The following is a 57,671-nucleotide window of genomic DNA, read 5'->3' as shown; positions in this document are numbered from 1 at the left end:
CCGCCAGGCGGATAAGCGGGTCCTCACTGCCAACGCCCAGCCAGCTATCGTCACTGTTGGCATCCGCAACCAGTGGCATGCTCGCGAGCAGCGCGCACAGGGCGCTATAGGAAAGGCTGGAAAATACGGTCGTTCTGTAAAACATGGTCTTCGCTCCCTGGGATTTCAGGCTGACTAACCCGCAGCTAACTCTGCGTCTGCGGAATAACCATCTGTCGGCCAATTCCTTGCAACCTGCGGGCCAGAATACCGCCACCGACCCGAAATTTGTACCGGTTAAGGGCATCGGTTGCCGATTCAGGCCCAGTGGGGAACGCGCGGAGTTTTATTGGCCGAACCATAGGATCCCGGCAAACCCCGCCCTACCATATTGGAAGACTCAGCAATAAACAGAGGTAAACGACCATGTCAAAAGCCTGGGTGCTGGTAGCCAATCATACTCATGCCCGCGTATTTGAAGCGGAAAAACGTGCGGGTACTCTCAACGAAATAGAATCTCTTGTTTATCCGGAAGGGCGCATGAAAGCGCAAGAACTACTCAGTGACGCCCCCGGACGCGCGTTCGACAGCCAAGGGCAGGGCCGCCACGCCATGGCCGAGCCCACCAGTCTGCGCAAGCAGGGCGCTCAGAAATTCGCGCGCGATATTGCACACACCCTGGAGAAGGGCCGCCAGGAAGGGCGCTTTGACCGTCTCTATATTGTTGCCGAACCGTCGATGGCGGGCAGCCTGCGTCTTTCCATGAGCTCTCCCTGCCTCGCCACTATTGCCGGGGAGTCGCGCAAGAACCTGACCACCTGCGACACCGAGCAGATCCGCGCACAACTGCCGATGTGGCTATAGTCAGTTTCAGCCGGTCGCTTTGACCACAACGCCCCCACTGATCGCCGCCAGACCCATGGCGGCGATTGATTTGTGGACGACAGCCTGACACCATTCCGCGCAGATCATCTACAGGCACCAGGCCTGGGGATAAACCAGACAACCAAGGAAGCGGGCATGCTGAGACTGTTCCAGATCCAACGGGGCAAGATTAAAGAAACCTACGCCGGCAGTGACTACCAGAGCCAACCCCTGTCCGACGCGGCCTGGATCGACCTGCAGGATCCGGAGGAAAACGAACGCGACCTGCTGGAACAGCTGCTGCGCACCGAACTGCCGGAATCCGAAGATGTAGAAGAGCTGGAGTCATCCGCCCGCTACTTTGTGGATGCCGCCGGTATCCACGTGCATTCCCTGTACCTGACGCAAAGCGAAGGCCGCCACGACACCGCGACCGCCGCCTTCATCCTCCAGCCGCAACGCCTGATCACCGTGCGCGACACCGAGCTGGCCGACTTCCGCCTGCTGCGCATGCGCGCCCGCCGCAATCAGGTGGAAGCACACAATGCCCAAGAGCTGCTGATTCTGCTGTTCGAGCAGAAGGTGGAAAACCTGGCCGATGCACTGGAAGACAACTATCTGACCCTCGGTGAAGTCAGCCACCTGGTGCTGGAAGACGAAGACGCCGACCTGGAAGAAGCCATCGACCACCTGGCCAAGCTGGAGGACTCCAACGGCAAGATCCGCCTGTGCCTGATGGACACCCAGCGCTCCATCGCCTTCCTGCAACGCCACCTGAAAGACGACCCGGAGCTGCGCGAGAGCTGCTGGGGCATTCTGCGCGACATCGACACCCTGATGTCCCACACCACCTTCCTGTTCGAAAAAATCAACTTCCTGATGGACTCCACCCAGGGCTTTATCAGCATCGAACAGAACAAGATCATCAAGATCTTCTCCATTGCCGCCGTGGTCTTCCTGCCCCCAACCATGGTGGCCAGCATCTACGGCATGAACTTTGAACACATGCCGGAGCTGGAGTGGCTACTGGGCTACCCCTGGGCACTGGGGCTGATGTTGATGGCAGGGATGGCGCCCTACTTCTACTTCAAGCGCAAAGGCTGGCTGTAACCGACGCCCCCACAATCTCCCGCCACCTGCTAATCTTTAAGGGTTAAAACGCACTTCAGGGAAGCAGGGTAACCATGGCAGCGGCGGGCGGTAACGGGTCGGAAAAATCCACGGGTAAACCCTTTCACATGCGGCGCTGGCTCAGTGTCCAGCAGGCGGTGGATCACCTGAGTGCCCTCTCCGAAGACCCGCTCACCAGCGACGACCTCGCCCGCCTTGCTGAAGACCACACCCTGGACCTCTACTGGTATCGCCCCGGCCAGCAACTCGCCTACATCGATCGCCCCGGCAAACCCAAAACCGAGCTCAGCGAGCCCCTGCGCCTGTGCCCCGAGCAGAGCAGCGATTGGCGCGCCATTGTGGGTATATTGCGTCAGCGCCCCGCCCTGCCGGCGGAAGAAAACGACACGCCAACCCTGCAGGATGGCAACGGCAACCGCCTGCGCATCACTTTCGACTTCAGCCGCCGTCCCGAACCCTTCAGTGGCCTCTGGTATCCCAACTACGCGGAGCTGGTGGTGAAGCGCCAGGACCTGGAGCGCCTGGAAAACCACCTGTTTTCCTCGGATGACGAACCGGCCCTGGCACCTCATCTGCTGCTGGATGTCATCTGGCAACTGGAGCAGATCGCCATGGAAAACGGTGACAGCAACGAAGCCGGTGCGGAATCCCCTCACGACCTCGACTGGCTCACCCACCAGCTCAGCGACCGCACCAAGCTGGACCCGAATCTCCTTGGCAAGGTACTGAACGCCGCGGAGCGGCAGCACGCCCTGCAGCACTGATCTCGCAACCGCCCGCAACGCCGGCCGGTCCCGCTGCCGGCCTCACAACAGCCCTGAGCGGTCTTTCAAAGACAGCCCCGTGCGATTTTTTCGAAAAATAACGCCAGCTTTTTGCGCTATTCGCCCGCCGTAAAATTTTTATAATGCAGAGAATCTGAATTTACGGACGGAGTCGGTCGTGCAGGCCCGCAATAGCAACATCCAATACGGCTGGGTAGCCGTACTGTTCCACTGGCTGATGGCCCCCGCCATTATTGGCATGTTCGCGCTGGGCTGGTGGATGGTGGGGCTCTCGTATTACGACCCCTGGTATCGGCAGGGCCCGGACATCCACAAGTCGGTGGGCATACTGCTCGCCCTGTTGCTGGTTGCGCGCCTGTTATGGCGCTGGCTCAACACGACCCCGGCACCCGAGCCCGCACCGCGCTGGCAGCAACGCGCCGCCAGTGCCGCCCACGCTGTGCTCTATGGCCTGCTACTGGCAATTGCCATCTCCGGCTACCTGATCAGCACCGCCGATGGCCGCGCTATCGAGGTATTCAACTGGTTCAGCGTGCCCGCAACCCTGCAGGGGCTGGAAAACCAGGAAGATATTGCCGGCACCATCCACGAGTGGCTGGCGTGGACGCTGATGGGGCTGGTGCTGGTGCACAGCCTGGCGGCGTTCAAGCACCACTTCGTGAACAAGGACAATACGCTGCGCAAAATGCTCGGCCTGGCGCCGCGCCGCTAGCGATTTGCGGCGCACAATGATTCAAACAACAGCTATTTGAACAACAACCACTTGAACAACAACCAACAGGAAGCTCACCCATGAAGAAACTCGCAGTTCTGCTGTTTACCACGCTGATTGGCGCCACCGCACAGGCGGCTGAATACAAGATCGACACCAAGGGCGCCCATGCATTTGTCCAGTTCCGCATCAAGCACCTGGGTTACAGCTGGCTGTATGGCCGTTTCGACAAGTTCGACGGCAGCTTTGTATACGATGAAGCCAAGCCGGAAGCCTCTTCCATTCAGGTGACCGTGGACACCACCAGCCTGAACAGCAACCACGCGGAGCGCGACAAGCACCTGCGCGGCGAAGATTTCCTGAACGTAGCCAAATTCCCCACCGCCACCTTCAAGAGCACCAGCTTTGAACCCAACGGCGACGGCAAGGCGCTGCTGAAAGGCGACCTGACCCTGCACGGTGTAACCAAGCCGATCACCATCGACGTTGAAGAGATCGGCGGCGGCAAGGACCCCTGGGGCGGCTACCGTCAGGGCTTCACCGGCAAGACCGAATTCAAACTGAAAGACTTCGGCATCGACTACGACCTGGGCCCAGCGTCCCAGACCGTGGAAATGATCCTGGACGTGGAAGGCATCCGCCAGTAAGCATTTGATTGCCGTCTCGCAGGATGGACTCACAGGATGAAAAAAAACCGGCCTTAGCGCCGGTTTTTTTGTTTCTGGAGCTAACCGAGTAAAGAATTTCGGGCGAAAGAGGAACGGAAGCCCGAAAAATGAACCACTAGAATTCGGCCTGCTCTTTTTTCAACTGTATTCTGTGTTTGTATTCATCCAGAGTATCGAGGCCGGTTAGCATGCCGACGCTCTCCAACAACTGTTGTGCCGGCAGACGGCCGGCGATACCACAGCCGATACTTAACGTCTCGCCCCGCATATTCTGTAACAGCAGGTCGAAGTACTCCGTTGTTTTACCCCGGCTACTGCCGGAACCACTCCTGCGTAAACACAGCCCGCGTAATTCCTTGCGTGGCCAGATGGTTTGCGTCTTTTGCCTGTCGCGCCGATAGACCCTGTGCACGACGCGATCCCGGCCTATAAGGGTCTCGTATCCGGTAACCAGGAGATTCACACCGATTACCGCGAACAATATCCCGAATGCCGTGAAGACGATTGGAAACAGTATCGGCGCCTGAGTAAAGCCGATACCAATGCCAATGCAGCCAAACAGTAATCCGAATAGTGTGAGCGGCCAGGCGAATGGCTGTTTGCCCCGGGCCTGCCTGATGGAGATACCATTAGCGTTTTGCTCAACATCGAGCAGCGCTTCCAGTTGTTCGGTAAAATTGGTTTCGGGCATTGCGACAGGCACACCGGCGTGGGCGGCAGCCGGTGCCGGCGCTCCCGTTTTGAAAACTGGGATTTCGTAGTTTCTACTAAAGTCCACCCTAGGAACCGCCCCTTTTACCTCCAGATTCCACCAATAGCCGTCACCATCGCGGACTCGGGAAGGCGGCAGCGCTTCAGGCACTTCGAAAGCAAAATATATTCGGGATCCACGCGGGCTGCGCCTCAGGGTCCCGGTGCTGCCCAGCTCCCACAGACTGGTGTTGGAAACGCGAGTCTTGTTGCCGGACCTTCTGGTTTCCGTTTTCATCTGCTGCAAGGTTACGCGGAAAGTCGACCTTGTATCGAGTGTGCGGGAAAACTGTAGATACCCGCTCACCAAGCCCCCGATCTCTCCCGGAAAAGGGCTGAGCACTACAGGCACCCTGCCAAATCGGTGATGCTCAACGGTCTTTTTGATCGCGCGGTACAGGACATAGAAACCGAAACCACCGAATAGGAGCAACAGCAGGCCTACATATTTGCCCCTGGCCAGATGATCCACGCCAACATACGAAATCGGTAAACTGATCGTGTTTACTGCCAGGGCAATAAACCAGGCACCGCCCACCATCAGGCGATTATTGGAATAGATGCCTTCCTGCGACCATTCCTGCCGAGAAAGCCAGGGCGTCTTGTTCTCAACCTCGGGATCCGGTGCCACCTCCTTACGCCAGGTCAAATAGATAATACCGGCACCGATAATCATGAATACCGAACACAGCATGGTGGGAAAAAGCACCATCATCCAGCGCAGTTCCCGATCCAGAACCGACTCGGCTGGCCGGTGCGGGTTTACCCAGCCGGTGACCGGTCGCTCCTGCCGTTTTGCCCCGGCGAGACGCTGGTACATGTTCTGCTGGTAGCTACCGATATTGTCCGACCCCCTATGAACACTGACACGGTTACCTCGGTAAATGCGGCCGTTATAGTGGTATTGGTAGTCGGCTCTGGCCTTATAGGTGGTGTCGCCATCGCTATCGCGGTGCGTCTTCAACTCGGCCGAAAGGATGTCCGCCTTCATTGGTAGCCAATCGCGCATATCAAGGCGGTCGATCAGCGTTATACCGACAAGACCGAAAAAGAAACCAAATCCCATCAAAAAAAAGAAACCACCGAAAAGGCTGCCCCCAACCCGGGATACTTGCGCGTTGGCCATCCCACACCTCCTTGTTATCTTGGTAAGCCCGCCAGAAAAATGGCGCGAATTCCAGCTTACCACAGATATCGGGATCCATTCCTGACGGGCCAAAGCCCACCGCACGCACGACGGCGCAGGCTCAATGGGTGTTAAGCCGGTAATGCTAACGGCGGCGGCAAGGACCCCTGGGGCGGCTACCGTCAGGGCTTCACCGGCAAGACCGAATTCAAACTGAAAGACTTCGGTATCGACTACGACCTGGGCCCGGCGTCCCAGACCGTGGAAATGATCCTGGACGTGGAAGGCATCCGCCAGTAAGCATTTGATTGCCGTCTCACAGGATAAAAAAACCCGGCCTCAGAGCCGGGTTCTTTTTTTCAGGCAAGAAAGTGGTGGATGCGCTGCGCTTATCCACCCTACAGGTATGGAGAGTTCTCTATGTAGGGTGGATAAGCGCAGCGCATCCACCGATTTGCCACTATGCGTTTGCAGTACGCCTTACCGGCTCCCGCGCCAGAAAGTGGCCAACGGCAAAAACCACAAGCCCCATCAGAATACCCGGCATGCCCTCGTAGATATGCGCATGCCAGCCCAGCCAGCGCCAGATCAACGCAGTGGCAAGGCCCAGCACACTCATCGCAACCGCGAGCCTCTGGGACGGTTTACCGCCTGCGGCAAGCACCATCAACAGCGGCGCGAAGGCGGAAGCCAGGGCGGACCAGCTCATCACTACCAGGCTGAAGACACTCTGCTTGTTGAGCAGCGCCCAGGCCACCGCTGCCGCGGTAATACCCAGTGTGGCAACTTTCAACAGGCGGGTGTTCTCGGTGCGCTGGGGCAGGATGTCGTGGGTGAGTGCGGCCGAGCAGCTCAGTATTAACGAATCGGCGGTGGACATGGTGGCCGCGAAAATGCCCGCGAGAATCAGCCCCACAAAGACCGGCGAAAGTAGTTCCATCGCCATCATCGGCAACGCCAGCTCCGCATCAAACGTGCCCGGGTCGCTGAGCAGGATGCGCGACAGCATGCCCACGGCGGTGGCCATGAAATAGAAAATGGTGAACCACAGGTAGTACCAGCAGCGCGCCTGTACCATGCGCCCCACATCATCCAGCGCCATAAAGCGCACCATCACATGAGGCTGGCCGACAACGGAAATACCCGCGAACAGCCAGCTGAGCGCAAACAGCACACCACCGGCCAGCCCCGGCAACAGCAAATCCTGCGGATACCAGTTGAGGAAGCCTTCCACCTGCCCCATCTGCTGCCACGCGGCGCTCAGGCCGCCTACAGACTGGGTCGCCACGAACAGCAGCAGCCCCATGGCGACCACCATCACCAGCGACTGGGCGGCGTCTGTCCAGATGGACGCGCGAATACCGCCCGCCAGGCAATAGGCCGCGACGATCACACCACCGATGACCGCGCCACTCCAGATCGGCAGGTCCAGCACCACGTACAGGGCCTTGCTGCCGGCCACCAGCTGGGCGCTGGCATAGGCGAGTAGAAAGAGCAGGGAGAGAATACCAGCCAGCTTCTGCCAGCCACCGAAACGGGTGCCCTGCCAGCAGGCGAGCACCCCGGCGTAACTGGATTCACCACTGCGTTTGGCGGCCTCGCGCAGGTTTTTGTGCATCCACAGGGAGCCGAGAAAGTCCCCGAGAATCCAGCCCAGCATCAGCCAGATGGAGGCCAGGCCGGTGGCGTAGGTGTAGCCGATCACACCGATAAACATGTAGCCACTATTGTTGGTGGCCACCGCTGAAAGCCCCACCAGCATGGGAGAAACATCCTGGCTCGCCAGATAGTAATCCTGCTTGGTACCGCGGCTCTTGCGGTAGGAGCTGATACCTACGGCAGCAAACAGGCAAAGAAACAGCAAAAAGCTAATCAGCACGGTCGGGCCCCTCGGATTGGTTGGTCACGGGTTATTGTTTGTTTTTTGTTCTTTTGGAATGGATACAGCCGTTCATTTTTTTATTCTGATGGCCGGCGACCAGCGCCGGCACAATCACTGCGTATCGTCGGCCCGAGGGGCATTCTCCGGCTGAATGCCCATCAGGGTGGCGAACTCCTCGGATTCGTAGAGTCCATTGAACGCGGAGTCTTCCAGTGCCTCGTCGCGATACGCCATGGAAATATCCAGTGCTTTTCGCAAATAGCCGATGGCCTCTTCCCACTGCTCCAAATACGCATAGGCACAGGCCAACTGGTAGTAGGCGTTACCGTTCTGGCTGTCGATCTGCAGCGCCTGCAGACACAGGTTGATGGCCCACTGGGGTTCGTCCAGTTCCAGTACCGCATCCGCCTTGTAGGTCAGCGCTTCGCCGTCGTCCTTGCGCAAATTCAGAATCTGGTCGTAGACGGCGATCTTGCCGGTGGGAGTCTGTTCCCTGCCGGCGCGCAACCACAGGGAGTGAATTTCCTGGGTCAGCTCGATCTCATCCCGGTTGTGTTCGATATGCTGGGTCTTTTCCGACAGCTGCTCCTCAATGCTGCGCAGGCGCTCCTCGTACTGTTCCACCAGGCTGGAAATTTCCTGGTTGGCGAGGGTGTGCACCTTTTCTTTCACATCACGAATGGATGTCCAGCCCATAATCACCAGCAAGGAACTGAAGCCGGCAATCAGGTAGAAGAAGTAGGTAATGGTATCGGTGGCGTAGGTAATCGCCTTGTCGGCGGCACTTAACTGCCGGTCCACGATGTTCTCGGTGAGCGATACCTTCTGCGCCGCCATGTCCACGCGCAGCTGTTTCAATTCATCCAGCACATAGCGTTCGATGAACGGCGAATACAGCGGCTTGTCGATTTTGTCGGCGGCCTCGGCGACCTTGTCCAGCTCGGCGATTTTCTGCTGGTTTTCAGCCTTTTCCTCCTCGCTGATGACCGGCGGCGGCACATCCGCGCTTTCCTGCGCCAGCACCACGTTGCCTGGGAAAAACCCACTGGCCACAACCAACACTGCCGCCAGCAAAGCTGGCGGCAGTCGCGAAGAAAGGCGCAACATCAGGCCGCGCATATGGCGTCGCCATGTTCGTGCACTTCTACCAATGCTGCGTGCAGGCTTTTTACCGCGCTTTCGTAATCGCTTTCGTCGATCACAAACTGCATGTCTACCTGACGCATAGACTGGTGCACCGCGAGAATACTGATGCCGGAGTTGGCCAGCGCGCTCACCGCGCGGGACAGCATGCCCGAGATTTTCATATCGCTACCAATAGCGGAAACAACCGCCACCTTGCGCACCTGAATGTCGCAGTCCGGGAACAACTCGCCAATCGCCTTTTTAATACGCTTGACGGTTTTCAGGTTATTGCTCAAGTAGTGCGTAATGGTATTGGCGTTTGTATCTTTGGTTACCACGCTGCCCTTGAAGCGCGCGATAATCTCATTGATCGCCCGGTCGTAGCTGGTCATGCTGCCCATCATATCCTGATCGAAACATTCAACAGCATAGATGTTTTTACGCCCCGCGATGATTTCCACCTGTGGCGTGTCGCTTACATAGTCGCCTGTAACCAGAGTACCGCGATGCTCGGGCTCAAAGGTATTCATCACGCGCAGGGGTATTTCCTGCTGGCGCAATCCTTTGGCAGCGCGCGGGTGAATCGCTTCCATCCCCAGATTGGCAAGCTGGTCCGCCACGTCGTAGTTGGTGCGACCGATGGGCACCGCGTGCTCCTCGCCCACCAGACGGGGGTCGGCGCTGCTCAGGTGGTATTCCTTGTGGATGATGGCTTCGCTGGCACCGGTCATCACGGCGATACGGCTAAAGGTCATTTCGCTGTAGCCGCGCGCAAAGGTTTTCATCAGGCCTTCGGCGGTGTGCGCATAGCCGGTGGCGATGGGCAGTTCGTTGTCGAAATCCACATCCGCAAAAGCGCGTTCGATGCGCTCATCCAGGGTGCGGTGTTCGCCATCGCGCCAGCCGGTCAGGTCCACAAAACGGGCGTTGATCCCCTCCTGCTTCAGCAGCTGCGCCATATTCCAGGCACTGTGCGCTTCACCCAGGCTGGCGAGCATTTCACTCACCACGTCCAGGTGTCCTTCCAGGGCAAAGTGGCCGTGCTGACACACCCGCTCCAGGTCCGCCAGGCAGTTGGCCGCATCGTCCAGGCGCTCGCCAATAAAGCCGTTGGCCTTGGCCAGGGTGATTTCGTCGCTGAACAGCTTTCCGTTGATTTCTTCCATGCTGGCGCGCAGGCCCGCTACAGCGTCGGACCATTCACGCTCATCGTCCGCGCCGGCGAACAGGGCAAACACCCCGGGGCGGCCGGATTTTTTATGCTCCAGCAGCATGTCGGTAATGCCGCCGTAGGCAGAAACCACGAAAACACGCCGATACAGCCCTTCTGTTTTCGCCTTGCCGTTTTTCAGAATGATGTTGTCGCGTACTGCACGGTAGTCGCTCATGGACGTACCGCCGATTTTTTCAACCGTATGTGCTTTCATGGGATCCTTGCGTTGACCGTTTTTGAGTTCAAGATTAGGAGTGCGGCTACTTTTCTTGCCCGGTTCACTGCTGTCCGAGGTCAAATAGTCCCGCGTGGTGCTCCAAAACTCCGCTGCTTTGTTGTGCATAGGGATGATGTGATCGGCCGAATTATTTTTCGTCCTTCACCTCTTCCGCTTCCAGCTCATACGCACCTTCCGCATTGTGCACTTCCTTGCCATGCAGGGGCGGGTTGAACACACAAGCCATCTTCATTTCGGTCTTTGCTTTCAGCACATGCTTATCGTGCTTATCCAGGATATAAATGGTGCCCGGCGTGATCTCATGCACTACGCCATCGGCTTCCGCCATGACCGAACCTTCACCGGAAATGCAGTACACCGATTCCAGGTGGTTCTGGTAATGCAGGTTCAGGTTCGCCCCCTCATAAATGGTCGTGATATGGAACGAGAAGCCCATATTGTCATTTTTCAGCAGCAGGCGGGTGCTTTCCCAGCCTTCTGACACGATACGACGGTTGGATTGTTCTGCTTCTTGCAGCTTTCTTACGATCATTACTTACTCTACTTGCAATCTTGAATTCAGGTCTTGAAATGGGCGGCCCGCTGCCTCACGCAGGAACAGCGGCCGCCGGTCGGTGTGGCGCGTATCAGGCAGCGCCGGCCAGCGGTGCCGGCTGCTCGGCATCTTCTGCGAAGAAGTCGTGCTCTTCCGGCACATCTTCACCTTTCAGCACTTTGGCAACCGCGGCTTCCACAATATCCAGTGCCTTGGTCAGGTTTTCATCGCTGATGGTCAGCGGGCACAGGGTTTTCACCACATGGTCGTCGGCGCCACTGGTTTCAATCACCAGGCCATTGCGGAAGGCTTCGGTGGTGATCTTGTCGGCCAGCTCGCCGCTCACGCAGTTGAGGCCGCGGAACATGCCGCGACCGCGGGTGGTCATGTTGCCGTCGCCATACTGGTCAACGATCTTCTGCAGGCGCTGCTCGATGTAGTCGCCCTTGCGCTTCACTTCCTTGGCAAACTTGTCATCGCTCCAGAAGTGATCGATGGCCGCCTTGGCGGTAACAAACGCGAGGTTGTTGCCGCGGAAGGTGCCGTTGTGCTCGCCCGGCTTCCACTGGTCCAGCTCCGGCTTCATCAGTACTACCGCAAACGGCAGGCCGTAACCACTCAGGGACTTGGACAGGGTAACGATGTCCGGATCGATGCCGGCTTCTTCAAAACTGAAGTAGCTGCCGGTACGGCCACAGCCCGCCTGGATGTCGTCGACAATCAGCAGTACGTCGTGCTTTTTGCACACGTCCTGCAGGTTGCGCAGCCACTCAACGCTGGCCGCATTGATACCGCCCTCGCCCTGTACGGTTTCCACCAGTACGGCCGCCGGGTGGTCCACACCGCTGGAGGAATCGCTCAGCACCTTGTCGAGGTACGCGGTGGTGTCCATGTCGTCACCCAGGTAACCGTCGTACGGCATGCGTGCCACACCGCTCATGCTCACGCCAGAGGCACCGCGATGGTGGGAGTTACCAGTGGCAGACAGCGCGCCCAGGCTGCAGCCGTGGAAGCCGTTGGTGAAGGAAATAATGTTTTCGCGGCCTTTGTACTTGCGCGCGATCTTCAGTGCAGCTTCCACCGCATTGGTGCCGGTGGGGCCGGTGAACTGCATGATGTAGGTCATGTCACGGGGCTTCAGGATGTGCTCGTAGAACGACTCCAGAAACTCACGCTTGGCCTTGGTGTGCAGGTCCAGGCCGTGGGTAATACCGTCCTGCTCGATGTATTCCAGCAGCGCTTTTTTGAAGATCGGGTTGTTGTGCCCGTAGTTCAGGGTGCCGGCACCGGCGAGGAAGTCCAGGTACTGGTTGCCTTCCTCGTCGTACAGGTACTCGCCCTGCGCCTTATTAAAAACCCGCGGGAAAGCGCGGGCGTAGCTCATTACTTCAGATTCGATTTCGTCAAATACTTTCATTTTGGCAACCCTTTTCTAATGGTTGAGTAAAAACATAAATGGAAACAGGTAAACGGAATGTGGAGGCATAGCGGCAACCGCTCAGAGGGCCGTCTCCTCACGCGCGACCGGCGCAAACGGCCCGATGCGCAACAGCATCTCGCTGTCGTGCTGGCCATTGAAGTGCCGCTCGCGGTCGAACATCACCGAGTCGGAACACGCCGCACCGAGCTTGCGCGCCAGGCTGCGGAACAGTGCCCAGGAGGCATCGTTGTCCGGCGTAATCGTGGTTTCGAGGTGGCTGACCGCCCGGCAGGCGGGGCGGGAGAGAATCTCTCGCAGCATGCGGCCGGCAAGGCCCATACCGCGCCCGTTTTCCGCCACCGCGACCTGCCAGATAAACAGGGTGTCGGGGCGATCGGGAATGAGGTAACCGGAAATAAATCCCAGTAGCTCGCCATCGCGCTCCGCGGCCACACTGGTGGCGGCGAAATGGCTGGCCTGCAACAGGTTGCAGTAAAGAGAGTTGGTATCCAGAGGGGGGCAGTTGCCAATCAGCTGGTGCACCCGCGCACCGTCTTCACTGACCGGACGGCGCAGCTGGACTTGCTCACCCTGCTCGGTGGCCTCCTTGTGCTGCGCCCCCTGCACCTTGTCGTCTATAGCGTCGTCTTCTTTTTGCTCGCTCGTAGCGCTCAAACCAATACCTTTAGTCATCAAATTGTTAGAACACGATCAAACTTCTGCCACAAAGCCGAGTTTGCCTGTGGCGCCCTCTTTTTCGTATAAAGTTTGACCTTTGCAGCAAAAAAATATTTACTGCTCTAAATATTTAAATCCATAGTACTCTAAACATTCTTGAGGGCGCAAGACCAAGCCTTATGCAATTTGATCAGAACGCGGCCAATTTCGACGCCAGCGAAGAAACCCAGAATGGTGCGCAGGCCGCGCCAGTAAAGGGCTCACGCACCATCAGGGGGCGCCAAAAACCCCCTGCAGGAACGCCGGAAAAGGTTGCGCGAAACTCAACGCAAAAACCGACTAAAGATTCAAAAACCGGTTTTCGCGGGGCGCCTGAAGACAGGACAGAAGACGAAACAGAACACACAGCAATTGACAAAAACGGAACAGAACCCAAAATCGGCCGCGGGCAAATAAGCCGTCGCGCCTGTCACCCCGATTTCGAGAGCCTGCTGCTGATGGACAAAATTGAAGAAGTATTGATTACCCTGCGCCGCCTGATCCGCGCCACCGACCTGCATTCCAAGCAGCTGGTCAAAACCGCCGGCCTCACCGCGCCGCAACTATTGCTGCTGCAGGCCATCCGCGAGCAGGGCCAGGTCACCATCGGCGCCCTGGCCAAGGAAATCAGCCTCAGCCAGGCCACGGTCACCACCATCCTCGACCGGCTGGAGAAGCGTGGCCTGGTGTACCGGGAGCGCTCCCTGGAAGACAAGCGCAAGGTGCACGCCTACCTCACCGATAAAGGGGCCGACATCATCCGCGATGCCCCCACGCCTCTGCAGGAGCACTTCGTCAAACAATTCCGCGATCTGCGGGAGTGGGAGCAATCCATGATCATCTCCTCCCTGCAGCGAGTGGCCCTGATGATGGACGCCGAGCACATCGACGCCTCCCCGGTGCTGGATGTGGGCGAGCTGGACCGCAAAGACAGCCGCAACCTCCCCACAAACGACGACAATAAAGACCCGGACCGGTAGACCAGAGGGCCGACACCCGCCCGCCGACGGCACTCTCTACCTGGTACGCTGGTGCAAGATTTTGCGCATTTAGCAACAAGTCGCATCCAATCGTTGCATTCGTTCCACAGTCCGGTATAACTACGGCAACAACACTAAAGTGGACGCTCGCCCATGACGGCAACGGCCACAGACTCAAGACAGCGGCGAACGCTCTGCTGCGGCAAACCAAAAAGAGAGGTGGACCACCCTGCTACGGCAGGCGCGCGGTGTACCACCCAAGGCCGCAGAAACGCTCCGGCAATAACAATCGGCCCGCGCCAATCTGCTGCTAACAGCGGATATCAGCGCGTCAGCTGTGCACATGGCTGTGCCCGGCGAGAACCACTCCGGCCGCCCTGTTCTTGATCATTTCTGTACACCAGTCCGCTGGCAGTTCTAACGCGAGATCGTTGGCGACGAGGTACAGCTTGTTTTAGGGAAGGGACCAGTCATGGCCAGCTTGCAACATCCGGATCAGGATCAACCCGTCTACCTGATGGCCCACCACACCATTGGCCGCCGCCAGGGGGTTGCCGATACGCGCATCACTCTGCCTGAAATCTCCGGCATTCACGCAGCCGTCCAGTGGACCGGCAGCCACTGGATCATTCGCGACCTCAGCCGCAACGGTACCTGGGTCAACGGGCAGCAGCTCATCCCCGCCAAGAACCAGCCGCTCAATATCGGCGACGTGCTTACCTTCGGTCGCGCCACCAACCCGGCCTGGAAGGTGGAAAACCTCGACCCGCCGGAAAACCTGCTGATCGACATCCACACCGGTGAAGGTATGCCGTTGGAGTCCTACCACCTGCTGCCCGACGAGCACGACCCCATTGCCAGCCTGCATTTCAACCCGGTGAACGGGGTGTGGGTCTACGAACTGATTGAGGGGCCAGAGCACGGCGAAAGCGCCAGGGTCGTCCATCACAACAGCCGCATCGACTGTGCCCACAGCAGCTGGACACTGTTCCTCGCCGCTAGCCAGAGCACCACCACCGAGCTCTCGTTCAAGAACCTGTGTGTCTCCGACTTCCGCCTGCGCTTTACCGTGAGCCATCACGAAGAGCATGTGCAACTACAGCTGGCCAAAGACGACATGCGCCTCGACCTGGCAGCGCGCACCCATAACTACCTGCTGCTGTACTTGGCGCGTGCGCGCATCCGCGACATTCAGCGCAATGTAGACGCGCCCGATCAGGGCTGGGTGGCCATTGATCTCGCCACCCGCGAGCTGGGTATCACGGTCAACCACCTGAACACCCAGATATTCCGCGCGCGCAAACAGATTGCCGACAGCCTGCCCGATGCCATCGATACCTCGCGGCTGGTAGAGCGGCGCGCGTATGAAATGCGCCTGGGTGGCTACATGCTGGATATTTTCAAGGGATCACAGAAAGAAGAGCTCGAAGCCAGCACCGGTGAGTACGCCTTAGCACCCGAGCCCGCCTGAGCCCAAATGTTCAGGCCATAGCCGAACACACTAGAGCCGAACACACTCGCGCACGGACTTCGCGATACACGACCGGGCCCGCACCAGCAGGCCTCCTAATCCACGGACGGCGGTTTACCCGTAGATTTATTACCGCAGTCAGTAACATGCAACCAGAGCAGCTTCCTTTCTACATCGGCCACTACCACGCCACCGCCCGGCTCGGCTCCGGCGGCATGGGTGTGGTTTACCTGGCCACCGACGAGCGCCTGAACCGCAAGGTGGCCATCAAGAAGCTGCTGCGCAATCCCAACAGTAGCAACGCCAGCGAGCGTATCCGCCGCGAAGCACTGCTGCTCGCCCAGCTCAATCACAGCAATATCGTGCAACTCTACGATGTGGTGGAAGACCCGAGCGGTATCGCCCTGGTGATGGAGTATGTGGACGGCTGCAGCCTCGACCGCTGGCAGCGGGAACGCGACCTGGACCTGTCGCAAAAACTGCAACTGCTCAAGCAGGTATGTGCCGGCCTCGCCCGCGCCCACAGCGCCGGCATCATCCACCGGGACCTGAAAGCAGAAAATATCCTGGTGGACAGCGACGGCACCATCAAAATCACCGATTTTGGCATTGCCAAAAACTGGCACGAAGACAGTGGCCTCACCCGCGAGCAGCATGTGGCCGGCAGCTGGGGCGCCATGTCGCCGGAGCAAGCCCAGGGCAAACCCCTGGACAACCGCAGCGACCTGTTTGCCCTCGGCGTTGTGGCCTATCGCCTGCTGTGCGGGCAGAGCCCCTTCGGCGACAACAGCAGCCCCTATGTGACGGTTGATCGCATTGTTAAAAGCCCGCACCCACCGGCCAGCAAGCTGGCCCCGGAACTGCCCCAGGCCGCCAGCGATCTGCTCGACCGCCTGCTGGCGAAGCAGCCGCAACAGCGCCCACTGAACGCCACCGAAGTGGCTGCCGAGCTGGAATCCCTGTTGCAACAGCTGCGCGGTAGCGACACCCGATTTAGTCGCTCCCACAGTCGCACCCAGAGTCGCACCCACAGCCTCACCGCCACAGTAACCGCCGAGGACTACTTCCGCCGGTCCCACCGCCGCCCCCTGGCCCGCAGGGCCCTGGGCGCACTCGCGGTCTGCGCTGTCGGTATTGCGGCGATCGCCGGCGTCTCCCTATATTCAGCGCCCGCCGAGTCCCAGAAAGGCCGCTACATTGCGGTTCTGGAACCGGATGTACGCGGGCAGGCCATGTCCCATGACCAGCGCCTGCTGGCGGGCAATGTGCAAAATGCGCTCAAACAGGGGCTGTCTGCCCGTCGCGGGCTGCACCTCATTTCCTATTCCGAGTCGCGCAAACTGGCCGGGCAACCCCTCGCCAACCAGGCCAAATCCCTCAACGCGGATTTGCTGCTGCTCCCGGATATGGACTGCCAGGGGCGCAGCTGCGAACTGTCACTGGAACTACTCGACAGCACCACCCTGTCGGTCATCGGCAGCCAGAGCACCCGCCTGGTAATGGACGAAGGGCTGGAAAGCCGCGCGCGCACCCTGCACCAGCTGGATGCCCTGCTGACGGACTACCCGGCACAGGCCCTCAGCAGCTCCGCGCAGATCGACGACGAGGATTACCTCACCTACCTGGAAATCTACCAGCGCCGCGACGATTACCTGCACCTGGGGTCGCTGCTGGACCGGCTCGACGCACTGCAGCAGCGGGCGCCGGGGTTCGCTCCGCTGTACGAACTGTACGCAGAAATGGTCATAGACCACGACTTCAACACCCGCGCTGCAGAGGCCGATGAACGCCTAGCAGCGCTGCTGCAACGAGCCCCCGAGCGGCTGAACGAAGCCCCGGAAATCCTGATCAGCGAATTGAGCCTCGCGATCATGCTCGGCGACATCGGCCGGGCAGAAAGCCTACTGGAAAAGCTCAAGCTGACCCTGCCGGACAAAGCCACCTACCACCAGTTCAGCGCCGTCTATCACCAGGCACAGGGCGACTACCGCCGCGCCCTGCACAGCATCGACCAGGCTCTCGCCCTGCGTACCAGCTACGCCTACCTGGGCCAGAAGGCCCTGAACCTCACCCTCGACGGCGACATGCCCGCCGCCAACGAGGTACTCCGGCAGGCCATTGCCCTCAACCCGGAATCCATCGAGGCCATCTCGCTGCTGGCCGCCAACATGCTCGACGGAGGCCAGCCCACCGAAACCATCCGCCTGCTGATGGAGGTTGGTCTCGACCGCATCGGGCCTATGGACACCTACAACCTGTGCCTCGCCTACTACATCGAGAAGCAGTACGCGCAGTCGCAAACCTGCTTCCAGCGGGTCTCCGAGCTGGCCCCCAAAGACGCCTCCCCGCTGCTGTACCGCGCCGAAATCGCCCGCGAACAACAGCAGCCCGAGCGCGCCCAGGCACTGGCCCGGCAGGCGCTGGCGCTCACCCAGCAACGCAACGACTGGGAAGGCCTGCTGATGCAGGCCCGCGCCTACGCCGAGCTCGGCAACGGCGAGCAGGCGGTAGAAAACCTGCTCAAGATTCGCCGCGATGCCCCGGACGACCTCTACACCAATTACGCCCGCGCCCAGGTGTACATCACCACCGGCGACCTGCTCTCCGCCAAGGCGCACATTCGCAAAACCCTGCAGCAGGGCATCTCGCCCATCTGGTATTGCACCGCACGGTTTGTCAAAATCTGCAACATTCCCGCGTTCAACGACCTCCGGCAGCAATATCCCGGGTTGTGCCGCAGCGGGGAGCACAACAACACAGCGGGTGATTCCCAGATCGCCCGCGGCGACGAGACCAGCGCGAATCTGTAACGGCACCCGGCCCGCACCGATGCCCCGCGGCTCGTCAACGCCCAGGCCAGGGGTATCGGCCGGGCGCACAATCAGGCTCTAACAAGAAGAAAACGCGCAGATGGACATTGCAGACCCCGAGGTTACGCAGCACAAGGCCGCCCCCAACACCCGTATCGGCAGCGACCGCTACCGCATCCGGAGCACCCTGGGCGCCGGCGGCATGGGTGTGGTCTACCTGGCCGACGACCTCAAACTGCACCGCCAGGTGGCGATCAAAAAGCTGAAAGACGACGCCGCCAGCCAGAACGCCCGCGACCGTATCCAGCAGGAAGCCCGTTTATTAGCCCAGCTCAACCACCCCAATATTGTCGCCCTGCACGATGTGCTGGAAGACAACGGCAGTGTTGCGCTGGTGATGGAATATATCGAGGGCACCACCCTGCGCGCCTGGATGCGCGAGCGCAGCCCCAGCCTGCAACAGAAACTCAGCCTGCTGATGCAGATCTGCCTGGGCCTGAGCGAAGCCCACAGCCTCGGCATCATTCACCGCGACCTAAAGTCCGACAATATTCTGATTGCGGAAAACGCCAAGGGCGAGCCGGTGGCCAAGATCACCGACTTCGGTATCGCCAAATCCCAGCAGCTGGATGAGAAAACCTTAACGGCAGAAAACCAGCTCGCCGGCACCATCACCGCCATGTCGCCGGAGCAGATCCTCGGCAAAACTCTGGATGCCCGCAGCGACCTGTTCAGCCTCGGCACTATTGCGTTTGAGCTGCTCACCGGCAGCCGCCCCTTCGGCAAAAACGACATCGGCGCTCTGGCCATGGCCAACCGCGTCACCAACGACCCGCACACCCCGCCGGCACAAGCGTGGGCGGATATCCCCGAGCCGCTGGCGATTTTGCTGGATAAACTGCTCGCCAAAGACCCGGCCCAACGCCCCGAGAGCGCGCAGATCGTGTATCAGGGTTTTGCCCTGCTGCACAAACAGGGACTGGAGACCGGCAGCGAAGACTACACCGCCACCCTCACCGACCTGTTTACCCAGCAGAAAGTCAAAAGCCGCCGCCGCTGGCAGCGGGCACTGGCCGGCGTGGCCGCTGCCTTTGTGCTGGGAGTGGGAAGCTACTGGGGCTGGAAGGAAATCACCCGGCTGGAGCCGCAGTATATTGCGGTGATGCCGGTGGAGATTAATGGCGAAATCCGTGGCGAGGAGAATGCCAAGGCGCTGACCCGGACTATGGTGCGGCAGGCGTTGATGAATTCGGTTTCGCAGTTGAAGGCGAGTGCGCTGGTGAGTTTTACCCCAGAAGAGGGGCAGGATTTCGACGACCAGCTGCAGGCCCTGCGGAACAAGGGGGTAACCGATGCGCTTGTTGCGCAACTGGAGTGCGCGCAAACGCGCTGTGAAATAGCACTACAGAGAATTGGGCCGGCGGATAGTCAAATCAAGCAGCAGAGTAGTTTTGCGTTTTTGGCGGATAAGCGGCAGGAAGCGGGATATCGGATTGCCAATAGCATGGCAGCTTTGTTTCCCCAGGATTACTCAAACAAAACTGGCAAGCAGGTCGTAATGTCGGATAAAGACTATAACGACTACCTGAATATCGCCGCACGCCTTGAGAGTAAGGACAACTCGGTCGATGACCTAAATCGTCTGGAGAAACTATTAAACTCCTACCCTCAAAATCCGACTCTCTATAAGGCCTATACACAGGTCGCAACGGACTTGTTCGTACTGACAGGCGAGGAGACTCACATCCAGTCTGGGCTAGATATGCTAAGAGTAGCTGAGGGCAGAGGAATAGATCCGTCCTTAACGCTTGAACTGGAGCTATGGTTGCGCAGCTACAGCACAGAAAAAACTCAGTTCGACGAACTACTCGCAAAAATAGACGAGCAGCAAACCCCCTCTTCAGAGCTAATGGCCAAATATGCACGATTTCTCTATATGCAGGGGGATTATGAGGCAGGGCTACATTACGCCCAGGAAGCAGCAGAACTTAATCCATCCGCTGACAACCTTTACTTGATTGCCCTGAACCAGATAGCTAGCGGAAGCTACGATGATGGACGCATCACCCTTAACGAAACAATTACAGCCTTTCCGGAGCACTGGTCCTCATATTCAGCATTGGGCGTGATTGAACTGGAAAGCGGCAACCTGGATGCCGCAGAATTTGCCATTACTTCCATTCCTGAGAACCTTCGTGGCTGGCGCACCATGATGAATTTAGGCACAGCTCAGTTTTTAATGGGGAATTTTAGTGCTGCTTTAAACGAATTTGAGGAGGTACTAAAAATTGTCCCAGACTCTGTACAAGCTATAGAACAAACAGCTGAAATACATTTGGCACTCAACGACCAGACCAGGGCAACAAAGAAATTTTCGAAAGTTATTTCATTGACAGAAAACAAAGATGACGCTGAACTCAAATACTATCGATCACTTGCTCTAGCTAACTCGGATCGACTAGATGAGGCGCTATCGCTTATTACGCAGCTATTGATCGAGTCACCAGAAGACACTTTTGTGCAGTATGCGGCAGCACAAATTTACGCAATGTCTGGCGAATGGAGGTCATCAAACTTGTATATATCCAAGCTACTGCAGCAAGGGATGAGTGCAGAATGGTTTAAACTACCAGTTCTTCAGCGACTCTGCACTCAACCCCAAGCTTCCCTAAAGGTAAAATCAGCTATCTGCGACTGATTATTGTGGCTCGAGCACAGTACGCGGATCGGCGGACAACACCTCGTTTCCACTTGTATCTTCAGCCACCCATTTGAAAGAGAAGGCATTTTCAGTCTGCTTGTTCGCCTTCAGCACCATCTTCAGCTGCTGCGCATTCTGGCTGTCGACCTTGCAGCTGGAGATCCCTTCGTCACCATCATTGACCACATCGTAGATATTGATACCGTCGACATTGCCAGCCAGCTTCTTGAACACCAGGTCGCTATTGACCATCTGAATGGTCAGCTCGGCCTTGCCGGACTTACCGACGCCACCGCTCTTCACCCCGTCAAACTTCACACAGATGGTGTCCCACTCATCACCATTGTCGTCCTTAAGAATCCACTTCTGGTCGGCGCCGGTGGGCTCCAGGGTGAAGTTCATTTCCACTTTGCCCTGCGCGGGCACTTCAATGCAGGCTTCTACCGCTTCGGTTGCTTCGGTCATCTTTCTATCCTGTAAATTATGACTATTTTCCCTGCAAACCGCCCAGGGTGATCGTTGGTCTTGAAACATTGATACAAACGCAGACTCAGAACGAGAACTGCGTCACACAGCTTACTGCAATCGCTTGGCATTTTTCTACACAAAGTTGCACAGATTTTTTGCCAAAAAAAACCGGCAGCAAGCAAGCTTACTGCCGGTGATAAACAGATGGTCCCAGCCATCTACGGTTACAACAACACTATCAAGAGCGAAATGAGGCATCCTTGCCTCTGTCAGACCCTTCCACTATCCCGGCTTCCTAGGCTCTGTGGTTGCCGGGCCGGCCTGACGGTTCAGCTTGCGCCGAAGTCTTCCTGATTTATCACCCATCTCCTAGGCTCTGCGGCGATGGGCAACTACCAATCCTTTGGTAAATTGGTCGAGGGGCGCTGTACCGGAGCCGGTGCGGAAAGCAATTCCGTCGCTTTCCTCGTGCCACCTTCCATGATGGTCACCGTTACCGGGGTGTCTGCAATCCACCTTGCCGCGGCTCCCGTGAGGGCCGGGCATCGCGTCCCCCTCAACCTTGTAGCGCACTGTACGGATTTCGCCATTACAGGTCGATCACACGCCATTACACGCTATTACACGCCAGCCGCCGCCACCGCCGTCGCCGCTATTCACTACACTTAGCCACCGGGCTTTCTATTATTGTCGGGATGCCCGCGGCTTGTTGTGCCTGTTGTTGCGCCATTGGCTATCCCGTAACATCAAGCGCCGTTTCGCCCACAAATCAATCAGTGCCGACTATACGATGTTGAAACCTTTGACGGGCCTGATCGCCCTGCTGTTGCTCACCTTTGCCAGCGTTTCCCAATCCCAGAGTTACGAGCAGCTGTACAGCGACTACCGCGGCAGCCTGTATCAGATCCGCCTGATCGAGCTGTCGTCCAATTCCAAGGCGGGGCTGGGTTCCGGGTTCCAGATCTCCACCGATGGCCTGATTGCCACCAATTACCATGTGGTGTCCGAGGCGGTGCACGACCCGGACAAGTACACGCTCAAGTACCTGTCGGTGGATGGCAAGGAAGGCGAGCTGGAGCTGCTGGATGTGGATGTGGTCAACGACCTGGCCATCCTGCGGCAAAAAGGTGCCTCGGGCAGTGACTTCCTGCGCCTGGCGTCGCAATCACCCAGCAAGGGCGAGACCATTGTCTCCATGGGCAACCCGCTGGACCTGGGCATGACCATTGTGCCCGGCACCTATAACGGTATTGCCGGCGGCAGCTTTTACGACCGCATTCATTTTTCCGGCTCGATCAATCCCGGCATGAGTGGTGGCCCGGTAATCAACCGCAAGGGCGAAGTGGTGGGCATTAATGTGGCCACCGCCGGCAACCAGATCAGTTTCCTGGTGCCGGTGGACAAGCTGGTGGCACTGCTGCTGGATTACAAAAAAGAGGCCTCCGACGACAACGGCGCGCTGGAGCTGCAACCGGTGATTACCCGCCAGCTGCACAAAAACCAGCAGCGCATTATCGACCAGATACTCGAAGCCGACTGGCAGCTGCGTCCGCTGGGGGATGCGCTGGTGGTCGGGGAAATTGTGCCGTCCATCCAGTGCTGGGGAAATTCCACCGACGATGAGGACGACCCCATCAAACAGGTGGCCAAGGGCTGCACCGGCCAGGATGTGGTGTACCTGTCGGAAGACTTTGATACCGGCCGGGTGGAATACGAATTCTTCTGGCTGGAGGCCGACGACGACCTGCGCTCATCGCGCTTTTACAGTGCCTACGAAGAGAACATGGGCGGGTTTTTCCCCGGCAACAGCGCCGGCGAAGACGATGTGACCAACTTCAACTGCAAGCAGCAGTTCACCCAGCACCCCCGAAATGGCCATGGCGCTGCCAAGCCAACGGGCGACCAGCAAGCCCAGCAGAACAACGAACCGGCAACGCCCCCCAAAGCCACCGGCAAGCGCGACCCGGTGATTGCGCGCACCTCGTACTGTGTGCGCCGCTACAAGGATTACCCGGATCTGTACGATGTGTTCTACGTGAGCCTCACGGTGGACCAGGATAACCGCGCGCTGGTAAGCCACTTTACCCTGTCGGGGTTTACCCAGGAGTCGGCCACGGCCTTTACCCAGAAGTTTGCGAGCGAAATCCAATGGCACTGATTATCGAAGAAATCAATCGTGTCCACCGGGTGGGTGCGCGCTATCGACTGGATGGCGAGCGCGCCACCATCGGCCGCTGTTACGACAACGCGGTGATGGTGGAAGACCCACATGTGGATGCGGTGCACGCGGAAGTGGTGCGCGATGAAGACGGCTGCTATGTGCTGCGCGACCTGGGCAGCCTGAACGGCATCCGCCTGTTGCGCAATTTCCGCGACAAGTCGGTCAAGCCCACCAATATCCGCGAGCACCTGATCGAAAGTGGGGACGAGATTCAGGTGGGCAAAAGCCGCCTGCGTTTTATCGATACCGACATGAGTGTGCCCCCGGCCATTCCGCTGCATTCGGCGGAAACCATATTCGACCGGCTGGCAACGCCGCCGGTGGCCGTGGCTCTGTGCGTGCTGGTGGCGGCGCTGAGCCTGTGGATGGCCTACATCTCCAGCACCAGCGAATTCAAGTGGACCGGCGCGGTGCAGGTGATTACCGACGCGGTGATCGGCCTGCTCATTTACGCCGCGGCCTGGGCGTTTATCGGCAAGGTGGTGAAGCACGAATCGCACTTTCTGGCGCACCTGTCTATCGCCGCCGCTGCGGCGCTGATCTACGCCGCCTGGCAATGGTTTGCCACCCTGCTCAATTTCAACTTTACCCTGCACCAGGTAATGCCGCTGTTGAACATTCTCGCCCTGGCCATTCTGATCCCGGTAATGCTGTGGTGTGCCGCCTACCTGGCGCTGAATATCGCGCCGCACTGGCGGCTGGTGGCGTCGATCCTGCTGCCGTGGTGTTTCCTCGGTTTTGTGGCGGCGGTGGAGATCGGCAAGGTGGGTGAATTCACCGGCGCGCCGGAGGTATCCAAGGAGCTGAAGTCCAAGGATTTCCTGTGGCGCAAACCGGAACCACTGGACGATTTCCTCGCCAGTACGCCGGCGCTGTTCGATATTTCCATTGAGGAGTCGGACAACAAACGCGGAAAGTCGTCGAAAAAATCATCTGCCGAGGGCGATCTGGATATTCAGGGCGAATAGCCGTCGAAGTCTGCGCCCACTCCGCTTAAAATCTCCCACCGCCGGGCTCGCCGCCTCCCCGTTTCCCGACCAGGTGCCCGGCCAAGGAGTGACAGCATGAGCGATCAAACGAAGGATCAGGCCCACGGCAATCCGTTCTGGAGCCCCGCCGTAGCGCAACTTCAGCCCTACGTGCCCGGCGAGCAGCCGAAAACCACTGCCCGCCTGATTAAACTCAACACCAACGAGAGCCCCTACCCGCCATCGCCCAGGGCGCAGGCGGTGTTGAAGGAAGAGGGCCTGGCGAGCCACCTGCGCCTGTATCCGGACCCGGAATCCACCGAGCTGCGCGAGACCATCGCCACCCAGTTTGACCTGTCGCCAGAGCAGGTGTTTGTGGGCAATGGCTCCGACGAGGTGCTGGCGCACGCGTTTTACAGTTTCTTCAAGCGCCCGCAGCCGCTGCTGTTTCCGGATATCACCTACAGCTTTTATCCGGTGTACTGCCAGTTCTACGACATTACGCCGCAGACCCTGCCGCTGCGCGAAGACTTTTCCATCGCGGTGGAAGACTACGGTGTCGATAACGCCGGCGGTGTGATTCTGCCCAACCCCAACGCGCCAACCGGCCGCTACCTGCCGCTGGCGGAAATCGAGAAGCTGCTGCAGCTGCACCCCGAACGAGTGGTGGTGATCGATGAGGCGTATATTGATTTTGGCGGGGAGAGTGCCGTGGCGCTGATCGACCGCTACCCGAACCTGCTGGTGGTGCACACGCTGTCGAAGTCCCACGCGCTGGCGGGTTTACGCCTGGGTTATGCGATGGGCCAGGCGCACCTGATCGAGGCCCTGAACCGGGCGAAGAACTCGTTTAATTCCTACCCCATCGATGGCATCGCGCAAAAAGTGGCGACCGCGGCCATTGCGGATCAGGCGTGGCTGACCGACAACTGCGCCAAAGTGATAGCCACCCGAGAGTGGACCTGCATGCAGCTGGACGACCTCGGTTTCGACATCGTCCCGTCCACCGCCAACTTTATTTTGGCCAAGCCGCCGAAGCTCGCCGCCGAGGATTTATTCAAGGCCCTGCGCGAGCGCAACATCATCGTGCGCTACTTCAACAAGCCGCGGATTAGTGAGTACTTGCGTATCAGCATTGGTACGGATGAAGAGATGCAGGCGCTAGTGGCGGCTTGTCGGGAAGTGTTATAGCTCTCTCCAGTATTTCATCCTCAATCCAGTTGGTAACGAATTGGTTAGTTCTGAAGGCTTGGATGGCCGGGGCTCTCTCGCTAGACCTTCACCGCCATGGATGGCGGTGCAGAGCCCCCAGGGATGGGTGCACGGCGTGTCTAGCGAGAGAGCACCGGCCAGCCAAGCCGCCCCTCAATAGCCAACAACCACCAAAAACCACGAAAGCGGATGCTTCCACAGAACCGTTGAGTGGAACCTCTATAATTTCCCGACCACTAATACCAAAATCGACGCAATTGCTGTAACCATGTCGCCAAACGCCCAACTCGTTTCTCGAATTCTCGCCACAGCCCTCTGCCTGGCTGCGAGCTTTCCCGCCTTCGCCCAGAATCCCTGGGAGGCGGTGAAAAGGCCCTCCAATCAACTGCCCGCCAGTATCGGTGGCTACAGCAATGGCTGCCTGAGTGGGGCGGAGAAGATGCCGCTGCGCGGGGACGGATTCCAGCTGGTGCGCACCGGCCGCGACCGGCATTACGGCAATCCGTACCTGGTGGAGTTCCTCAAGGACTTCGCCAATGCGGTGGACGAGCAGGATCTGGGGCGGCTGCAAATCGGCGATATGTCGATGGCCCGCGGCGGGCCGTTCAGCAGTGGGCACCAGAGCCACCAGCAGGGGCTGGATGCGGATATCTGGTTTTCCCAGGACCGGCGCGCCGCGGAGCGACCACTCACGCCCTGGGAGCGCGACAATATTCCTGCGGTACCCATGGCGGACGCGCGCAAGCACGTGTTGCTGGAAAAAAACTGGGACCCGCGCATCCCCGGCATTCTGCGTATCGCGTCGGAAGATCCGCGTGTCGCACGCATCTTCGTGCACCCCACCATCAAGCGGAAAATGTGCGATATTGCTGGCAGCGATAACGCGTGGCTGCGCAAGGTGCGGCCCTGGTGGGGACACAACTACCACTTCCATGTGCGACTAAACTGCCCGCCAGAAGACAAAAATTGTAAACCCCAGCCCAAAGTGCGCGGCAAACCCTGCGGTGGGGGTCTGGACTGGTGGTTTAGCGATGAGTTTTACGCCATCCTGAACGATACAAGGCCCAAGAAACCGGAGAAGCCCAAGAAGCCGGTGATGCCCGCGCAGTGTACCCAGGTATTGACCGCGCCAGCCGCGGTAACCCCCGGCCAGTAGCGTTAACCGTTCCAACCAGATTGATGAGAGCCCGATGAGCAACCAGGCCCCGACCGATATCCATGTACTGCTTATTTGTGGCGGAGGTGGCAGTGAGCACGATGTGTCCCTGCGCACCGCCGACTTTATCCAGCGGGAACTGGCCAGTGCGCCGGACATCCGCCTTACCCGCGTGACTATGGACGCCGACGGCCGCTTGCTGGACGACCAGGGCCAGCTGCAGGAGCTGCGCTCCGACCGGTTGCTGTACAGTGCCACCGGCAGCGCGCAACCGGTGCATTATGTGATTCCCTCCATTCACGGTTATCCCGGTGAGACTGGCGACCTGCAGTCGCAGCTGGACATTCTCGGCCTGCCCTATTTCGGCTGCGGCTCCGAGGCGAGCAAGATCTGCTTCAACAAGATCACCACTAAGTTGTGGCTGACGGCGTTGGGCATCGACAACACCCCCTACCAGTTCCTGTGCGCGAATACCCCCGGAGAAGTCGCCAAGGCGCGGGATGCATTGCAAAAGTGGGGCAGCGTGTTCGTGAAGGCCTCCAATCAGGGCTCTTCGGTGGGTTGCTACAAGGTCAGCAGTGAAGATGCACTGGCGGAGGCGCTGCAGGAGGCGTTTGCCCTGTCGCCTTATGTGTTGGTGGAAAAGTGCCTGAAGGTGCGCGAGCTGGAGGTGGCCGCGTACACCTACGAGGGCGAGCTGGTAATCACGCCCCCCGGCGAGGTGTGTGCGCCCACGGATACGTTTTACAGTTACGAGGAAAAGTACGCTGAAGGCAGCCGCGCGCAGACCCATGTGGTGGCGGAGGGTTTGTCTGAGGCGCAGCTGGGATGGATTCACGAGGCGTCCAAACGGGCGTTCGTGGGTTTACAGTTGAAGGACCTGTCGCGGATTGATTTCTTCCTGACCGATGATGGGGAGATTTATCTGAATGAGGTGAATACCTTCCCTGGAATGACCCCTATCTCCATGTTCCCGAAGATGTTGCAGAACCAGGGGCATGATTTTTCGGAGTATCTTGCCGCGCTGATACGTGGAGCGCTGGGCTGAGTCAGTAAACGCTCTGCCGTCCTCGGGGCCGGCTCACGCTATGTCGCTTAATGCACTGTCGCGTCAGCAGACAGAGAGTGCAATACGTGATGGGCTGCCTCGGGATTGCTCGAAAAAGGGGCATACTGTAGTCGTGCACTTGGCTCGCCGGGTCTGGCCTCAAAAATCACTATGCCCTCTTTTATCGTCTGGACCACCTTTAGCTCGGCAAGTTCTTCGGGCGCGATAGCCGTGGGGTCCTCCGACAGCACAACGAAATCGGCTAATTTGCCCACTTCGATTGACCCCTTTTCATTCTCTTCAAGGTGCTGCCACGCGGGCCAGATTGTCATGGCCTTCAATGCCGTTTCCACATCCACGCGCTGATCCGGCCCGAGAATATACCCACTGCGCGTGCGGCGGTTCACTGTAGCATCGAGCACGCGCATGCTGTTGGGTAAGGCAACCGGCGCATCATGGTGCGTACCAAACATCAGCCCGCGCTGACGAATCCACCCGGTAGGGGAGATATTTTCGGCCACTTCCGGGCCAACGGTATGCTCCCGATGCCAATCTCCCCAGTAATAGGTATGCATGGGAAACACCGACTGGAAAACACCCAGCTCTTTGAAGCTATCTACCTGATCCTCACGCTGAAACTGGCCGTGCACCAGCACGGGTCGGTTACCCGGATCACCATACTTTTCTCGCGCGTTCCTGAACGCAGCGATCAACATATCAGAGGCGCCTTCACCATTGGAATGCACGAGAATCTGGAGGCCGTGCTCAAAACACCAATTCACGGCCTCTTGCAGCTGCTCCTGATTGATTGCGGCGTAGCCCTTGTAACCTTCTGGGTAATTTCCTACCGGGTCATAGTAGGGGCGATCCCGCAGTGCGGTAAAACCCTGCGGTGATCCATCGATCGTCAATTTGCAGCCCCCTACCCGTACATTATCGACATACTCCCTTGAAACACTCTGCTTGATAAAATCACGCCCTTCCAGCACGTCTGGAAACGCCACCACATCAATGGGAATATCGCCATCGGCAGCAGCTTTTTGGAGCGCCTTGAACGCCGCTTTCGATGAGCGGCCGTCTTGCCCTGTCGTATAACCAAACTGGGCCCACAGCTTGCTGCCCGCACGAGCAAAAGCCACCAACCCCTCGTCTCCCAACTGCCCCAGTAGCGGCGCCAAGACCGAGAAGAACGCATATTCCTCAAGGACGCCATTAGGCTCACCATTTTCACCGCGTTGGATCACACCGCCTGCTGGTGGTTTGGAATCCTTGTTAATGCCTGCCAATTCCAGCGCCTTTGAATTCGCCACCCCGAGGTGCCCTGACTGATGCACGATGAGTACTGGCACGTCGAGAGCGACTTCATCAAGGTCCGCTCGTGTAGGGTGGCGCAGCTCTTTTAACTGCGCATTGTCATATCCGAAGCCAATAATCATATTGGTGGCGGCAACAGCTTCTGCATTTTCTTCAGCCCACTGCTTGAGCGCACGCTTTAACGAGGCGATATCAGTAACTTCACCGTCCGGTGACGGAAGCAGGTTCGCCGAGAGCGCCTGTAAACCACCGAACACAACATGCCCGTGACTGTCTACAAACCCCGGCACCATTGCCCTCCCCATCAAATCAAACACTTCGGTTCCACTGCCCTTGTGTTCCGCTATATCCGCCGCGCTGCCCACCGCGATAATGCGCCCATCTTTTACTGCCACCGCATCTGCCCGGGGTTGCTTCTCGTCCATTGTCAGAATCGGCCCGCCCGAATAAATTGTGTCGGCAACCGTGGACGGTTTATCAGGGGTTTCTGCCGCGCACGCGATTAACACACACGCAGCAAGAGACATACCGAGGTAGCTTTTCATGACAGGCTCAATCGTTCAGAGGAAGCTTATTAATAGCACAGCAGAGATTTTCAGAAGCGGGGCTTCGCCAGCTCGTAAACGCTAGCTCGCACGCTGTAGCGCTTCAGACAGCCAGCCAGTCTGCCGCTTACGTGAAAACTGCCCGCGCAGAAACTCCATCTGGTCCCCGCGAATCCGCGCGCTGTTGGTCAGTGCGAGATACTCCGCCGCATTCGGCACAAACGGCAGCGCCAGCAGTTCCATATCGATATTCTCCAGCAGCCGATTGCCCTTGTGCTGGTTGCAGCGGCGGCAGGCGGTGACGACGTTTTCCCAACTATCTTTTCCACCTTTGGAAACCGGGTGGATGTGGTCGCGGGTGAGTTCGCGGAGGGGGAACCCGTTACCGCAGTAGAGGCAGGTGTGTTGGTCGCGGGCAAAGAGCGCGCGGTTGTTGAGCGGTGGGCGGGTGCGGGGGCGCGCCATGCGGTCGCCGCCGCAGGCGATGATGGCGGCGAGGTCGAGGGTGGAGCGTTCGCCCAGGCGGTTAATGCCACCGTGTACCGTCTGCACCACGCCCCCCAGTGTCCAGGTCACCAGTTCCCGCACGTACAGACAGGCGGCTTCTTCCCAGCTCAACCACTCCAGGGGTTGGCCAGCGAGATTCAACCTCAGGATTTGCGCTTGCACGAGTCCACCTCCGGGGTTTGCGAACAGCAGAATGCACAAAGCCCCGCGGGCAACCCGGCGGGGCTTTGTGAGAAAAGGGAAAACAGGGCTTTGGAGAAATACTGAAGAAAGCACTGGGGAAGATCGAGGATATGGGTGCCGCCGGTGGAATGCAGCGAAATCTGGAGTTGATGCAGGCTTGACCACCAATGGAGAAAAGGTGGTTGCATCGAAACTGGTGTCAGCACTAGGTTACTGAACGCGTCATCCTCCATGGCCACAGTGTTGGGCCATCCTGTCCTGATTAAAGCGAAGGTTTGTGACGATTTCCAGACACTTTTCCGTATTTCCCGTATTTTTTGCCCTGGCGAAAAAAATAATGAAAAATCTCGGGTAGAAAAGCTCAGGAAATGAGAAGAAGTAAAAAAGATAAGAAGTAACGGGCAGGAATACGCAGAGAAATGACATGGGTTGTCATTCGCAGATCGGCGGGGGAATCATTTTGACGTTTTCAGTGCCCCAGAACGTAAAACACCGCTCAGGCAATCCAGCCCAAGCGGTGCGTCTCACAGGATGGTGCCCAAATCCTTTCGAGCTGGCAGCTGGTCTCCATTCCTTGGTGACCTGTCCTTGCCGCCTTTGCAGTCCGTTCTCCGTCCTTGCAAATACATTATGGTCGAAAGAGAAAATCAGGGTAGTGGGAAATTGCTGAAGTTGATGTAAGAGATGTCTTACAAGCATGTGACCGTCGTCACATTTAACCCGGGCGGGCCTTCTGGATAGAGCTGGCGCGTATCGCAACTGGTACGCCTGTGCGACATTTAGCGCCCAACTATAGTTACTTTTGTTACGAGATCAAGACGATCGTGAACGCTCCGTTGAAAAATGCGCTAACTTTTTCCCGCCTTGTGGCTTTTGCCGCCATTGCCCTGCTTTTGTTGATTATCGCGGTGGTCAAGGGGTTGGTGCCCGGTATCAATGTGCCCTGGGGCCAATTGATCGGCGCCAGCACCAATGAACAGACCGTAGCCCGCCAGTTACAACTGGCGCCGGGCTTCCGCCTCGACCTGTTTAGCGACCAGGTACCCAACGCGCGGTTTATGGCGGTCACCCGCAGTAATGATCTGCTGGTATCCCAGCCCAAGCTCGGGCAGGTGAGCCTGTTGCTCACGGATCGCAATGGCGACGGCAAGACCGACGGGCAGCGCGTGTTGATTGACGGGCTGCAACGCCCCCACGGTCTGGCGCTGTTTGAAGACTGGCTGTATATCGCCGAAAGCGACGGTGTGGGGCGCGTGCCGTTCGATCATTCCGACGGCCGCATTGCCGGGAGCTACCAGAAAATCGTGCATGGCCTGGCGGATACCGGCAATCACTGGACCAAAACCCTGGGTATGGGTCCCGATGGCTGGATGTATCTCTCCAGCGGCTCTACCTGCAATGTCTGCATAGAAAAAGACCCGCAGCGCGCAACCATCATGCGTTTTCGACCGGACGGCAGCCATTTCCAGATTTATGCCACTGGCCTGCGCAATAGCGTGGGCTTTGACTGGTCACCGAAAGACGGCGCGCTCTACGCCACCGACAATGGCCGCGACTGGCTCGGCAACGACTTCCCACCCTGCGAGTTGAACCGGGTGGAACAGGGCGGCTTTTACGGCTGGCCCTTCGCCAACGGCAACCGCGTGCCCGACCCGGATTACGGCCAGGGCAAACGCGACGAAGTGAGCGCCGGCGAGGCGCAGCAAAGGATCGCAGCCTCCATCCCTCCGGTGTTTGAATTCCGCGCCCACAATGCGCCGTTGGGGATGCACTTCCTGCGCAGCCCGGAGCAGCCCGATCGCTACCGCGAGGCCGCGCTGGTAGCCCTGCACGGCTCCTGGAACCGGGACGAAAAAGACGGCTACAAGGTGGTATCGCTGCACTGGCAGGAAGATGGCAGCATCCGCTCACACGACTTTATGTGGGGCTTTCTCGGCGAGGACAAAACCACGGTCTATGGTCGCCCGGTGGATATTGCGGAAGACGTGCGCGGCAATATTTACATTTCCGACGATTACGCAGGTGCCATCTACCGGGTACAGCGCGGTGCCGCAGGTCAGGAGACATCCGATGCTCCAGTCACCAAGCGTCCACCCATCAGCGCGCCCAAGAAGCCCCTCGCCATCGATGGCGGCGCCGCCCGCCAGGGCGCGCAGATATACGCGCGCCGCAACTGCGTGCGCTGCCACCAGCGACTGCCGCTCAAGGACCTGAGCCGCAAGTACACGCTCAAGCAGCTGGCGGACTACTTCGACACCCCTACGCCGCCCATGCCCAACTACGGTTTCAGCGACAGCCAGAAGCGCGCTCTGGCGCACTTCCTGATGGAGCGGGAGGTTGCGGGCGCCGGGCGGCAGCTGGAGCACTTCTTGCCCTGACGCCTACAGCGGATTACTGGCCCTTGGGCCGCTTCTGTAATTTTCGCTGTAGGGTTCTGCGGTGCATACCAAGGGCGCGGGCAGTGGCGGAAATGTTGCCGTCATTTTCCGCGAGGACGCGCTGGATATGCTCCCACGCCAGCCGATTGACCGAAGGCGGGGTGCAGGATATTTCCGGCAGGTCAGGATGATTACCGGGGTGGGCAGGCTCCCCCACCAGCGCAGCCACTAACTGATCGCCACCGGCGGGTTTACACAGATAGTCGTCGGCGCCGAGTTTGATGGCCGCCACGGCGGTAGGAATACTCGAATAGCCCGTGAGCAGGATAATCCGCGCTTGCGGGTTTGCCGCGCGCAGGGGGGCTATCAGCTCCAGGCCACTGTCATGGTCGATTTTCAGATCCAGCAGGGCGCAGTCGAACGGCTCCCGCGCAATCAACGCCAATGCGTCCGCCACAGTCGCTGCAATAAACGTGGTAAAGCCACGGCGGGTCATGGCCCGCTCCAGCATATTGCGGGTGCCGGTCTCATCATCCACGATCAGCAGGCGACGTTCGGATGTGTTCACACTTCCTCCACGGGCCGGGATTCCAGCGGTAACTCGATGGTCGCGATGGTGCCCTGCCCGCTAGTTCTGGGGGCCAGGGTAAGGCTACCGCCCAGCTGTATCAGGGCGGTTTTGCTCAAGATCAGGCCGATACCGAACCCCTCCGAATCGGGATCGGGCTGCGGCTGGTGCACGCCCCCGCCGCTGTCGGTGATCGCCATCACCAGCCCCTGTTCCGACCACAGCACATCTATTTCCACCGGCTGCGTCGCCGCGCCGGCGAGATTGGCGTCCAGCGCGTTGTTCAACACATTGATGAAGGTCTGCTCCAGGGTCAGCGGCAGGCGCGCACGAACATTCTCTGGGCCTTGCTGCGTCAGCGCAAAGCGCGCCTCCGGGCGCAGCAGTTGCCAGCGCTCCAGGCTGCGCGCGATAAATTCCTTCACCGACTGAAATTCCTCGCTGCCCGCCGGGTCCCGCGCACGGCTTTTCAGTTGTTCCAGGGCCTGCTTGCACAGGTTGACCTGCTGCTGCAGCAGCGCCAGGTCTTCCACCACCGGTGCGGCGAATCCCTGCTGTTGCGCCTGCAGCTCTTCCACCAGTAAACCGATGGTTTGCAGGGGGGAGGCCAGCTCGTGGGCGGTGCCGGCAGCGAGGGTGCCCAGGGACAGGACCTGATCCCGCCGCGCCTGCTCCTGGCGCAGGGTGTGCAGGTGCCGGTCGCGGCTGCGCAGGGCTTCCGCCATGCTGTTGACGAACCCGGCGATCAGCAGCGCAGAAAACGCGAAGGTGGCCCACATGCCGATCAGGTGGCGGTAAAACGCGCTGCTGTCGTGATCCGTTCCATGCCCCATGCCATGACCCATGTCGTGCCCCGCATGAGCACTGTGACCACCATCAATACCTGGGAAAAAGAGAATCAGGCCGGTGTAGGTGGCAATGCTGATCGCGGCCATCACCCAGGTGTACAGGCGCGGCTGGGTGGCCGCAGCGATGGTCAGCGGCACGAGCAAGTAGGTGACAAACGGGTTGGCGGCACCACCGCTAAACGCCAGCAGCGGCGGCAACCACAGCCAATCCATCAGCAAGTGGCCGAAAAATTCCAGCCGTCCCAGCGCCACACTGCCACGGGCGCGCCAGCCGCTCACCAGCGTGGTGACTAACCCCAAAGCGACAAATACCAGCGCACCCCCAGACAAGGTATCCCCCAGCCACAGGCTCACCGCGATATACGCCAGCAGGGCAATAGCCCGCAGCGCGGTCAGGCGCCGCAGGTTGGTGATGATGGCTTGGTCGCCGCTCGGCGGGGGCAGGTTCAATGGCACGGGGCAATCGACTCGGTAGTGCGTGAGCCGCCTATTGTGTCGCCGCAGAACCGATAGAGCCAGCGACCCCGCCGTCTGCCGCCAGCGAACTGCGGCGTTTTTTGCGTTTCGCGAGCATGACACCGCCGAGAACCGCGCCGGCGAGCAACAGCAGCAGCGTGAATACGATCAACCCATCGCGGCCCTGGCGCCCGGTAAATGGCGTCAGGTGGTTCCACTTGTGCAGCAGGGAAAAGGACAGGCTTTCGGCACGGTCGATACCGCGGGACTGATCCACCAGCACGCCGGTGACCGGGTCCACAAACAGCATGGTCTTATCGTCGTTCGCCACATCCACCTGCCACACCGGCAGGCGCTTGTTGCGGAAGTCGTATCCCGCCCCGTAGCGGGTGACCAGCTGCATGCCGGCTATATCCTCGGCCTGAATTCCCGCAAGACGTGTGGCCAGCAACTGCGCCTGGTCACGATCGCCGAAATCCGACAAAAGCTGTCCACTGTGCGCATCCACAAACAGGGAACCGGATTCCGACGGACGGCCATCAAAGCGCTGGTTGCGATTGCCGGGCGCGGCGCTTTCCGCCGGCGCCAGGCCGACACGGTAAAGCGGCACATCGTCGGATCCACGGATCAGCGACAGGCTGTTGATGGCGCGGCCTTCGAGCGCGCTCACCCAGGCAAATTCTGTGCTCAGATTGCGGTACTCCCCGGCTTCGCCCAGGCGCAGACCCTGTACCGACTCCACCAGGGAGGATTGCAGCAGGTGATAGAAACCGCTGGCTGACCAGCCCAGCAGCGGCAGCCACAGCACATAACCGAGCAGGCGGTGGTAGCGGCGCTTGCCGTCCTTGATCTTGCGCCGCTTCAGCGCAAACACCAGCGCCAGGCCGGTAGCGGCGAACGCGGACAGGGTGAGCATCAGCAGGCCAATCAGAATCAGGCGGCCGTATTCGAGATCATCCAGCCAGGCGAAGGTGTGCAGCTGCCGAAACACCCCCTGCAACAGCGTCTTGCTGCGGTCAGTGATGGACGCCAGTGCCGCGGTTTCGGTGTGTATAAACAGGGTCAGGGCGTCGTCGCCGGCGAAGCGCACCCGGTACACCGGCAGCAGGCGATTGACCGAGGGATACGCATTGTCGAAGCCGGTCTGCAGCTGGAGTTCGGCAATCTGATCTGCCGGGCGGCCGCTGTAATAGGTGGCGAGCCAGCGGGCCTGCTGTATATCACCGTCGGTGACTTCGCGCCCACTGTCGAGGTGGAAATAGCGGCGCGGCGCTGTCTCCGAGTGTGTTACCTGCAAGAGCGGTGCGGCCTCTCCCGGCACCAGCTTGACCACGCGCGCACCGCGCAGCTTGTCGCCGTCTGCCAGCAAGCTGGGCAGTGCGCCCAGCTTGCTGGCATCAAGGCTTACCGAGGGCGGGAAGAATTTGGCCGCCGACGGCCCAAACCAGGCCATCATCGGGTGGGTGATCCCGGAAATCGCCCAGATCAGGATACCCGCCAGCGCCCACCAGCCGAGTTTGTTGTGCCATTCCAGCCACTGCTTTTTCAGATTCATACTGCTCTCGATCGCTCGTTATTCTTGTTGATAATCAAAAGCGGTAACGCACACCGGCAAACAGGGAGCGCGGCAGTCCCGGGCGGTAGCTCAGGTCCTCGTCACCCACCTGGTTGGAGGTGTAGGTGGAGTAGCGCTCGTCGGTGATATTCGACAGGCGCGCGTACACGGACAGGTCTTCACCGAAGTCGTGGGTGGCGCGCAGGTTCAACAGCTCGTGGCCGGCGTACTTCTGGGTGTTAGTCTCATCGGTGTAGTAATCGCCCATATGCGACCACTCCAGTTCCATGCGCAGGCCGTTCAGCCACTCGGGGGTATAGGCCAGGGTGACGTTGGCGAGGGACTGCGGTGCGCGGCTGATATCGTTGCCGGCAAAGTTCAGGTTTTCGCGCACCGTGCAGAAACAGCCCGGATCAAACCGGCTGAATACATAGGAGTAGTCTTCGTACTGCTGGCGCATGGCCGCGTAGGAAACCCCCAGCTGCCACGCCTGCCCGATTGGCGCCTGCACGGAGACCTCCACGCCCTTGTGGCTGGTTTCACCGGCGTTGGTGGTCTTGCGATCATTGCCCTCGTCTGTGTTGGAGATGTAGCTGACGATGTCGTTCTCGGTGGTCATGTCGTACACCGCCACCTCGTAATTCACCCCCTCGGCGACAATACCGCGCAGGCCGATTTCCTGGCTGACACTGGTCACCGGCTCCAACTCGGTGGTGCCCTCAGAGGAGCCCGGGCGAAACAGGGTACCCACGGTGGGCGCGCGGAAGGCGTGGCGGTAACTGGCGTAAAGCTGGTGGTTGTCGCTGAGCCTGTACACCGCGCCCAGTTTCGGGCTCAGGTTGTCGTAATCGCGGGACTGGGACGCGGGGCGGAAATGAGCGGCATCGGTGTTGGGGGTACCCAGCTGATCCTCGTAATCCACTTCGAACACGTCGTAGCGCAGGCCGGCGCTCAGGCGCCAGCGCTCGCTGGGAGCGAATTCTGCGTGCACATAAGGGGAGATGGAGGATTGCTCCGCTTCAAAGTGGTAGGTCAGCTCGCCAGTGCGCGCATAGTCGGTAAATATCTCACCATCACGGAAGACTTGGATGCGCTCCTCGCGGTACTCCGACGGTGTGTAATCCGCGTCAACACCGACGATGACTTCACCGCGAACAAAATTGTGCCGGTACTTCAGCAGCAGGCCGTAGGAACTGAATTCGGTGTCGCGAATATTCGGGTCGTAGGTCACCATCCAGCTCGGCATCATCGCCATGGTGTTGTGGCGGATAAACGGGGTGGCGGTAACCAGGCTGTTGTCGCTCGGGGTGTAGGCCAGTTCGGAGGAGAGGCGGAAGGCCTCCACTTCCCGATAGCCGATATCCCCGTGGTAGAGATTCTTTTCTACATTGTTGCGGTAGTCGTCTTCCTCCAGGCCAGATACACCGCTCTGGTCGATGGTGGAATAAGACAACACCGTCTTGCTGTCCCAGCCCTCGGCAAACCGACTGTCGAGGCGGCCACTCATGGAGGTGCGGGAGTATTCCGCTTCCTCGCGGAAGCCCTCGCTGGCGGTGCTGTTCAGGTCCAGACGAAAGGCGCTGTGCTGGCCGAGTGGGTTGCCACCGGAAATCAGCGCGCGCTGCCAACCGTCGGCGCCCAGCTCACCATTGAGGGTAATTTCAGGCGAATCCGGTGCCGCCTTGGTGACGGCATTGATCACCCCGCCGATGGCATCACTGCCATAGAGCGCGGAAGCCGGGCCCTTGGTGACCTCCAGCTGCGCGCTCTGGGGCACGTTGATCTCGTACAGGCCGTTGTGGTTAAAGAAACCGGTGGGGCGTGTGGGAATACCGTCTTCCAGAAACAGATAAACCCCGGCAGTGGAAATGGGCTGGCGAATGGACGTCATATGTCCTTCTCCGCCCAGGTTGTTCACATGCACCCCGGCCACCCGATTGAGCGCATCGGCCGGGTGCGCAGGTGCGATATGTTCCAGCGCGGCCTCGTCAATCACCCCCACCGACTCTGCCAGCTCAGCGCGCACCTTGGCCTCGCGGGTGGCCGTGACAATCACCTGCTCAAGCACGCTATCCGGGTTTTGCGGACTTGCGGCCACGGCAAGCCCCATTGGTAGCAGCGCAGCCGGGAAAAATGCAACAACAGTAAAGCGGGACACAGCTTCTTCCTTGTCGAGGGTTCGTTATCGAAGCGCAAATGTTATCGAAAAAGCCCCGCGCGCAAGTGCGCCATATTGTCGCAGGGGGCATGAGATTGACCCTCCTTGCGGTTGCCGCTAAGGTTGCCCGCTCCTGCAGTCCCATCAGAGATATCCCCATGGCAGCCAAAAAGAAGACCGCGACCTTCGAGAGCGCACTGGAAGAACTGGAGCAACTGGTCGAGCGCCTGGAAAGTGGCGACCTGCCCCTTGATGAGGCACTGGCGGACTTTGAGCGCGGGGTGAAACTGACCCGCGAATGCCAGAAGAAGCTGGCCAGCGCCGAGCAGAAAGTGAAGGTACTGATGGAGGAGAACGGCCAGGTCCAGGAGCTTCCGTTCGATACCCCGGACGAATTTTCCGCAAACCCCGGCGCTGGAGATGCGGAGTAAGTGAGCACTTCCACCAAGCCTGCGGGCATGTCTGCGGGCCTCAAGGCGTTTTTGCAGACGTCTGGCCACCAGGTCGAACAGACCCTGAAGCACGCCCTTTCTGACCAGTCCAACGCACACGCCCTGTTCGCGGCCATGAATTACGCCGCACTCGGTCCCGGCAAGCGCCTGCGCCCGGCACTGGTGTACGCCGCCGCCCGCGCACTGGGGGGCAAAGAGGCCATCGCGCTCAGCCACGAAGCAGCGGCGGCGCTGGAGTGTGTACACGCTTACTCACTGGTACACGATGACCTTCCTGCAATGGACGACGACGACCTGCGCCGCGGCCGCCCCACCTGTCATATCCAGTTTGATCAGGCTACCGCCATCCTCGCCGGCGATGCGCTGCAGTGCCAGGCGTTCGAACTGCTTTCCGCCTCGCCGCTGCCGGCGCCCCTGCAAATTCGCGTGATTGGCGAGCTGGCGCGCGCTTCTGGCGCCCGCGGCATGGTTGCCGGCCAGGCCATTGATCTGGCGGCGGTGGAGCAAAGCCTGACGCTGGCACAGCTGAAAGAAATGCACCGCCTGAAAACCGGCGCACTGATTGTGGCCAGTGCCCGCATTGGCGCCCTGATCGGCGGTGCCAACGACGTGCAGCTCGCCGCCATCAGCCGCTATGCGGAGGCCATTGGTCTGGCGTTCCAGGTGCAGGACGACATTCTCGACGTGACCGCAGATACCGAGACCCTGGGCAAAACCCAGGGTGCCGATGCGGCGCGCAACAAGCCCACCTACGTTTCCCTGCTGGGCCTGGACGGCGCCCGCGCCGAAGCGCAGGCGCTACACGCGGAAGCCGCCCGCGCCCTGAACGACGTGGCTGCCGGTGTGGATACAGTAGACACCCGGGTGCTGCAGCAGCTCGCGGACTATATCGTTGAACGCAGTCACTGAAGTCAGCGCCTCTTATCCCGCTTCCACCGCGTAGGTAAAGATGTAACCTGTCCCCCAGGCCGTCTTGATGATCTCCGGCTGCTTGGCATCGTCACCCAGCTTGCGGCGCAGGCGGCTCACATGGGAGTCGATACTGCGATCAAACGGGAAACTCTCGCGCCCCTTGGTCAGGTCCAGCAGGCGATCCCGCGACAAAGGCTCCTGCGGATACTGCACAAACGCCAGCAGCAGCTCGGTTTCACTGGAGGAAAGGGGAACGATGTTGCCGTCCGGGTCGAGTAGCTGCATCTGCACCGGGCAAAAACGCCAGCCGGCAAAGGTGAACACGCCGCGCCTGCCGCTGCGTGGGGGCCGCTTCGCCCGGCGCAGCACCGCTTTCACCCGCGCCAGCAGCTCGCGCTCAAAGTAGGGCTTCACCACGTAGTCGTCTGCCCCCATTTCAAGCCCCACTACGCGATCGACTTCGTCTCCCCGTGCAGTGACGAAAACCACCGGCGGCAGGGTCTCGTCACTACACAGGTATCGGCAGAGTTCAAACCCGTCGCTACCGGCAAGGTCCACCTCCAGCAGAACCAGGTCAATCGGGTGCGCTTGCAGGCAGGCCAGCATCTGCTCCCCGTCGGCCGCCGTCACCACCCCATACCCGGCAGATGCCAACAAGTCTGCCTGCGCATCGCGGGCGTCTTCGCCCCCATCCACCACCAGGATGCGGGCTTTTACTGCCTCATTTGCCATCCGCTGCCACCTCGTTTTGTACCTGTTCAGCCGTCGTGCCGTTCGGCATACGCAGCGCCGCTGCACACCAGCAGCGGCCTGACGCCGCCCGTAGAATTTACACGGGTTCGCACACTTTTTCACACTTTTGGCAATCTTCCGCACAAATAAAGTGCCAAAGTAAACGCAAGCATAAAAACGCACAAAAAAACGCTGACAAAAAAAACGATAAACGTGACGAGTGATGCGTATGAAGCGACTTCTGCCCAGGGTCCTCGCGCCCGCCATGTTGGCGGCTGTGGCGACTGCTATCGGCGGGCAGCCCGCCGTAGCCATGGAACCACTCACCGCAACCGGATTGATCGAAGCCTGCAAATCTCATGCAATAGATCCACAGGGTTCGGGCGCCACAACCTGCCGCGCCTTTATACAGGGCTACCTGTCTGCCAGTACCGAGATTATCGCGGAGGAAGATCGCCCGTCCCAGTTTGTCGCCCGCGCCATTCGCACGCGCACCGGCCGGCTGTCCGCAGAGACAGAGCAGAAAATCAGCAGCCGCTATTGCCTGCCCCGCGCCGAAACCATCAACGCGCTGATCGCCAAGGTGGCTGGGCTTGCGCCGCCAGAAGCAGAAGACGCGACATCGGAATCTGTGATGCTCGCGGTGTTTGAAAACCACTACCGCTGCGATGATGTCATCGAAAAATAATGCCAAATTGGTTGCCCCGCCGAGGCGTGTACTCAGCGGTTTCTGTAAAGTTTGTGTAGTAGAACATTCATGCGTTACACCCTTTGCCTGTTTGCCGTTCTCGCCTTTATCTGGCTGGCCAACTCCGGCCATTACACGCCCCTGCTGCTCGCATTCGGGTTGATCTCCATTCTTTTTGTGATCGCCATTGCCCGTCGTATGAAGGTCGTAGACGGTGAGTCGCTGCCGCTGGAGCTGTGGTCCACACTGCCCCGCTACTACCTCTGGCTGCTGCGCAAAATCATTGCCAGTAACCTGGAAGTGGCACGCTGCGTATGGGGCGGCCTGCTGCGCGGAAAAATAAACATGCCAGCGACCATCTCCCCCTGCAGTGAACGCATCCCCACCACCCTGAAGACGGATCTGGGCAAAGTGCTGTATGCCAATTCCATTACCCTGACCCCCGGCACCGTGGCCATCGACGTGAGTGATAGCTCCATTCTGGTACACGCATTAACCCGTGCGGGGCTGGACGAAGTAAAGCAAGGTGAAATGGAACAGCGCATTCGAAAACTGACGGAAAACCAGGGCTCCAGTAACACAGCAACGGGGTCGCCATCATGATGCTGTATGCAACCCTCGTGGCATTGCTGGTGGTCATGTCACTGGCCTTGATCCGTGCAGTGCGTGGCCCGAGTATTCACGACCGGATTCTCGCGGTGAACATGTTCAGCACCAAAACCGTACTGCTAATCGCGGTCATCTGCTTTACCTTCGGCAAACCGGAGTTTCTGGATATCGCCCTGGTCTATGCGCTGATCAACTTCGTGAGTGTGATCGGTGTGCTGCGGTACTTTGAATTCCGTACCGCAAACGCGGCGTCCGCAACGGAGGTGACCGGTGATTGATTCGTTGCTGACGTTTGCCAGTGGCCTGCTGCTATTGCTGGGCTGCTTTTTTATGCTGACCGGGGCCATCGGACTGCTGCGTTTTCCCGACTTCTACTCCCGTATGCATTCCGCCGGCGTGACCGATACCCTGGCCACCTTTTTGATCATCAGCGGTTTGATGCTGGCTGCCGGCTGGTCGCTGGCCCTGTTCAAGCTGGGTATGATCATGCTGTTTATTTTCTTCACCAGCCCCACCGCCAGCCATGCTCTGGCGCGCTCGGCCCAGCTCAGTGCCCTGCGGCTGCCGCCTGTGACAACGGGAGCCACGCAACCTGAAACTGCCAGCTCGACGGCGGCAAGCGCGGGCAATACAACGGACACCGCCGTTGAGGCCGCCGATGACACCCGGGCCTGATGTCCCATTCACCGCATGTCTTCACGATGACGATCGCTATGAGACCAAAACAACAAATCCTCCGGGAGCGTAATTGATGGACCTGCTGCTGGATATCGCCTTGCTGGCACTGTTGCTGGCCACCGCCATTTCCATTGCCTGGATCAAGGACCTGTTCGCCGCCGCGATGCTGGCGGGGATTTACGGGCTGCTGTCCGCAGGCTTTTTCATGACTATGGGTGCGGTGGATGTCGCGTTTACCGAGGCCGCCGTGGGTGCGGGTATTTCCCCGCTGCTGATCGTGATGACGCTCGCGCTGTGTGGCCGTTACCAGCGCGCCGATCGCGCCCGCGCGCGCCTGGCCATCGCGCTGGTGGCTTCGGTGGGCGCCATGTTGATCGCGGCCACCGTCGATATGCCCTCGTTTGGCGATGCCAATGCGCCGGCGCACATGCACGTGGCACCGCACTATATTTCCGAATCCATGGCGGAGATCGGCATTCCCAACATTGTCACCTCGGTACTGGCGAGCTATCGCGGATTCGATACCTTCGGTGAGGTGGTGGTAATTTTCACTGCCGGTCTCGGCGTGCTGTCACTGTTGATGGCACGCGCGGAGCAGCCGCTGCAGGCCAGTCCGCAAACGCCGGTGGAAGCGCAATCCCGCGATATCGTGTTGCGCGTGGTGGCCAAGGTATTGATCGCGCCCATCATGCTGTACGCACTGTATGTGCAGTTCCACGGCGAGTATGGCCCCGGCGGAGGCTTCCAGGCGGGTGTGATCTTTGCGGTGGGCTTTATCCTCTACGGGCTGGTGTTCGGCCTCGACGCCGTGCGCAAGGTCGCCTCCCACGGCCTGGTGCAAATGCTGTCGGCGGTGGGCGTGCTGATCTATGGCTGTGTAGGCCTGCTGAGCCTGGTCAGCGGCAAGAATTTTCTGGATTACGGCGCACTCGCCGGCAATCCGGTAACCGGCCAGCATGTGGGCATCATCGCCATTGAGCTGGGTGTGGGCATCACCGTGGCGGCGGTGATGATTATGGTGTTTTATCTGTTTTCTGCGCAGCTGCGTGTGCGCAGCGTGCAACTCCCTGCAACGGCTTCCTCAGCGGCAATATCGCCGCTGGACGATCTGCAGGGTGTCGAAGGGAGGGCCGGATAAAGTGTTACTGGCATCACACTACAACTACTGGATCGTTATCGCGCTGATGATGATCGGCCTGTATATGGTCATTGCCCAGGGCAACCTGGTTAAAAAAATTATCGGGCTGAATATTTTTCAGACCTCGGTTTTCATTTTCTACATCAGCGTCGGCAAGGTGGATGGTGGCAGCGCGCCCATTCTCAGTGACGGTGTCACCCTGTATTCCAACCCGCTGCCGCACGTGCTGATTCTGACCGCCATTGTGGTGGGCATTGCGACCACCTCGCTGGCACTGGCGCTGATCATCCGCATCAAAGGCGCTTACGGGTCCATCGAAGAGCGCGACATCCAGGCCGAAGAAGCCCTGCAGGAGCGCAGCGCGCAACAGGCTGCGGCCCAGACCTCTGCCGGTAAGGAGCAATAAACCATGCTGGCACACCTTCCCATTTTGCAGGTTATCCTGCCGTTGATGGCGGCACCCTCCTGCCTGTTTATCCGCAAGGCCACCCTCGCGTGGCTGTTCACCCTGGCGGTGAGCCTGGCCGCGCTGGTGGTGAGTGTTTTATTGCTGCAGCAGGTGTACCTGTCTGGCCCCATTACCTATGAACTCGGGGGCTGGCATGCACCCTGGGGCATCGAGTATCGCATTGACCTGCTGAATGCTTGGGTGCTGCTGATTGTCACCGCACTCAGCACGGCGGTACTGGCTGCGGCCCGCACCAGCGTGGCACGGGAACTGGAGGCCAACCGGCAAACGGTGTTCTACACCCTGTACCTACTGTGCTTTGCCGGCCTGCTGGGGATTGTGGCAACCGGCGATGCGTTCAATGTGTTCGTCTTCCTCGAGATTTCCTCCCTGTCGACCTATGCATTGATTGCTCTGGGTAGAGACCGGCGCGCGCTCTGGGCTGCCTTCCAGTATTTGATCATGGGCACGATCGGGGCCACGTTTATCCTGATCGGGATCGGTTTCCTGTACATGATGACCGGCACCCTGAACATGGCGGACCTGGCCGAGCGCATTCCACCGCTCAGTGAATCCTCCACGGTACTCGCGGCGTTTGCGTTTATCTTTGTGGGTATCTGCCTGAAGCTCGCGCTGTTTCCGCTGCACCTGTGGCTGCCCAATGCCTACAGCTGCGCGCCCTCTATCGTTACCGCCTTTCTCGCCGCAACAGCCACCAAGGTGGCGCTGTATCTGCTGCTGCGATTTACCTTTACCGTGTTCGGGGTGGACTTTTCCCTGTCGCACTTGCCGCTGGACACCCTGCTGATCGGGCTGGGGCTGGTGGGCGTGTTCGCGGCATCCACGGTCGCCATTTACCAGGCCAACATCAAACGCATGCTGGCATTTTCCAGCGTGGCGCAGATCGGCTACATGGTGGTTGGTATCGGCATCGGCACGGCCACCGCACTGCAGGCCACACTGCTACACCTGTTCAATCATGCCCTGATGAAAGGCGGGCTGTTTCTGGCGCTGGCTGGGCTCGTTTATCAACTGGGCGGCTGCCGCATCGAGCAATTTCGTGGCCTTGGCCGCACCATGCCCTGGACCATGGCGGCGATCGTGGTGGGCGGGCTCAGCCTGATCGGCATGCCGCTGACCGTGGGCTTTGTCAGCAAGTGGTACCTGATTGCCGCGGCGGTCGAGCAGCAGCTGTGGGGGGTAGCCATCCTGGTGGTGCTCGGTTCACTGCTGGCGGTGGCTTATATCTGGAAACTGGTGGAAGCGGCCTATTTCCAGGCTCCCGCAGATGACACGGTGAAGGAGGCCCCGCTGGGTATTCTGTTGCCGGCGTGGCTGCTGATCGCCGCCAATGTCTATTTCGGCATTGATACCCGCCTGCCGGTAGAAGTATCTGCCGCAGCCGCCCAATTCCTGCTTGGAGGCGCTGCGCAATGAGTGAGTCCTTTCTGTTACAACTTACCCTGCTGATCCCTCTGCTGGCACTGGCAGGTATTCAGCTCACCGCCCGCCGGGAAAATGTGCGCGAGGCCGTTTCACTGATTGCCGCCAGCGCATTGTTTGCGGTGGTGACGCAGCTCTACCAGCCCATGCTGGACGGCCACACCATTGCTGTGCACTGGCTGGATATTCTCCCCGGACTGGCGCTGGCGTTTCGCGTTGAACCGCTTGGGCTGCTGTTTGCGCTGGTGGCGAGCTTTCTGTGGATCATCACCACGGTATACGCCATCGGTTATATGCGCGGCCACGGGGAAAAAAACCAGACCCGCTTTTTCAGCCTGTTCGCGGTTTCCATTGGCGCGGTCATGGGGATCGCGTTTGCCGAGAACCTGTTTACGCTGTTTATTTTTTATGAAGTGCTGACGCTCTGTACCTATCCGCTGGTCACCCACGCCGGTACCGACAAGGCGCGTCAGGGCGGACGCACTTACCTGGGCATTTTGCTCGGCACGTCCGTGGGCTTTTTCCTGCTGGCGATCATCGCCACCTGGTTGCTGGCGGGCACCCTGTCGTTCCAGCCCGGCGGCGTCTTCTTGCCGGACACCTCTGCCGCGCTGTTGTCGGTATTGCTGGTGTTTTTTGTATTCGGCGTGGGCAAGGCGGCGATCATGCCGTTCCATCGCTGGCTGCCGGCAGCCATGGTGGCACCGACACCGGTGAGTGCGTTATTGCACGCGGTAGCCGTGGTGAAGGCGGGAGTCTTTGTACTGCTGAAGGTGTGCCTGCTGATATTCGGCTTTGAAACCCTGCGCAGTATTCCCGCCACCAACTGGCTGTTGTACCTGGCAGCGGCCTCTATTCTGCTCGCGTCCATCATTGCCCTGCGCCAGCAGAACCTGAAAAAGCGCCTCGCCTATTCCACCGTCAGCCAGCTCGGCTATATCACCCTGGGTGCGCTGCTCGCCACCAGCGCGGGCATGACCGGCAGTGCACTGCATATCGTGATGCACGCTTTTGGCAAGATCACCCTGTTTTTCTGCGCCGGCGCCATTCTGGTAGCAGCCCACAAAACCGAAATCAATGAAATGCGCGGGCTGGGTCGGCAAATGCCGGTCACCATGACCGCCTTCCTGGTGGCCAGCCTGTGCATCATCGGCATCCCGCCCACGGGGGGCACCTGGAGCAAGTGGTATCTCATGCTGGGCACTTTCGAGGCGGAGCAGTGGGTCCTGATGGGGCTGCTGATGGTCAGCTCACTGTTGAGTATCGCTTACCTGCTGCCGATTCCGCTGCGCGCGTTCTTTACCAACAACAATCCGGGTGCGGTCACCGCCGAAGGCGCTGTCGCCATCAAAGAGGCACCGCTGCCCTCCCTGATTGCCCTCAGCATTACCGCGGCGGGCTGTATTTATTTACTGCTCTTTCCCGATGCGTTCTACCAGCTGATCAAGGCTGGGATCTGATTTTAAAGGTGCCCTAATGCGTGGTGAAAAACAGGCGTTCTTCGACAACCCGGACAACATCCGCACAATGCTGCGGGTGTTCTACGGCATTTGTATCTTGTTATTCGCACTGGACTTTGTGATTCATCGCCACACGGAATTCCGCGCGGAAGGCCTGCCCGGCTTTTACCCGGTTTACGGCTTCGTGGGTTGTGTGGTTCTGGTGTTCGCCGCCAAGTGGATGCGTACCTTTCTGATGCGACCGGAAGACTATTACGACAAACGCGAACTGGCCGACTTCGACAACGCCGACAGTGACGCAGAAGCGACACACGCCCCGGCGCCGGTGAGCGGGGGGCAGGAGCATGTTTGAGATGGCGCCGTTTGTTCCCTTCTTTATTGCCGCCGCACTGGGGCTGTTCCTGCGTGGCTGGGCGCGGGCGCTGCTGTTTATTGCGGTGCCGGTGGTCGGTCTCGCCAATTTATGGCTGCTCGGCACGGGCAGCTTCGGCCACTACGCGATTCTCGATTTCCACCTGCTGCTGTTCAAGGCAGACAAGCTGAGCCTGCTGTTCGGCTACCTGTTCCACATCGCGGCGCTGATCTCGGTCATTTACGCCCTGCATGTGCGCGACACACTGCAACAGGTGGCCAGCATGGCGTATGCGGGCAGCGCACTGGGTGCGGTGTTTGCCGGCGACCTGCTGACCCTGTTTATCTTCTGGGAAATGCTGGCGCTGACGTCGGTATTTCTGGTGTGGGCGCGCCGCAACGGGCGCGCGTACCTGGCGGGGCTGCGCTACTTCACCCTGCATATCCTCTCCGGATTGCTGCTGCTCGGCGGCATCGTTTTTTACGGGCAGACCCACGATTCGCTCGCCTTTGGGCCCATTGGTCTGGACGGCAGCGTCCTCGACAACCCCGCGGGCTGGATGATTTTCCTCGCCTTCGGTATCAAGTGCGCCTTCCCGCTCTTCCACAACTGGCTCACCGACGCCTACCCGGAATCCACCCCCACCGGCACCGTGTTCCTCAGCGCCTTCACCACCAAGGTGGCGATCTACGCGCTGGCGCGCGCCTATCCCGGCACCGAACTGCTGGTGTATATCGGTGCCACCATGGCCTGCTTCCCCATTTTCTATGCGGTGATCGAAAACGACCTGCGCCGGGTGCTGGCCTACAGCCTGATCAACCAGCTGGGCTTTATGGTGGTGGGCATTGGTATCGGCACCTCCCTGGCCATCAACGGCGCGGTGGCCCACGCGTTTAACGATGTGATCTTCAAGGGGCTGCTGTTCATGTCCATGGGCGCCGTGCTGCATGTCACCGGCAAGATCAACGGTTCTGAACTGGGCGGCCTGTACAAGAAGATGCCCAAGACCACGGTGCTGTGCATTATCGGCGCCGCGTCGATTTCCGCCTTCCCGCTGTTCAGTGGCTTTGTCAGCAAGTCCATGGTGATGAGCGCGGCGATCAAGAATGGCCATGACTGGGTGTGGCTGATCCTGCTGTTCGCATCGGCCGGTGTCTTCCACCACGCCGGTATCAAGATCCCCTACTTTGCGTTCTTTGCCCACGACGCCAAGCTCCCCGCGCGCGAGCCACCGGTGAACATGCTTGTCGCCATGACGATTGCCGCGACCCTGTGCCTGACCATCGGTATCTATCCCCAGGCGCTCTACAGCCTGCTGCCCTACGAGATGTCCTACACTCCCTACGATGTCACCCACGTGCTGACACAACTGCAACTGCTGTTCTTCTCGGCACTGGCGTTCGTGTGGCTGAACCTGCGCCACCTGTATCCGCCGGAGCTGCCGTCGGTCAACCTGGATGCAGAATGGATCTATCGCCGGCTGGTACCCGACGCCATGCGCGCCCTGTTTGACCGGCTGTTTGCCCTGGACCAGCGCCTGCGCGGCGCCGCGGTCGGCGGTGTCGAACGTATGATCGAAGGGGTGGCCAGCCACCACCGCGCCGACGGCATCATGGCCCGCAACTGGCTCACCGGCAGTATGGTGGCCGGCGTGGTGCTGCTGCTCGGCGTGTATCTGATACTGGGCTGGCTGTAAATCCGCCAGCGGAGCGAGCATCGCCGGCAGACACAGGAAGAGGCTGACCGGCGAGCCAGCATTCGCGCGGGATGCAATCTCTCCGCTGTGGGCATACAATCCGCTTCTTATATCAGTTGCAATTGATACCTTGGGCTGCCGCCAGGCGTGCGGGGCCCGGATGCCCGAATCAGGACCCTTGATGTTCGACGAGATACCCCGCCAGCGCCCGTCAACGCCGCTGCTCGACCAGATCGACGACCCGGCCCAACTGCGCACGCTGCCGGAAAAACAGTTGCCCGAGCTGGCCAGCGAGCTGCGCGAATACCTGCTCTACTGCGTGGGCCAGACTGGCGGCCATTTTGGCGCCGGACTCGGCGTGGTGGAGCTGACCATCGCCCTGCATTACATCTACAACACCCCGGAAGACCGGCTGGTGTGGGATGTGGGCCACCAGACCTACCCGCATAAAATTCTTACCGGCCGCCGCGAGCAGATGCTCTCCATTCGCCAGCAGGGCGGCCTGTCGGGCTTCCCCAAGCGCAGCGAGAGCCCCTACGACACCTTTGGTGTGGGTCACTCCAGCACCTCCATCAGTGCAGCGCTGGGCATGGCCCTGGGCTCGCCGGACGAGCGCAAGGTGGTGGCGGTGATCGGCGATGGTGCCATGACCGCCGGTATGGCGTTCGAGGCCCTGAATCATGCGGCACACACCGGCAGAGACATGCTGGTGGTGCTGAACGACAACCGCATGTCCATCTCCAAGAACGTGGGCGGCCTCGCCACCTACTTCGCGCGTATTCTCGCCAGCAAAACCTACCTGAACATGCGCGAGGGCAGCCGCAAGATCCTGTCCGCCATTCCCAAGGCCTGGCAGCTGGCGCGCCGTACCGAAGAACACGTCAAAGGCATGATTACCCCCGGCACGCTGTTTGAAGAGCTGGGGTTCAACTACGTGGGCCCGCTCGATGGCCACAATATGCAGGATCTGGTGCATACCCTGCGCAACCTGCGCAACCAGCGCGGCCCCCAGCTGCTGCACATCGTCACCACCAAGGGCAAGGGCTTTGGCCCGGCGGAAGAAGACCCGGTGGGTTACCACGCGCTCAACAAACTCGAGCCGGAGCCCAAGGTGCAGGTGGCCGTTGCCGAGACAAAGAAAAAAGGCCCGAAGTACCAGGATATTTTTGGCCAGTGGCTGTGCGATACAGCCGAGCAGGATGACAAGCTCGTGGGCATCACCCCGGCCATGTGTGAAGGCTCCGGTATGGTCGAGTTCGCCGAGCGCTTTCCGGAGCGTTACCACGATGTGGCCATTGCCGAGCAACACGCGGTTACCCTCGCAGCCGGCCTCGCCTGTGAAGACCAGAAGCCGGTAGTGGCCATTTACTCCACCTTCCTGCAGCGTGGATACGACCAACTGGTGCACGACGTGGCCATCCAAAACCTGGATGTGACCTTCGCCATCGACCGCGCTGGCCTGGTTGGCGAAGACGGCCCCACCCACGCGGGCAGCTTCGACCTGACGTTTATGCGCTGCCTGCCGAACCTCGTCATCGCCGCGCCTGCTGACGAGAACGAATGCCGCCAGCTGCTGTACACCGCATACCAGCACCAGGGCCCATCCGCAGTGCGCTACCCACGCGGCACTGGCCCGGGTGTCGCAATCGAAAAAGAAATGACCGCGTTGCCGGTGGGCAAAGGCCGCGTGATTCAGGAAGGCAAGGACATTGCCATTCTGAGCTTCGGCACCTTGCTGGCCCCGGCGCGTGAAGCGGCAGAAAAACTCGGGGCAACCCTGGTGGACATGCGCTGGGTGAAACCGCTGGACGAAGCACTGATTGACCGCCTGGCCGATAGCCACGAGTTGCTGGTAACGCTCGAAGAAAACACCGTTGCCGGCGGCGCGGGCAGCGCAGTTTCAGAATACCTGAACCAACGCATTGTTCCGGTGCCCCTGCTGCAACTGGGCTTGCCCGACAAAATCATCGAACACGGCAAGCACCCCAAACTGCTCGCCGAAATCGGCCTTGATGCCCAAGGTATCGAACAACAAATCCGCGAACGCCAGTCGCAAATGCACCAGTCCCAATCAAACGGGCAGGCCGCGGTAATATAACGCTTACGAAGCCGAAAACTCGAACTTAAGGCCGGGTTCCAGGGGCGGGTTTTCAGGATCGTCGCAAACAGGATGTTTGCGCCGAAGCGCCCAGGGATGGGTTTACAGCGGTCCTGAAAACCCGCCCCTGGTGCTCGGCCGCCACTGTACTTCGGGCAGAGCGCCTTAGACGGACTCCGAAAGAACTACAGTGGCGCCGGGTCACTGGGTAAAGCTTTTCGGAACCGGGCTAGGCGCCCCCCTGTGGATACATCCCTGTACGCTGCGTCGGCGACGTCCCTGTCGCCGACGCTTCCGAAAAGCTTTACCCAGCGCCCCATCTTAAATTCACACTCTCGCACTTCGTTATATTCAAGCTTTTAGAAACTATAAAACAGAGACAGGAAGTACGATGTCCTTTTCCCTTTCCGTAAAAAAAATCCTGAACTCAAAGCGTCTCAGCTTCTCCGCAGCCATTATGGCCACCAGCCTGAATGTGCAGGCGATGGACCATAAAGCCTTCGACAAGGCCATGGACGCATTACCCCAAAAAGAGGCCAGTGAAAAACTACAGGCACTGCAAGACCTGCGGTACCGCTGGATTATGGAAAGCTATCCAGAGTCCGCCACCTATCGCGGCTACCCCGGCGGCGAACAGGACTGGACCGATCAATCCATCAAAGCTATCGAGCGCCGCAAAGGGCAGACCCGCGATCTGCTCGTCGCCAGCCGCCACCTCAATAAAGACAAACTCAACGACGCGGAAAAGCTCGACTACCAACTGCTCTACCAAGACCTGCTACTGCAAGTGCGCGGCTACCAGTTTCCCGAGCACCTGCTGCCGGTCAACCACATGAGCGGCATCCAGCGCAGTGTGCCGGGCGTCTTGAATGCCATGCCCAAGCGCACCGCCGCAGACTATGAAGATATTCTCGCGCGTCTCGACAAACTGCCGGGACTGATCGAGCAGACCCGTATTCTTATGGAAATGGGGCTGGCGCAAGAGCTGACGCCACCACAGATTACCCTGCGCGACCTCCCCGGACAGATCCGCGCACTGATCCCGGCAGATCCCAAGCAGAGCCCGTTGCTCAAAGCATTCTATGAAATGCCCGCAAGTATTCCCGCAGCACAGCAGAATCGCCTGCGCACGCGCGCGCAGAATATCTACCAGAGAACCCTGATTCCCAACTGGCAGCGCTTTGCGGAATACGTTGAGCGTGAATACATTCCCAAGGCCAACACTGAAATTGCCTTCACCAAAAATGCGGACGGCATTCGCTGGTACGCCTACAAAGTGCGGGAAGAAACCACCACCGACCTGAGCCCGGAAGAAATTCACCGCATCGGCCTCGAAGAAGTGCGCCGTATTCGCGGCGAGATGGATCGCATCATCCAGAAAACTGGCTTCGATGGCGACTTCAAGGCGTTTACCGAATTCCTGCGCAACGACCCGCAGTTTTACTACGACAACAAAGAAGACCTGCTGAAGGACTACCGGGATATTGCCAAGCGCATCGATGGCGAGCTGCCCGCGCTGTTCGGCACCCTGCCGCGGCTGCCCTACGGCGTGAAGCCGATCCCAGGCTACTCGGAAAAATCGCAGACCACCGCCTACTATCAGCCCGGCTCCATGGAAGCGGGCCGCGCCGGGGTATTTTTTGCCAATACCTACAACCTGAAAAGCCGCCCCAAATGGGAAATGGAAGCACTGACGGTGCACGAAGCCATGCCGGGGCACCACCTGCAGATTGCCCTCGCCCAGGAACAGGGGGATATCCACCCGCTGCGTCGCAACAAGTTCTATACCGGGTTTGTGGAGGGCTGGGGGCTGTATTCCGAAAGCCTCGGGTATGACCTCGGTCTGTACACCGATCCCTACAATGAATTCGGTGCGCTCACCTACGATATGTGGCGCGCGGTGCGGCTGGTGGTGGATACCGGCATGCACCAGCTGGGCTGGAGCCGGGACGAGGCCATCCAGTACTTTGTCAATAACAGCGCAAAGCCGGAACACGACATCGTAGTGGAAATCGATCGCTATCTGGTGTGGCCGGGCCAGGCGCTGGCCTACAAGGTAGGCCAGTTGAAGATCAAGGAAATCCGCGCGCGCGCGGAGCAAGCACTGGGGAACAATTTTGACATTCGCCAGTTCCACGACGCGTTACTGGGCGCCGGGGCGCTGCCGCTGAATGTGCTGGAAAGCCGGATGAATGACTGGATCGAATCCCAGGGTGGTCAAATCAGCCTTACCCCACCGGTACCCGATACCGCAGGCCAGGCAGCGCCCAATTAATTTCGCTCATTTAAAAAAGGCCCGCTGACGAAACGCCAGCGGGCCTTTTTTCTTTGGCAGGATCAGAGTATCCCTACACTTCTCTTCCCTACTCTTCCCCACTTTTGCGTGCGCGCGCGTGGCTCTGCACCGAGCGGTACATCTGCCCCAGCGCTTTGTCGTCCGCCCGCGACTCCGCCAGCGTGCGCGTATTGCGGCGCACCTCCCGCTCCAGCTTGCGCCAGTTGCGCAGGCGACGCTCATCCAGGGTGTCCGATTCGATGGCAGCCTGCACCGCACAGCCCGGTTCCGACTCGTGAGCGCAGTCGGCAAACCGGCACTTGGCGGCCAGCGCACTGATATCCGCAAAGGTCGCCGCAAGGCCATCCTGTACATCGGCGAGCCGCAGTTCGCGCATACCCGGACTGTCCAGCAGCAGGCCACCGTCGGGAATGGCATAGAGCGCGCGGTGCCGGGTGGTGTGCCGGCCCTTGCTGTCATCCTCACGTATGCCACCGGTGGCGGCCAGCTCGGCGCCGGCGAGGCTGTTCAGCAAAGTGGACTTACCCACACCGGATGAACCCAGCAGCGCCAGGGTTTCGCCGCTGCGGCAGTATTCGCGCAGCGGCGCCACACTCTCCGCGTCGAGCGCATTCACCAGTACCACTGGCAGGTCGCGATGGCCCTTGAGGGCAGTGCGGTAGGAATCGTGGTTCTGGTCCAGATCGGCTTTGGTGAGTACCAGGCAGGCGCGACAGCCAGCCTCCTTCACCAGCGCCAGATAGCGCTCCACCCGCGACAGGTTGAAGTCGTGGTTGCAGGAAGAAACGATCAGCACGTTATCCACATTCGCCGCAATCAACTGCGCCTGTCGGGCGCCCGGCGCCATGCGCTTGAACAGGCTACTGCGCTCCAGGCGGCGCAGCGGCTTGCGGGATGCACGCTCCAGCAACAGCCAGTCGCCCACCGTGGGCCGCTCGCTGGCATCGTCAAACAGCGGGCCATGAACCAACACCACCTCATCGCCAGCCTCGCCCGTCACCTCGATCTGGCTGCGATGCACCGCCATGACCTTGACCGGCACGCAGTCGTTCAGCTCGTCCAGACTCAGCTGCTGCTGGAAAAACGGCTTCCAGCCGAGCTTGCGCAAGGGCGACTCCGCCGCCGCAGGCTTTTCCTGGCCACTGCTAGAAACACCGCGTCGGAATACCGGGCGGCGTGAAATCAGGGATTTACTCAATGTCCTAAACCCTCAAAAGTACCTGGCACAATTTTGTGACTGTCAGGCACAGGTCATTCTAGCCTCATATCCAGAGGCACTCTGGACAGGGGCACGATTGGATGGGGTTTCCAATTTAGGTAGGAAAACCCGACAAAAGGGAACTTGCCGGGCAGGTGGCTGACTAGGTTACGGTCAGTCGCGGCTGGCCCGGCGGGAGTTGGATACACTCATCAACAAGCCTCCGCTGGTGGAATTTCGCGCAATTTAGCAGGGCCGCCGCCCCTGCGCAATAGGTTAGAAAAACGGTCGAGCTAGGTAGTGCCCGGCGTTACAGGATGTAGCGCTCGCGGTCGCAGGCTGGCGCGAGCGATCGAAACCCCAGCAGAGCTACGCCTCTGCGCCCATGTTTTCGATTGCGTCGGAGAGACAAGTGACATGGATGTCATTTCTTTCGACGACACATAAAAAACAAAAGCCGGCAAAAATGCCGGCCTCTATATCGGATTACTGACGGTACATCACCTTTCTCGACCACCAGCATTCAGATAAATTTGAGTATAGACGCTGTGGGTGATACCGCACTCCATGGGTACCTGATTTGCTCTTCCTGAGCGCTGTGCGGGATCAGCATCTTGCTCACGTATAGGTTGGCGTTTTAACGTTGCCTTCCCGTGACGCTTTCGTGAAAGGTTTGTGACAGTGAAAACCTCTCGCAGTCAGCGCTTTCCCCTCCATCGTTCTCTTTACGAACGCTCAGAGCCATCCTCATCGTCGAACAGATGCCCCAGCTTGCCCTTTTTGGTAGAGAGGTAATTGGTGTTGTGCGGATTGCGACCGCTCTGGTGTGGCAGGCGTTCAGTCACCTCCACTCCCAGGTCCTGCAACGCCTTCACCTTGCGCGGGTTGTTGGTCATCAGGCGAATGGACTTGATGCCCAAATGATCAATCATCGGCTTCAGGATCGAGTAATCCCGCATGTCGGCTCCGAAGCCCAGGCGCTCATTGGCCTCCACGGTATCCGCACCACAATCCTGCAGTTTATAGGCCCGGATCTTGTTCAACAGGCCGATGCCACGGCCTTCCTGGCGCAGGTAAAACACCGCACCGCGACCTTCGGTGGCAATCCGGTGCAGGGCGTGCTGCAGCTGCGCGCCGCAATCACAGCGCAATGAAAACAAGGCATCGCCAGTCAAACACTCGGAGTGGATGCGAGCCAGCACGGGCGCATCTGTATCCAGATCCCCCATGCTCAGCACGACATGCTCCTTCCCGGTTTCCACTTCCTCGAAACCGTGCATCTCAAACATGCCCCAGGATGTGGGCAGCTTGGAAGATTCCACATAGCGAATGGTCAAACTGATACCTCGTATTCGATCAATTGCGTGCGCGCAGCAGTAACAGACCATCCTGCTGCTGCATATCCACACGGCTCAAAAAACTGTTCCCCAGCAGGGTCACCTGGGGAAAATCGGCCCCCAGTACGGTCGCATCCACATTACGTATGGTGATGCCGCCGATGGTGACACTGGCCAACTGTATCTTGTAGGCACGCTCTACGCCGCTGGCGGTGGACACGGTAATCGTCCGTGCACCGGACAAATCCAGTCCCAGACTTTTTGCCATCGGGTAGTTAAACGCGATACTCGTTGCCCCGGTGTCCACCATCACCGGAACCCGGCGGCCATTGATCCAGGCGGTGGTGTTGTAGTGGCCGCGGCTGTCCGGGCTCAAATGCACCTCCGGCCGGTCCACCTGGGCGTAGTTGGCAGCGACGGGAGCGGCCAGGGTGAGCTTCTGCTCGCGACCGCCAATCACCACCACGGCGTGGTCGCTGGTTGCGGACACGAGCTTTACCCCCTCCGGGGAAGCACTGCCCGCCTTCAGCAACCGCTGTTTACCTCCAATCTCGAACATGGCACTGGTGCCAAATATCGCCTGTAACCTTACATCCTGTGTGTGTCCAATCACTGGCATTGCCAGCGATACATTCAGCGAAACAACAAACGGTACTATCTTGCGCAGCTTCATGGGCATCCTGCCTCATCGTTATGGTCATAGTGAGTAAACCAAATAAGCCGTGCCCTGCAACACCAGCGCGGCGTAGATTCCTGCCAGTATATCGTCGAGCATGATGCCTAGGCCACCATGAAGCCGACGGTCTGCCCAGCCGATGGGCTGGGGTTTGGCGATATCGAAGATACGGAACAGCACAAAACCGTACAGGGCCCACAGCCAGCCAGCGGGAGCCAGGAACATGGTCAGCCAGTAGCCGACAAACTCATCCCACACGATCCCTCCGTGATCGTGCACCCCTAGAGCTTTAGAGGCGGCGCCGCACAGGTAACACCCCAGGGCAAATGCCACCACAAGTACTCCCATATAAGCCGCCGGCGAAAGGAACTGCAGGCCGTACCACAAGGGAATCGCCGCCAGAGTACCGAAGGTACCGGGGGCCTTCTTCGCCAGCCCGGACCCGAATCCAAAGGCCAGGAGCAGCACCGGGCTGCGCAGTAGCTGGGCAAAAGTCGGGGTAACGGTGTGTGCGTTAGTCATGGATGTTCGATTCCTGCCCGTCAAAAATGCTGGTAGCCGGTACCCCGGGGCTGCCAGGGCTTGCCGTGCCACTGACAGCGAATACCGGGCTCTTCGCTCAGGTGGCCAATGGGCGTAATGGGTAGCTGCAGTGCCTGAACCGCGTCACGATGCCGTGCTGGCACGGTAAAACACAGCTGGTAGTCGTCGCCGCCGGTCAGTGCGGTTTCCACCGCCGCGTCTGCCTGCAGGCTGTGGGCCAGCA

50 protein-coding genes and 1 pseudogene (2 of these 51 cut by a window edge) are annotated in these 57,671 nt (G+C 59.4%); 30 read left to right on the top strand and 21 right to left on the bottom strand.

Features of this window, described 5'->3' with window-relative positions:
• Positions 1–145, bottom strand: the 5' portion of a protein-coding gene (locus JF535_RS05340; RefSeq protein WP_206999886.1) for a hypothetical protein. The gene continues 551 nt to the left of window position 1, outside the view; 145 of the gene's 696 nt are visible here — the first part of the coding sequence; its start codon is at positions 143–145; its stop codon lies off the left edge, out of view.
• A gap of 260 nt (positions 146–405) precedes the next feature.
• Between JF535_RS05340 and JF535_RS05335 the strand changes: the two genes are divergently transcribed.
• The 5 genes from JF535_RS05335 to JF535_RS05315 all read left to right on the top strand — a co-directional run bounded on the left by JF535_RS05335 (position 406) and on the right by JF535_RS05315 (position 4,118).
• Positions 406–843 carry a host attachment protein gene (locus JF535_RS05335; protein ID WP_206999884.1) on the top strand — a complete coding sequence of 146 codons (438 nt, stop codon included), beginning with the start codon at positions 406–408 and terminating at the stop codon, positions 841–843.
• A 156-nt stretch (positions 844–999) separates the two neighbouring features.
• Positions 1,000–1,953 carry a magnesium/cobalt transporter CorA gene (gene corA / locus JF535_RS05330; RefSeq protein WP_206999882.1) on the top strand — a complete coding sequence of 318 codons (954 nt, stop codon included), beginning with the start codon at positions 1,000–1,002 and terminating at the stop codon, positions 1,951–1,953.
• A 128-nt stretch (positions 1,954–2,081) separates the two neighbouring features.
• The gene (locus JF535_RS05325; protein WP_242523598.1) at positions 2,082–2,738 is read left to right on the top strand and encodes a hypothetical protein; all 657 of its coding nucleotides are present in this window, start codon (positions 2,082–2,084) and stop codon (positions 2,736–2,738) included.
• Positions 2,739–2,916: 178 nt separating this feature from the next.
• The gene (locus JF535_RS05320) at positions 2,917–3,471 is read left to right on the top strand and encodes a cytochrome b/b6 domain-containing protein (RefSeq protein WP_206999879.1); all 555 of its coding nucleotides are present in this window, start codon (positions 2,917–2,919) and stop codon (positions 3,469–3,471) included.
• Positions 3,472–3,551: 80 nt separating this feature from the next.
• The gene (locus tag JF535_RS05315; RefSeq protein WP_206999876.1) at positions 3,552–4,118 is read left to right on the top strand and encodes a YceI family protein; all 567 of its coding nucleotides are present in this window, start codon (positions 3,552–3,554) and stop codon (positions 4,116–4,118) included.
• 136 nt (positions 4,119–4,254) lie between these two features.
• Here the strand turns inward: JF535_RS05315 and JF535_RS05310 are convergent, their stop codons facing one another.
• Complete coding sequence (locus JF535_RS05310) at positions 4,255–6,015, bottom strand: DUF3592 domain-containing protein (protein WP_206999874.1); 1,761 nt, start codon at positions 6,013–6,015, stop codon at positions 4,255–4,257.
• A gap of 150 nt (positions 6,016–6,165) precedes the next feature.
• On the opposite strand from JF535_RS05310, the pseudogene JF535_RS17045 reads away from it, so the two are divergent.
• A pseudogene (locus tag JF535_RS17045) lies at positions 6,166–6,315 on the top strand (YceI family protein); the annotation flags it as partial.
• 160 nt (positions 6,316–6,475) lie between these two features.
• Here the strand turns inward: JF535_RS17045 and JF535_RS05305 are convergent.
• From JF535_RS05305 to ectA, 6 genes are all read right to left on the bottom strand, one after another.
• The gene (locus JF535_RS05305) at positions 6,476–7,894 is read right to left on the bottom strand and encodes a sodium:solute symporter family transporter (RefSeq protein WP_206999872.1); all 1,419 of its coding nucleotides are present in this window, start codon (positions 7,892–7,894) and stop codon (positions 6,476–6,478) included.
• A gap of 114 nt (positions 7,895–8,008) precedes the next feature.
• Complete coding sequence (locus JF535_RS05300) at positions 8,009–9,004, bottom strand: tetratricopeptide repeat protein (protein WP_242523597.1); 996 nt, start codon at positions 9,002–9,004, stop codon at positions 8,009–8,011.
• Positions 9,004–10,449 (bottom strand): aspartate kinase, encoded by a 1,446-nt coding sequence (locus tag JF535_RS05295; protein ID WP_206999870.1) that lies wholly within the window; start codon positions 10,447–10,449, stop codon positions 9,004–9,006. Before JF535_RS05295 ends, JF535_RS05300 begins: the two co-directional genes overlap by 1 nt.
• Before the next feature lie 151 nt (positions 10,450–10,600).
• Entirely contained in the window at positions 10,601–11,005 is a 405-nt protein-coding gene (locus tag JF535_RS05290) for an ectoine synthase (RefSeq protein WP_066961533.1), read from the bottom strand.
• Positions 11,006–11,099: 94 nt separating this feature from the next.
• A complete protein-coding gene (ectB, locus tag JF535_RS05285) occupies positions 11,100–12,425 on the bottom strand; it encodes a diaminobutyrate--2-oxoglutarate transaminase (protein WP_206999868.1) in 1,326 nt (441 codons plus the stop codon).
• Between the two features lie 81 nt (positions 12,426–12,506).
• Positions 12,507–13,103, bottom strand: a complete 597-nt coding sequence (gene ectA, locus JF535_RS05280) for a diaminobutyrate acetyltransferase (RefSeq protein ID WP_242523596.1) — start codon at positions 13,101–13,103, stop codon at positions 12,507–12,509.
• 500 nt (positions 13,104–13,603) lie between these two features.
• Here ectA and JF535_RS05275 point away from each other — a divergent pair, with 500 nt between their 5' ends.
• The 4 genes from JF535_RS05275 (at position 13,604) to JF535_RS05260 (ending at position 21,104) form a co-directional block, all read left to right on the top strand.
• Positions 13,604–14,125, top strand: a complete 522-nt coding sequence (locus JF535_RS05275) for a MarR family winged helix-turn-helix transcriptional regulator (RefSeq protein ID WP_206999863.1) — start codon at positions 13,604–13,606, stop codon at positions 14,123–14,125.
• Positions 14,126–14,597: 472 nt separating this feature from the next.
• Positions 14,598–15,596 (top strand): FHA domain-containing protein, encoded by a 999-nt coding sequence (locus tag JF535_RS05270; RefSeq protein WP_206999861.1) that lies wholly within the window; start codon positions 14,598–14,600, stop codon positions 15,594–15,596.
• Between the two features lie 146 nt (positions 15,597–15,742).
• Complete coding sequence (locus JF535_RS05265) at positions 15,743–18,406, top strand: serine/threonine-protein kinase (protein ID WP_206999859.1); 2,664 nt, start codon at positions 15,743–15,745, stop codon at positions 18,404–18,406.
• Positions 18,407–18,506: 100 nt separating this feature from the next.
• Complete coding sequence (locus JF535_RS05260; protein ID WP_206999857.1) at positions 18,507–21,104, top strand: serine/threonine-protein kinase; 2,598 nt, start codon at positions 18,507–18,509, stop codon at positions 21,102–21,104.
• On the opposite strand, the gene JF535_RS05255 is transcribed toward JF535_RS05260, so the two are convergent.
• Positions 21,105–21,572, bottom strand: coding sequence for a hypothetical protein (locus JF535_RS05255; RefSeq protein ID WP_206999855.1), 468 nt, complete (start codon positions 21,570–21,572; stop codon positions 21,105–21,107). It lies immediately after the preceding gene.
• A gap of 793 nt (positions 21,573–22,365) precedes the next feature.
• Here JF535_RS05255 and JF535_RS05250 point away from each other — a divergent pair.
• From JF535_RS05250 to JF535_RS05230, 5 genes are all read left to right on the top strand, one after another.
• Positions 22,366–23,733 (top strand): S1C family serine protease, encoded by a 1,368-nt coding sequence (locus JF535_RS05250; protein ID WP_206999853.1) that lies wholly within the window; start codon positions 22,366–22,368, stop codon positions 23,731–23,733.
• Positions 23,724–24,764: an FHA domain-containing protein gene (locus tag JF535_RS05245; RefSeq protein ID WP_206999850.1), complete on the top strand. Its 1,041-nt coding sequence runs from the start codon at positions 23,724–23,726 to the stop codon at positions 24,762–24,764. The genes JF535_RS05250 and JF535_RS05245 overlap by 10 nt, the downstream gene beginning before the upstream one ends.
• A 96-nt stretch (positions 24,765–24,860) precedes the next feature.
• Positions 24,861–25,955: a histidinol-phosphate transaminase gene (hisC, locus tag JF535_RS05240; protein ID WP_206999848.1), complete on the top strand. Its 1,095-nt coding sequence runs from the start codon at positions 24,861–24,863 to the stop codon at positions 25,953–25,955.
• A 289-nt stretch (positions 25,956–26,244) separates the two neighbouring features.
• Positions 26,245–27,132: a penicillin-insensitive murein endopeptidase gene (gene mepA, locus JF535_RS05235; RefSeq protein WP_206999846.1), complete on the top strand. Its 888-nt coding sequence runs from the start codon at positions 26,245–26,247 to the stop codon at positions 27,130–27,132.
• A gap of 34 nt (positions 27,133–27,166) precedes the next feature.
• Positions 27,167–28,180: a D-alanine--D-alanine ligase gene (locus tag JF535_RS05230; protein WP_206999844.1), complete on the top strand. Its 1,014-nt coding sequence runs from the start codon at positions 27,167–27,169 to the stop codon at positions 28,178–28,180.
• A gap of 47 nt (positions 28,181–28,227) precedes the next feature.
• Here the strand turns inward: JF535_RS05230 and JF535_RS05225 are convergent, their stop codons facing one another.
• Together JF535_RS05225 and JF535_RS05220 are read right to left on the bottom strand one after the other, a co-directional pair.
• Positions 28,228–30,039, bottom strand: coding sequence for an amidohydrolase (locus tag JF535_RS05225; RefSeq protein WP_242523595.1), 1,812 nt, complete (start codon positions 30,037–30,039; stop codon positions 28,228–28,230).
• 81 nt (positions 30,040–30,120) lie between these two features.
• Positions 30,121–30,708 carry an HNH endonuclease gene (locus JF535_RS05220; protein WP_206999842.1) on the bottom strand — a complete coding sequence of 196 codons (588 nt, stop codon included), beginning with the start codon at positions 30,706–30,708 and terminating at the stop codon, positions 30,121–30,123.
• A gap of 845 nt (positions 30,709–31,553) precedes the next feature.
• Here JF535_RS05220 and JF535_RS05215 point away from each other — a divergent pair.
• On the top strand, positions 31,554–33,107 hold the full coding sequence (locus tag JF535_RS05215) for a DUF7133 domain-containing protein (RefSeq protein ID WP_340674128.1): 1,554 nt from the start codon (positions 31,554–31,556) through the stop codon (positions 33,105–33,107).
• A gap of 13 nt (positions 33,108–33,120) precedes the next feature.
• On the opposite strand, the gene JF535_RS05210 is transcribed toward JF535_RS05215, so the two are convergent.
• The 4 genes from JF535_RS05210 to JF535_RS05195 are packed head-to-tail and all read right to left on the bottom strand — an operon-like array spanning position 33,121 to position 38,692.
• Positions 33,121–33,675 carry a response regulator gene (locus tag JF535_RS05210; protein WP_206999840.1) on the bottom strand — a complete coding sequence of 185 codons (555 nt, stop codon included), beginning with the start codon at positions 33,673–33,675 and terminating at the stop codon, positions 33,121–33,123.
• Positions 33,672–34,979 (bottom strand): ATP-binding protein, encoded by a 1,308-nt coding sequence (locus tag JF535_RS05205; RefSeq protein ID WP_206999838.1) that lies wholly within the window; start codon positions 34,977–34,979, stop codon positions 33,672–33,674. Before JF535_RS05205 ends, JF535_RS05210 begins: the two co-directional genes overlap by 4 nt.
• A 31-nt stretch (positions 34,980–35,010) precedes the next feature.
• Positions 35,011–36,534 carry a PepSY-associated TM helix domain-containing protein gene (locus JF535_RS05200; RefSeq protein WP_206999836.1) on the bottom strand — a complete coding sequence of 508 codons (1,524 nt, stop codon included), beginning with the start codon at positions 36,532–36,534 and terminating at the stop codon, positions 35,011–35,013.
• A 34-nt stretch (positions 36,535–36,568) separates the two neighbouring features.
• Positions 36,569–38,692 (bottom strand): TonB-dependent receptor, encoded by a 2,124-nt coding sequence (locus tag JF535_RS05195; RefSeq protein ID WP_340674127.1) that lies wholly within the window; start codon positions 38,690–38,692, stop codon positions 36,569–36,571.
• A 158-nt stretch (positions 38,693–38,850) separates the two neighbouring features.
• Between JF535_RS05195 and xseB the strand changes: the two genes are divergently transcribed.
• Both xseB and JF535_RS05185 read left to right on the top strand, forming a co-directional pair.
• Positions 38,851–39,123: an exodeoxyribonuclease VII small subunit gene (gene xseB / locus JF535_RS05190; RefSeq protein ID WP_206999834.1), complete on the top strand. Its 273-nt coding sequence runs from the start codon at positions 38,851–38,853 to the stop codon at positions 39,121–39,123.
• Positions 39,124–39,150: 27 nt separating this feature from the next.
• Complete coding sequence (locus JF535_RS05185; protein WP_207000250.1) at positions 39,151–40,053, top strand: polyprenyl synthetase family protein; 903 nt, start codon at positions 39,151–39,153, stop codon at positions 40,051–40,053.
• A gap of 12 nt (positions 40,054–40,065) precedes the next feature.
• On the opposite strand, the gene JF535_RS05180 is transcribed toward JF535_RS05185, so the two are convergent.
• Complete coding sequence (locus JF535_RS05180; RefSeq protein ID WP_206999832.1) at positions 40,066–40,788, bottom strand: response regulator; 723 nt, start codon at positions 40,786–40,788, stop codon at positions 40,066–40,068.
• A gap of 229 nt (positions 40,789–41,017) precedes the next feature.
• Between JF535_RS05180 and JF535_RS05175 the strand changes: the two genes are divergently transcribed.
• The 12 genes from JF535_RS05175 (at position 41,018) to JF535_RS05120 (ending at position 53,673) form a co-directional block, all read left to right on the top strand.
• Positions 41,018–41,476, top strand: coding sequence for a hypothetical protein (locus JF535_RS05175; RefSeq protein ID WP_206999830.1), 459 nt, complete (start codon positions 41,018–41,020; stop codon positions 41,474–41,476).
• A 69-nt stretch (positions 41,477–41,545) separates the two neighbouring features.
• Positions 41,546–42,079: a Na+/H+ antiporter subunit E gene (locus JF535_RS05170; protein WP_206999828.1), complete on the top strand. Its 534-nt coding sequence runs from the start codon at positions 41,546–41,548 to the stop codon at positions 42,077–42,079.
• Positions 42,076–42,363 carry an MrpF/PhaF family protein gene (locus tag JF535_RS05165; protein ID WP_227718125.1) on the top strand — a complete coding sequence of 96 codons (288 nt, stop codon included), beginning with the start codon at positions 42,076–42,078 and terminating at the stop codon, positions 42,361–42,363. Before JF535_RS05170 ends, JF535_RS05165 begins: the two co-directional genes overlap by 4 nt.
• Positions 42,356–42,760, top strand: coding sequence for a monovalent cation/H(+) antiporter subunit G (gene mnhG / locus JF535_RS05160; RefSeq protein WP_340674126.1), 405 nt, complete (start codon positions 42,356–42,358; stop codon positions 42,758–42,760). The genes JF535_RS05165 and mnhG overlap by 8 nt, the downstream gene beginning before the upstream one ends.
• Before the next feature lie 76 nt (positions 42,761–42,836).
• Positions 42,837–43,901, top strand: a complete 1,065-nt coding sequence (locus tag JF535_RS05155) for a DUF4040 domain-containing protein (protein WP_207000246.1) — start codon at positions 42,837–42,839, stop codon at positions 43,899–43,901.
• Between the two features lies 1 nt (position 43,902).
• Entirely contained in the window at positions 43,903–44,307 is a 405-nt protein-coding gene (locus JF535_RS05150) for a cation:proton antiporter subunit C (protein ID WP_206999826.1), read from the top strand.
• Positions 44,308–44,310: 3 nt separating this feature from the next.
• Positions 44,311–45,786, top strand: a complete 1,476-nt coding sequence (locus JF535_RS05145) for a monovalent cation/H+ antiporter subunit D family protein (protein ID WP_206999824.1) — start codon at positions 44,311–44,313, stop codon at positions 45,784–45,786.
• Positions 45,783–47,252 (top strand): proton-conducting transporter transmembrane domain-containing protein, encoded by a 1,470-nt coding sequence (locus tag JF535_RS05140; protein ID WP_206999821.1) that lies wholly within the window; start codon positions 45,783–45,785, stop codon positions 47,250–47,252. Before JF535_RS05145 ends, JF535_RS05140 begins: the two co-directional genes overlap by 4 nt.
• 16 nt (positions 47,253–47,268) lie before the next feature.
• On the top strand, positions 47,269–47,604 hold the full coding sequence (locus tag JF535_RS05135; RefSeq protein WP_206999811.1) for a hypothetical protein: 336 nt from the start codon (positions 47,269–47,271) through the stop codon (positions 47,602–47,604).
• Position 47,605: 1 nt separating this feature from the next.
• A complete protein-coding gene (locus JF535_RS05130) occupies positions 47,606–49,300 on the top strand; it encodes a Na(+)/H(+) antiporter subunit D (RefSeq protein WP_242523594.1) in 1,695 nt (564 codons plus the stop codon).
• 181 nt (positions 49,301–49,481) lie between these two features.
• Entirely contained in the window at positions 49,482–51,398 is a 1,917-nt protein-coding gene (gene dxs, locus JF535_RS05125) for a 1-deoxy-D-xylulose-5-phosphate synthase (protein ID WP_206999807.1), read from the top strand.
• Positions 51,399–51,789: 391 nt separating this feature from the next.
• The gene (locus JF535_RS05120) at positions 51,790–53,673 is read left to right on the top strand and encodes a DUF885 domain-containing protein (protein WP_242523593.1); all 1,884 of its coding nucleotides are present in this window, start codon (positions 51,790–51,792) and stop codon (positions 53,671–53,673) included.
• Positions 53,674–53,761: 88 nt separating this feature from the next.
• On the opposite strand, the gene rsgA is transcribed toward JF535_RS05120, so the two are convergent.
• The 5 genes from rsgA to thiL all read right to left on the bottom strand — a co-directional run.
• Positions 53,762–54,892 (bottom strand): ribosome small subunit-dependent GTPase A, encoded by a 1,131-nt coding sequence (rsgA, locus tag JF535_RS05115; protein WP_206999805.1) that lies wholly within the window; start codon positions 54,890–54,892, stop codon positions 53,762–53,764.
• 725 nt (positions 54,893–55,617) lie between these two features.
• Positions 55,618–56,229, bottom strand: coding sequence for a GTP cyclohydrolase II (gene ribA, locus JF535_RS05110; RefSeq protein ID WP_206999796.1), 612 nt, complete (start codon positions 56,227–56,229; stop codon positions 55,618–55,620).
• A gap of 19 nt (positions 56,230–56,248) precedes the next feature.
• A complete protein-coding gene (locus tag JF535_RS05105; RefSeq protein ID WP_242523592.1) occupies positions 56,249–56,902 on the bottom strand; it encodes a retropepsin-like aspartic protease family protein in 654 nt (217 codons plus the stop codon).
• Between the two features lie 24 nt (positions 56,903–56,926).
• On the bottom strand, positions 56,927–57,427 hold the full coding sequence (locus tag JF535_RS05100; protein ID WP_206999794.1) for a phosphatidylglycerophosphatase A family protein: 501 nt from the start codon (positions 57,425–57,427) through the stop codon (positions 56,927–56,929).
• Between the two features lie 20 nt (positions 57,428–57,447).
• A protein-coding gene (gene thiL / locus JF535_RS05095; RefSeq protein ID WP_206999785.1) for a thiamine-phosphate kinase crosses the window boundary here: on the bottom strand, positions 57,448–57,671 show its 3' portion. Its footprint extends 742 nt past the window's final position; 224 of the gene's 966 nt are visible here — the last part of the coding sequence; the start codon falls outside the window, past its right edge; the stop codon is at positions 57,448–57,450.

The organism is Microbulbifer salipaludis, from assembly GCF_017303155.1.
Classification (GTDB): Bacteria; Pseudomonadota; Gammaproteobacteria; order Pseudomonadales; family Cellvibrionaceae; genus Microbulbifer; species Microbulbifer salipaludis.
The sequence above is the reverse complement of the archived record's forward strand: the minus strand, read 5'-3'. Positions and strand labels throughout refer to the sequence as shown.

What these genes read in the sequence shown, in the direction of transcription:
- JF535_RS05335 (WP_206999884.1), top strand. Translation starts at nt 406, where the DNA reads ATGTCAAAAGCCTGGGTGCTGGTAGCCAATCATACTCATGCCCGCGTA.
- corA (WP_206999882.1), top strand. Translation starts at nt 1,000, where the DNA reads ATGCTGAGACTGTTCCAGATCCAACGGGGCAAGATTAAAGAAACCTAC.
- JF535_RS05325 (WP_242523598.1), top strand. Translation starts at nt 2,082, where the DNA reads ATGCGGCGCTGGCTCAGTGTCCAGCAGGCGGTGGATCACCTGAGTGCC.
- JF535_RS05315 (WP_206999876.1), top strand. Translation starts at nt 3,552, where the DNA reads ATGAAGAAACTCGCAGTTCTGCTGTTTACCACGCTGATTGGCGCCACC.
- JF535_RS05310 (WP_206999874.1), bottom strand. Translation starts at nt 6,015, where the DNA reads ATGGCCAACGCGCAAGTATCCCGGGTTGGGGGCAGCCTTTTCGGTGGT.
- JF535_RS05300 (WP_242523597.1), bottom strand. Translation starts at nt 9,004, where the DNA reads ATGTTGCGCCTTTCTTCGCGACTGCCGCCAGCTTTGCTGGCGGCAGTG.
- JF535_RS05295 (WP_206999870.1), bottom strand. Translation starts at nt 10,449, where the DNA reads ATGAAAGCACATACGGTTGAAAAAATCGGCGGTACGTCCATGAGCGAC.
- JF535_RS05290 (WP_066961533.1), bottom strand. Translation starts at nt 11,005, where the DNA reads ATGATCGTAAGAAAGCTGCAAGAAGCAGAACAATCCAACCGTCGTATC.
- ectB (WP_206999868.1), bottom strand. Translation starts at nt 12,425, where the DNA reads ATGAAAGTATTTGACGAAATCGAATCTGAAGTAATGAGCTACGCCCGC.
- JF535_RS05275 (WP_206999863.1), top strand. Translation starts at nt 13,604, where the DNA reads ATGGACAAAATTGAAGAAGTATTGATTACCCTGCGCCGCCTGATCCGC.
- JF535_RS05270 (WP_206999861.1), top strand. Translation starts at nt 14,598, where the DNA reads ATGGCCAGCTTGCAACATCCGGATCAGGATCAACCCGTCTACCTGATG.
- JF535_RS05265 (WP_206999859.1), top strand. Translation starts at nt 15,743, where the DNA reads ATGCAACCAGAGCAGCTTCCTTTCTACATCGGCCACTACCACGCCACC.
- JF535_RS05260 (WP_206999857.1), top strand. Translation starts at nt 18,507, where the DNA reads ATGGACATTGCAGACCCCGAGGTTACGCAGCACAAGGCCGCCCCCAAC.
- JF535_RS05255 (WP_206999855.1), bottom strand. Translation starts at nt 21,572, where the DNA reads ATGACCGAAGCAACCGAAGCGGTAGAAGCCTGCATTGAAGTGCCCGCG.
- JF535_RS05250 (WP_206999853.1), top strand. Translation starts at nt 22,366, where the DNA reads ATGTTGAAACCTTTGACGGGCCTGATCGCCCTGCTGTTGCTCACCTTT.
- JF535_RS05245 (WP_206999850.1), top strand. Translation starts at nt 23,724, where the DNA reads ATGGCACTGATTATCGAAGAAATCAATCGTGTCCACCGGGTGGGTGCG.
- hisC (WP_206999848.1), top strand. Translation starts at nt 24,861, where the DNA reads ATGAGCGATCAAACGAAGGATCAGGCCCACGGCAATCCGTTCTGGAGC.
- mepA (WP_206999846.1), top strand. Translation starts at nt 26,245, where the DNA reads ATGTCGCCAAACGCCCAACTCGTTTCTCGAATTCTCGCCACAGCCCTC.
- JF535_RS05230 (WP_206999844.1), top strand. Translation starts at nt 27,167, where the DNA reads ATGAGCAACCAGGCCCCGACCGATATCCATGTACTGCTTATTTGTGGC.
- JF535_RS05225 (WP_242523595.1), bottom strand. Translation starts at nt 30,039, where the DNA reads ATGAAAAGCTACCTCGGTATGTCTCTTGCTGCGTGTGTGTTAATCGCG.
- JF535_RS05200 (WP_206999836.1), bottom strand. Translation starts at nt 36,534, where the DNA reads ATGAATCTGAAAAAGCAGTGGCTGGAATGGCACAACAAACTCGGCTGG.
- xseB (WP_206999834.1), top strand. Translation starts at nt 38,851, where the DNA reads ATGGCAGCCAAAAAGAAGACCGCGACCTTCGAGAGCGCACTGGAAGAA.
- JF535_RS05185 (WP_207000250.1), top strand. Translation starts at nt 39,151, where the DNA reads ATGTCTGCGGGCCTCAAGGCGTTTTTGCAGACGTCTGGCCACCAGGTC.
- JF535_RS05180 (WP_206999832.1), bottom strand. Translation starts at nt 40,788, where the DNA reads ATGGCAAATGAGGCAGTAAAAGCCCGCATCCTGGTGGTGGATGGGGGC.
- JF535_RS05175 (WP_206999830.1), top strand. Translation starts at nt 41,018, where the DNA reads ATGAAGCGACTTCTGCCCAGGGTCCTCGCGCCCGCCATGTTGGCGGCT.
- JF535_RS05170 (WP_206999828.1), top strand. Translation starts at nt 41,546, where the DNA reads ATGCGTTACACCCTTTGCCTGTTTGCCGTTCTCGCCTTTATCTGGCTG.
- JF535_RS05165 (WP_227718125.1), top strand. Translation starts at nt 42,076, where the DNA reads ATGATGCTGTATGCAACCCTCGTGGCATTGCTGGTGGTCATGTCACTG.
- JF535_RS05155 (WP_207000246.1), top strand. Translation starts at nt 42,837, where the DNA reads ATGGACCTGCTGCTGGATATCGCCTTGCTGGCACTGTTGCTGGCCACC.
- JF535_RS05145 (WP_206999824.1), top strand. Translation starts at nt 44,311, where the DNA reads ATGCTGGCACACCTTCCCATTTTGCAGGTTATCCTGCCGTTGATGGCG.
- JF535_RS05140 (WP_206999821.1), top strand. Translation starts at nt 45,783, where the DNA reads ATGAGTGAGTCCTTTCTGTTACAACTTACCCTGCTGATCCCTCTGCTG.
- JF535_RS05135 (WP_206999811.1), top strand. Translation starts at nt 47,269, where the DNA reads ATGCGTGGTGAAAAACAGGCGTTCTTCGACAACCCGGACAACATCCGC.
- JF535_RS05130 (WP_242523594.1), top strand. Translation starts at nt 47,606, where the DNA reads ATGGCGCCGTTTGTTCCCTTCTTTATTGCCGCCGCACTGGGGCTGTTC.
- dxs (WP_206999807.1), top strand. Translation starts at nt 49,482, where the DNA reads ATGTTCGACGAGATACCCCGCCAGCGCCCGTCAACGCCGCTGCTCGAC.
- JF535_RS05120 (WP_242523593.1), top strand. Translation starts at nt 51,790, where the DNA reads ATGTCCTTTTCCCTTTCCGTAAAAAAAATCCTGAACTCAAAGCGTCTC.
- JF535_RS05105 (WP_242523592.1), bottom strand. Translation starts at nt 56,902, where the DNA reads ATGAAGCTGCGCAAGATAGTACCGTTTGTTGTTTCGCTGAATGTATCG.
- JF535_RS05100 (WP_206999794.1), bottom strand. Translation starts at nt 57,427, where the DNA reads ATGACTAACGCACACACCGTTACCCCGACTTTTGCCCAGCTACTGCGC.